Annotated in this window: 44 protein-coding genes and 2 tRNA genes (1 of these 46 cut by a window edge); 21 read left to right on the top strand and 25 right to left on the bottom strand. The window is 72.7% G+C overall.

The features are described 5' to 3' along the window. On the top strand, nucleotides 1-1,984 hold a 1,984-nt coding region (locus tag AC162C_RS09785; RefSeq protein ID WP_484097380.1), incomplete at its 5' end, for an oxidoreductase. A gap of 15 nt (nucleotides 1,985-1,999) precedes the next feature. Here AC162C_RS09785 and AC162C_RS09780 read toward each other — a convergent pair. The 4 genes from AC162C_RS09780 to AC162C_RS09765 form a co-directional block, all read right to left on the bottom strand. After that, nucleotides 2,000-2,866 (bottom strand): DsbA family protein, encoded by an 867-nt coding sequence (locus AC162C_RS09780; RefSeq protein ID WP_484097379.1) that lies wholly within the window; start codon nucleotides 2,864-2,866, stop codon nucleotides 2,000-2,002. Nucleotides 2,867-3,026: 160 nt separating this feature from the next. Then, complete coding sequence (locus AC162C_RS09775; protein ID WP_484097378.1) at nucleotides 3,027-4,139, bottom strand: S1C family serine protease; 1,113 nt, start codon at nucleotides 4,137-4,139, stop codon at nucleotides 3,027-3,029. Nucleotides 4,140-4,241: 102 nt separating this feature from the next. Beyond that, the gene (gene aceE / locus AC162C_RS09770) at nucleotides 4,242-6,935 is read right to left on the bottom strand and encodes a pyruvate dehydrogenase (acetyl-transferring), homodimeric type (protein ID WP_484097377.1); all 2,694 of its coding nucleotides are present in this window, start codon (nucleotides 6,933-6,935) and stop codon (nucleotides 4,242-4,244) included. Nucleotides 6,936-7,052: 117 nt separating this feature from the next. Then, nucleotides 7,053-7,126 (bottom strand) — tRNA-Met (locus tag AC162C_RS09765). 24 nt (nucleotides 7,127-7,150) lie between these two features. Here AC162C_RS09765 and AC162C_RS09760 point away from each other — a divergent pair. From AC162C_RS09760 to AC162C_RS09725, 8 genes are all read left to right on the top strand, one after another. Further along, nucleotides 7,151-7,468: a hypothetical protein gene (locus tag AC162C_RS09760; RefSeq protein ID WP_484097376.1), complete on the top strand. Its 318-nt coding sequence runs from the start codon at nucleotides 7,151-7,153 to the stop codon at nucleotides 7,466-7,468. Nucleotides 7,469-7,474: 6 nt separating this feature from the next. Beyond that, nucleotides 7,475-8,416, top strand: a complete 942-nt coding sequence (locus tag AC162C_RS09755; protein WP_484097375.1) for a Ppx/GppA phosphatase family protein — start codon at nucleotides 7,475-7,477, stop codon at nucleotides 8,414-8,416. A 174-nt stretch (nucleotides 8,417-8,590) separates the two neighbouring features. Continuing rightward, nucleotides 8,591-10,933, top strand: coding sequence for a 1-deoxy-D-xylulose-5-phosphate synthase N-terminal domain-containing protein (locus AC162C_RS09750; protein ID WP_484097383.1), 2,343 nt, complete (start codon nucleotides 8,591-8,593; stop codon nucleotides 10,931-10,933). A gap of 137 nt (nucleotides 10,934-11,070) precedes the next feature. Continuing rightward, nucleotides 11,071-11,736, top strand: a complete 666-nt coding sequence (locus AC162C_RS09745) for a helix-turn-helix transcriptional regulator (protein ID WP_484097374.1) — start codon at nucleotides 11,071-11,073, stop codon at nucleotides 11,734-11,736. 105 nt (nucleotides 11,737-11,841) lie between these two features. Then, nucleotides 11,842-15,399 (top strand): molybdopterin-dependent oxidoreductase, encoded by a 3,558-nt coding sequence (locus AC162C_RS09740; protein WP_484097373.1) that lies wholly within the window; start codon nucleotides 11,842-11,844, stop codon nucleotides 15,397-15,399. Between the two features lie 50 nt (nucleotides 15,400-15,449). Beyond that, a complete protein-coding gene (locus AC162C_RS09735) occupies nucleotides 15,450-16,562 on the top strand; it encodes a 4Fe-4S dicluster domain-containing protein (RefSeq protein ID WP_484097382.1) in 1,113 nt (370 codons plus the stop codon). A gap of 9 nt (nucleotides 16,563-16,571) precedes the next feature. Further along, nucleotides 16,572-17,462 (top strand): ethylbenzene dehydrogenase-related protein, encoded by an 891-nt coding sequence (locus tag AC162C_RS09730; RefSeq protein WP_484097372.1) that lies wholly within the window; start codon nucleotides 16,572-16,574, stop codon nucleotides 17,460-17,462. Beyond that, nucleotides 17,459-18,205 carry a TorD/DmsD family molecular chaperone gene (locus AC162C_RS09725; RefSeq protein ID WP_484097371.1) on the top strand — a complete coding sequence of 249 codons (747 nt, stop codon included), beginning with the start codon at nucleotides 17,459-17,461 and terminating at the stop codon, nucleotides 18,203-18,205. Before AC162C_RS09730 ends, AC162C_RS09725 begins: the two co-directional genes overlap by 4 nt. Nucleotides 18,206-18,286: 81 nt before the next feature. Here the strand turns inward: AC162C_RS09725 and AC162C_RS09720 are convergent, their stop codons facing one another. Together AC162C_RS09720 and AC162C_RS09715 are read right to left on the bottom strand one after the other, a co-directional pair. Then, nucleotides 18,287-18,688: a CBS domain-containing protein gene (locus AC162C_RS09720; protein WP_462974236.1), complete on the bottom strand. Its 402-nt coding sequence runs from the start codon at nucleotides 18,686-18,688 to the stop codon at nucleotides 18,287-18,289. 13 nt (nucleotides 18,689-18,701) lie between these two features. Next, nucleotides 18,702-19,988: a Glu/Leu/Phe/Val family dehydrogenase gene (locus AC162C_RS09715; RefSeq protein WP_484097370.1), complete on the bottom strand. Its 1,287-nt coding sequence runs from the start codon at nucleotides 19,986-19,988 to the stop codon at nucleotides 18,702-18,704. Between the two features lie 106 nt (nucleotides 19,989-20,094). Here AC162C_RS09715 and AC162C_RS09710 point away from each other — a divergent pair. Further along, nucleotides 20,095-20,180 (top strand) — tRNA-Leu (locus AC162C_RS09710). Nucleotides 20,181-20,366: 186 nt separating this feature from the next. Here AC162C_RS09710 and AC162C_RS09705 read toward each other — a convergent pair. After that, entirely contained in the window at nucleotides 20,367-20,996 is a 630-nt protein-coding gene (locus tag AC162C_RS09705) for a hypothetical protein (RefSeq protein ID WP_484097369.1), read from the bottom strand. Nucleotides 20,997-21,288: 292 nt separating this feature from the next. On the opposite strand from AC162C_RS09705, the gene trxA reads away from it, so the two are divergent. Together trxA and AC162C_RS09695 are read left to right on the top strand one after the other, a co-directional pair. Beyond that, a complete protein-coding gene (trxA, locus tag AC162C_RS09700; protein ID WP_484097368.1) occupies nucleotides 21,289-21,618 on the top strand; it encodes a thioredoxin in 330 nt (109 codons plus the stop codon). Between the two features lies 1 nt (nucleotide 21,619). Continuing rightward, complete coding sequence (locus tag AC162C_RS09695) at nucleotides 21,620-22,012, top strand: DUF302 domain-containing protein (RefSeq protein WP_484097367.1); 393 nt, start codon at nucleotides 21,620-21,622, stop codon at nucleotides 22,010-22,012. A gap of 28 nt (nucleotides 22,013-22,040) precedes the next feature. Here the strand turns inward: AC162C_RS09695 and AC162C_RS09690 are convergent, their stop codons facing one another. Next, nucleotides 22,041-22,703, bottom strand: a complete 663-nt coding sequence (locus tag AC162C_RS09690; RefSeq protein ID WP_484097366.1) for a DUF3105 domain-containing protein — start codon at nucleotides 22,701-22,703, stop codon at nucleotides 22,041-22,043. A gap of 62 nt (nucleotides 22,704-22,765) precedes the next feature. Between AC162C_RS09690 and AC162C_RS09685 the strand changes: the two genes are divergently transcribed. The 4 genes from AC162C_RS09685 to AC162C_RS09670 all read left to right on the top strand — a co-directional run bounded on the left by AC162C_RS09685 (nucleotide 22,766) and on the right by AC162C_RS09670 (nucleotide 27,428). Then, the gene (locus tag AC162C_RS09685) at nucleotides 22,766-24,016 is read left to right on the top strand and encodes a DNA recombination protein RmuC (protein WP_484097365.1); all 1,251 of its coding nucleotides are present in this window, start codon (nucleotides 22,766-22,768) and stop codon (nucleotides 24,014-24,016) included. Nucleotides 24,017-24,109: 93 nt separating this feature from the next. After that, a complete protein-coding gene (gene trxB / locus AC162C_RS09680; protein ID WP_484097364.1) occupies nucleotides 24,110-25,093 on the top strand; it encodes a thioredoxin-disulfide reductase in 984 nt (327 codons plus the stop codon). A gap of 42 nt (nucleotides 25,094-25,135) precedes the next feature. Then, a complete protein-coding gene (locus tag AC162C_RS09675) occupies nucleotides 25,136-26,029 on the top strand; it encodes a magnesium transporter CorA family protein (RefSeq protein WP_484097363.1) in 894 nt (297 codons plus the stop codon). Nucleotides 26,030-26,063: 34 nt separating this feature from the next. After that, on the top strand, nucleotides 26,064-27,428 hold the full coding sequence (locus AC162C_RS09670) for a hypothetical protein (RefSeq protein ID WP_484097362.1): 1,365 nt from the start codon (nucleotides 26,064-26,066) through the stop codon (nucleotides 27,426-27,428). A 47-nt stretch (nucleotides 27,429-27,475) separates the two neighbouring features. On the opposite strand, the gene nth is transcribed toward AC162C_RS09670, so the two are convergent. From nth to AC162C_RS09650, 4 genes are read right to left on the bottom strand one after another with little or no spacing between them, the layout of a single operon-like run. Beyond that, nucleotides 27,476-28,147: an endonuclease III gene (gene nth, locus AC162C_RS09665; RefSeq protein ID WP_484097361.1), complete on the bottom strand. Its 672-nt coding sequence runs from the start codon at nucleotides 28,145-28,147 to the stop codon at nucleotides 27,476-27,478. Further along, nucleotides 28,137-28,847: a metallophosphoesterase family protein gene (locus AC162C_RS09660; RefSeq protein WP_462974226.1), complete on the bottom strand. Its 711-nt coding sequence runs from the start codon at nucleotides 28,845-28,847 to the stop codon at nucleotides 28,137-28,139. The genes nth and AC162C_RS09660 overlap by 11 nt, the downstream gene beginning before the upstream one ends. 4 nt (nucleotides 28,848-28,851) lie before the next feature. Beyond that, nucleotides 28,852-32,244 (bottom strand): UvrD-helicase domain-containing protein, encoded by a 3,393-nt coding sequence (locus AC162C_RS09655; RefSeq protein ID WP_484097360.1) that lies wholly within the window; start codon nucleotides 32,242-32,244, stop codon nucleotides 28,852-28,854. Further along, nucleotides 32,241-35,036: a PD-(D/E)XK nuclease family protein gene (locus AC162C_RS09650; RefSeq protein WP_484097359.1), complete on the bottom strand. Its 2,796-nt coding sequence runs from the start codon at nucleotides 35,034-35,036 to the stop codon at nucleotides 32,241-32,243. Before AC162C_RS09650 ends, AC162C_RS09655 begins: the two co-directional genes overlap by 4 nt. 644 nt (nucleotides 35,037-35,680) lie before the next feature. On the opposite strand from AC162C_RS09650, the gene AC162C_RS09645 reads away from it, so the two are divergent. Then, nucleotides 35,681-36,760 (top strand): isocitrate/isopropylmalate family dehydrogenase, encoded by a 1,080-nt coding sequence (locus AC162C_RS09645; protein ID WP_462974222.1) that lies wholly within the window; start codon nucleotides 35,681-35,683, stop codon nucleotides 36,758-36,760. A gap of 27 nt (nucleotides 36,761-36,787) precedes the next feature. Here AC162C_RS09645 and AC162C_RS09640 read toward each other — a convergent pair whose 3' ends face one another. After that, nucleotides 36,788-37,378 (bottom strand): HD-GYP domain-containing protein, encoded by a 591-nt coding sequence (locus AC162C_RS09640; protein ID WP_484097358.1) that lies wholly within the window; start codon nucleotides 37,376-37,378, stop codon nucleotides 36,788-36,790. A 62-nt stretch (nucleotides 37,379-37,440) separates the two neighbouring features. Between AC162C_RS09640 and AC162C_RS09635 the strand changes: the two genes are divergently transcribed. The 3 genes from AC162C_RS09635 to AC162C_RS09625 are packed head-to-tail and all read left to right on the top strand — an operon-like array spanning nucleotide 37,441 to nucleotide 40,231. Then, nucleotides 37,441-38,538, top strand: coding sequence for a Re/Si-specific NAD(P)(+) transhydrogenase subunit alpha (locus AC162C_RS09635; protein ID WP_462974220.1), 1,098 nt, complete (start codon nucleotides 37,441-37,443; stop codon nucleotides 38,536-38,538). Beyond that, nucleotides 38,535-38,834, top strand: a complete 300-nt coding sequence (locus AC162C_RS09630; protein ID WP_484097357.1) for an NAD(P) transhydrogenase subunit alpha part 2 — start codon at nucleotides 38,535-38,537, stop codon at nucleotides 38,832-38,834. Before AC162C_RS09635 ends, AC162C_RS09630 begins: the two co-directional genes overlap by 4 nt. Then, a complete protein-coding gene (locus AC162C_RS09625) occupies nucleotides 38,831-40,231 on the top strand; it encodes an NAD(P)(+) transhydrogenase (Re/Si-specific) subunit beta (RefSeq protein WP_484097356.1) in 1,401 nt (466 codons plus the stop codon). Before AC162C_RS09630 ends, AC162C_RS09625 begins: the two co-directional genes overlap by 4 nt. Before the next feature lie 48 nt (nucleotides 40,232-40,279). Here the strand turns inward: AC162C_RS09625 and AC162C_RS09620 are convergent, their stop codons facing one another. Together AC162C_RS09620 and AC162C_RS09615 are read right to left on the bottom strand one after the other, a co-directional pair. Further along, entirely contained in the window at nucleotides 40,280-41,014 is a 735-nt protein-coding gene (locus AC162C_RS09620) for an ABC transporter permease (protein WP_484097355.1), read from the bottom strand. After that, on the bottom strand, nucleotides 41,011-41,727 hold the full coding sequence (locus AC162C_RS09615) for an ABC transporter ATP-binding protein (protein WP_484097354.1): 717 nt from the start codon (nucleotides 41,725-41,727) through the stop codon (nucleotides 41,011-41,013). Before AC162C_RS09615 ends, AC162C_RS09620 begins: the two co-directional genes overlap by 4 nt. A gap of 37 nt (nucleotides 41,728-41,764) precedes the next feature. Between AC162C_RS09615 and AC162C_RS09610 the strand changes: the two genes are divergently transcribed. Further along, on the top strand, nucleotides 41,765-42,703 hold the full coding sequence (locus AC162C_RS09610; RefSeq protein WP_484097353.1) for an ornithine cyclodeaminase family protein: 939 nt from the start codon (nucleotides 41,765-41,767) through the stop codon (nucleotides 42,701-42,703). Nucleotides 42,704-42,799: 96 nt separating this feature from the next. Here the strand turns inward: AC162C_RS09610 and AC162C_RS09605 are convergent, their stop codons facing one another. From AC162C_RS09605 to lepB, 10 genes are all read right to left on the bottom strand, one after another. After that, nucleotides 42,800-43,921, bottom strand: a complete 1,122-nt coding sequence (locus AC162C_RS09605; RefSeq protein WP_484097352.1) for an NAD(P)/FAD-dependent oxidoreductase — start codon at nucleotides 43,919-43,921, stop codon at nucleotides 42,800-42,802. A 9-nt stretch (nucleotides 43,922-43,930) separates the two neighbouring features. Beyond that, on the bottom strand, nucleotides 43,931-44,788 hold the full coding sequence (gene dprA, locus AC162C_RS09600; protein WP_484097351.1) for a DNA-processing protein DprA: 858 nt from the start codon (nucleotides 44,786-44,788) through the stop codon (nucleotides 43,931-43,933). After that, complete coding sequence (locus tag AC162C_RS09595; RefSeq protein WP_484097350.1) at nucleotides 44,785-46,245, bottom strand: YifB family Mg chelatase-like AAA ATPase; 1,461 nt, start codon at nucleotides 46,243-46,245, stop codon at nucleotides 44,785-44,787. Before AC162C_RS09595 ends, dprA begins: the two co-directional genes overlap by 4 nt. Nucleotides 46,246-46,341: 96 nt before the next feature. Beyond that, on the bottom strand, nucleotides 46,342-46,935 hold the full coding sequence (locus AC162C_RS09590; RefSeq protein ID WP_484097349.1) for a hypothetical protein: 594 nt from the start codon (nucleotides 46,933-46,935) through the stop codon (nucleotides 46,342-46,344). 166 nt (nucleotides 46,936-47,101) lie between these two features. After that, nucleotides 47,102-48,232: a DNA methyltransferase gene (locus tag AC162C_RS09585; protein ID WP_484097348.1), complete on the bottom strand. Its 1,131-nt coding sequence runs from the start codon at nucleotides 48,230-48,232 to the stop codon at nucleotides 47,102-47,104. A 133-nt stretch (nucleotides 48,233-48,365) separates the two neighbouring features. Then, the gene (locus AC162C_RS09580; protein WP_484097347.1) at nucleotides 48,366-48,695 is read right to left on the bottom strand and encodes a YraN family protein; all 330 of its coding nucleotides are present in this window, start codon (nucleotides 48,693-48,695) and stop codon (nucleotides 48,366-48,368) included. Then, nucleotides 48,692-49,357, bottom strand: coding sequence for a ribonuclease HII (locus AC162C_RS09575; RefSeq protein ID WP_484097346.1), 666 nt, complete (start codon nucleotides 49,355-49,357; stop codon nucleotides 48,692-48,694). Before AC162C_RS09575 ends, AC162C_RS09580 begins: the two co-directional genes overlap by 4 nt. Nucleotides 49,358-49,425: 68 nt before the next feature. After that, entirely contained in the window at nucleotides 49,426-49,746 is a 321-nt protein-coding gene (locus AC162C_RS09570) for a hypothetical protein (protein WP_484097345.1), read from the bottom strand. A 33-nt stretch (nucleotides 49,747-49,779) separates the two neighbouring features. After that, complete coding sequence (rplS, locus tag AC162C_RS09565) at nucleotides 49,780-50,130, bottom strand: 50S ribosomal protein L19 (protein WP_462973427.1); 351 nt, start codon at nucleotides 50,128-50,130, stop codon at nucleotides 49,780-49,782. A gap of 148 nt (nucleotides 50,131-50,278) precedes the next feature. Further along, nucleotides 50,279-50,844, bottom strand: the 3' portion of a protein-coding gene (lepB, locus tag AC162C_RS09560; RefSeq protein ID WP_484097344.1) for a signal peptidase I. 313 nt of this gene lie beyond the right edge of the window; only the last 566 of its 879 coding nucleotides appear in the window; the start codon falls outside the window, past its right edge; its stop codon occupies nucleotides 50,279-50,281.

Raw genomic sequence — 50,844 nt, 5'->3', positions numbered from 1 at the left:
CTGCAACGGGATGGGGCATCGCGACCCGACGGCGCACGCCTTCATGCGCGGCACGAAGGCCGAGGGCGGGTGGGCGGTCGTCTGCACCGAGGAGGTGGAGATCCACCACACGACGGAGCTCTCGCCGTACATCGAGGGGCGGATCTGGGACGACGCCGACGTCCCCGCCCACGCCCGGCTCGTCGAGAAGGTGCACGAGCACGGGGCGCTCGCCGGGATCGAGCTCACGCACAGCGGCATCTTCGCGGCCAACCTCTGGACGCGGCGCGCCCCGCTCGGCGCGGGGCACCTCCCCGTCTCCGGGACGTCACCGGTGCAGGCGCGGCGGATGAGCCTCGACGACATCGGCGATCTCCGGCGCTGGCACCGCCAGGCCGTGGCGCGGTCGCTGGCCGCAGGCTACGACCTCGTCTACGTCTACGCGGGGCACGGGCTGACGACGCTCCAGCACTTCCTCTCGCGCCGCTTCAACGACCGCACCGACGGCTACGGCGGCAGTCTCGAGAACCGGGCCCGCCTGTTGCGGGAGGTGCTCGAGGACACGCTCGACGAGGTCGACGGGCGCGCCGCCGTCGCCTGCCGCCTCTGCGTCGACGAGCTCGTCGGGGCGGCCGGGCTCGAGCGCGGCGAGATCGAGGAGGTGCTCGGCCTCGTCGGGGAGCTGCCCGACCTCTGGGACTTCATGGTCGGCGACTGGGACTTCGACTCGCTGACGGCTCGCTTCGGCGACGAGGGCTCCCAGGAGCCCTACGTGCGCGGGCTGAAGCAGCTCACCTCGAAGCCGGTCGTCGGCGTCGGGCGGTTCACGTCGCCGGACACGATGGTGCGGATGATCACGGACGGCGTCCTCGACCTGATCGGCGCCGCCCGCCCGTCGATCGCCGACCCGTTCCTGCCGCGGAAGATCGAAGAGGGCCGGCTCGAGGACATCCGCGAGTGCATCGGCTGCAACATGTGCGTCACCGGCGACTTCACGATCACGCCGATCCGCTGCACGCAGAACCCGAGCATGGGCGAGGAGTGGCGGCGGGGATGGCACCCCGAGCGCATGCGGCCGAAGACGAGCGACGCGAAGGTGCTCGTCGTCGGTGCCGGCCCGGCCGGGCTGGAGGCGGCGATGTCGCTCGGCCGGCGAGGCTACGACGTCGTGCTCGCGGAGGCGACGGACGCGCTCGGCGGGCGGGTCGCCCGCGAGGCGCGGCTCCCCGGGCTCGCGACCTGGATCCGCGTCGTCGACTACCGCCGCGGCCAGCTCGACCGCCTCCCGAACGTCGAGCTGGCGCTCGGGAGCCGGCTCGACGCGGCCGAGGTGCTCGCGTACGACTTCGACCACGTCGCCGTCGCCACAGGCGCACGGTGGCGCCGGGACGGCGTCGGGCGCTGGCACCAGCGTCCGGTCGCGCTGGGCGACGTCGAGCTCCTCACGCCCGACGACCTGATCGCCGGCGCACGCCCCTCGGGCCGACGGGTCGTCCTCTACGACGACGACCACTACTACCTGGGCGGCGTGCTCGCGGAGCTGCTCGTCGCCGAGGGCTGCCAGGTCACGCTGGTGACGCCGGAGGCGCGCGTCTCGGCGTGGACCGAGAACACGATGGAGCAGCACCGGGTCCAGCGGCGGCTGCTCGGGCTCGGCGTCGAGCTCCGTGTGACCGAGGCGGTGACCGGAACGGCCCCGGGATCCGTGCGCACGGCCTGTACGTACTCGGACGCCGAGCGCGAGCTCGCGTGCGACGCGCTCGTGCTCGTGACCGCGCGCCTCCCCGAGGACGGGCTCGCGGACGCGTTGGGCGTCGCGCTCGCCGACCGCGGCGACGGCCCCACCGTGGAGCTCGTGGGCGACGCCTACGCGCCCGGCACGATCGCCGCCGCCGTCTGGGACGGCCGCCGCTACGCCGAGGAGCTCGACGAGCCGCCGGCGTCCGGCGACACGCCGCCGTTCCGCCGCGAGATCGTCGCCCTCGCCCCGCTCGCAGACGGCTGAGCCCGGGCGGAGGGCCTACGCGCGCGTCCAGACGGCGTCGTCGCCGAGCGCGGTGCGCGTCGCCGACCCGAGGGCTACGAGCCGCAACATCGCCGCCTCGGCCTCGGTGCGGTCGGGTGCGTCGTTGCCGTGGGTGAGCAGCTGCGCCACCTCCTGCGTCGTGAGACCGCCGGGGAAGCGCTCGAGCAGCGCCGCCGGGTCGTCCGGCACGGCGCGTCGCTCGCCGTCGGGAACGAGGTTCGCGACGATCACGTCGTACGCCTCGACCGGCTGCCAGCCGCCGGCCACGAGCCTGACGTCGCCGTGCTCGAACACCACGGACGGTGCCGTGAAGCGGACGGGGCCGTCGGTCGTGGCGGTCTTGCCCTGGAGCTCGGGCGGCGAGCCGCTCGCGGTGCGCGCCTCGGTGCGGTCGCGCTGGTACGCCTCCTCGACCTCCGGGGTGTCGATGGCGCCGATCACCGCTCCGACGTCGAGCCCGGGCACGCCCTGGAGCGCCTCGGCGATCGCGTCGTCCTCGTCGAGGAGGAGCGTCGTCGTGAACCAGGCGAACTGGAGCGCCCGGAAGACGGCCCACTCCGCGCCCGACGACCACAGCCGGGCGGCGACGATCGCCCGGCACGCGCGGCCCGTGCCGACGACGCGCTCGCGGGGCGCCGGGCCGAACGGCATGCCGAAGCGCCGGTACCGCCGGGCGTAGCCCTCCGCGGTGCCGAGCGGCGTGTATCCCCGGTCGACGTACTGCTGGGCGTGCTCGGTGAGGCCGATCAGCACGAGCCGCCAGTCCAGCTGGGCACCGTAGCGCCACTGGAGCGCCCGGAAGGCCGGCTGCGCAGAGTACGCCCACGGGCAGCCCGGGTCGTTGTAGAGGGTCACTCTCACGGGCTCTGCCACGCGTCCTCCCTGGGTCGACACCGACGGCGGACGACCGTGGAGCGCGGGTCGCATACCGTGCGGTGCCCGCACGGCCGCCGACGACATTCTGTCGGACGGGCGGGCGGGCGGCGCGCCGAGGGCGCACGACCGCCGCGCCGACCGCGCCTCAGGAGGGCCGCGTGCCGAGCGTCACCTCGACGTCCCGGTCCTCCCCGTCCCGCGTCACCGTCAGCGTGACGGCGTCGCCGGGGTCGCGCGCGCCGACGGCGGCGACGAGCTCCCCGGAGGACCTGACCCGCCGGCCGTCGACGGCGACGACGACGTCGCCCTCCCGGAGCCCGGCCTCCTCGGCGGGGCTCCCGGACTGCACGGCGGCGATCTCCGCGCCCCCGCCCGACGGAGCGTCGGTGAGCTGCGCGCCGAGGTACGGATACGCGACCGACTCGCCGGCGAGCAGCGCCTCCGCGACCCTGCGCGCGGCGTCGATCGGGATCGCGAAGCCCACGCCCTCGTTCCCGCCCGAGCTCGACTCGATCTGCGCGTTGACCCCGATCACCGAGCCCGCGGCGTCGATCAGCGGCCCGCCCGAGTTCCCCGTGTTGATCGGCGCGTCCGTCTGGATCGAGCCTGCGATCGAGTAGCCGTTCGGCGCCCTCATCGTCCGACCGACGGCGCTGACGATCCCGGCCGTGATCGAGCCCTCGAGCCCGAACGGGCTCCCGATCGCGACGACGGCCTCGCCCGGACGGACGGAGGCGGAGCCCCCGAGCGGCAGCGGGGTGAGCTCGTCGGCCGGGACGTCGACGTCGAGCACGGCGATGTCGGTCGACGCGTCGACCCCGACGAGCTCCGCCTCCACCGTCGCGCCGTCGGCGAACATCACCTCGAGCGTGCTGGCGCCGTCCACGACGTGCTGGTTCGTGAGGATCGTGCCCTCCTCGTCGATCACGAAGCCCGATCCCTGGGCGGCGCCCCCGCCGGGGGGGCCGAAGGGGCCGAACGGATCGGAGCCGCTGACACCCGCCGCCGTGATCTCGACGACGCCCGGCGCCACCTGCTCGTACAGGTCGGCGATCCACGACGGGCTCGCAGGCGCCGGGGCGGGGGTCGTCGACGCGGCCGCGGGCGCAGGCGCGGCCTCGTCCGCGTCGTCGGCGAGGAGCTCGTAGACGCCGATCCCGGCGAGCGCGCCGAGCACCGCGACGGCGACGAACGAGACCGCGAGCAGTGCGATGCGGCCGCGCCGCCCGCCCTCACCGTCTCGTTGCTCGTCGAGCACTCGTCCTCCGCTTCTCCCCCACCCCCCACGCGCATCTCACCACATCCACGTGAGAGGATCATGAGAGCCGACCGCTCGGCGCGACGCCCGCCGCGCGGGTGGTCAGTGCCGCCAGGGCGGCGCGGCGTCGGCGTCGATCCCGAACCCCTCGATCGCGTCCTGGACGACCGACGGCTCGAGCGATCCCTCGTCGGCGAGCGCCTTCAGCGCGGCGACGGCCACGTGGTGTCGGTCGACCTCGAAGAACCGCCGCAGCTGCTTCCGATAGTCGCTGCGGCCGAAGCCGTCGGTGCCGAGGGTGACGTAGCGGCCCGGGACGAACGGGCGGATTTGGTCGGCGAAGCTGCGCATGTAGTCCGTCGCCGCCACGACCGGGCCCGCCGACCCGCCGAGCGCCTCCTCCACGAAGGAGGCGCGGGGCTGCTCGAGCGGATGCAGCCGGTTCCACCGCTCCGCCTCGAGCGCCTCGCGGCGGAGCTCGGTGAAGCTCGTCACGCTCCACACCTCGGCGCCGATCCCGTGGGCGGACTCGAGGAGCTCCGCCGCCGCGAGCACCTCCCGCAGGATCGCCCCCGACCCGAGCAGGCGCACGCTCGCCGCCGGGTCGGCGACACCCTCCCGGATGCGATACATGCCGCGGAGGATCCCTTCCTTGACGCCGTCCGGCAGCGGCGGGTGCGGGTAGTTCTCGTTCATCACGGTGACGTAGTAGAAGACGTCCTCCTGCTCCTCGCACATGCGACGGAGCCCGTCGCGCACGATCACCGCGAGCTCGTAGCCGTAGGTCGGGTCGTACGCGCGGCAGGTCGGGATCGTCGCCGCGAGCAGGTGCGACTGTCCGTCCTCGTGCTGCAGGCCCTCGCCGTTCAGGGTCGTCCGGCCGGACGTGCCGCCGATCAGGAACCCGCGCGCCCTGCTGTCGCCCGCGGCCCAGGCGAGGTCGCCGATCCGCTGGAAGCCGAACATCGAGTAGAAGATGTAGAAGGGCACCATCGTCACGCCGTGGTTCGCGTACGACGTCGCGGCGGCGATCCACGACGCCATCGCCCCGGCCTCGTTGATCCCCTCCTGCAGGATCTGCCCGCTCGCGTCCTCCCGGTAGAACATGAAGTCGCCGGCGTCCTCGGGCTCGTAGAGCTGCCCGACCTGGGAGAAGATGCCGAGCTGGCGGAACATCCCCTCCATCCCGAACGTGCGCGACTCGTCGGCGACGATCGGCACGATCCGCGGGCCGAGCGCCTCGTCGCGGACGAGGGTGTTGAGGATGCGGACGAAGGCCATCGTCGTCGAGTTCTCGCGCTCGCCGCTGCCCTCGAGGACGCTCTCGAACGGCCCCGGCACGGGCAGCCGGTCGGCCGTGTCAACGCGCTGCGGGAGGCTGCCGCCGAGCTCGCGGCGCCGCTCGAGCATGTAGGCGAGCTCCGGGCTGTCCTCCGCGGGCCGGTGGAAGAAGGCGCCCGTCGCCTGCTCGTCGGTGAGCGGCAGCCCGAGCCGGTCGCGGATCGCGAGCCGGGCCTCCTCGTTCATCGACTTCTGCTGGTGCGTGATGTTGCGGCCCTCCCCGGCGACGCCCATCCCGAACCCCTTGATCGTCTTCGCGAGGATCACCGTCGGCTGCCCCGTGTGCGCGATCGCCGCCCGGTAGGCGTTGTAGACCTTCTGCGGGTCGTGGCCGCCGCGGCGGAGCGCCCAGATCTCGTCGTCGGTCCAGCCCTCGACCATGGCGCGCGTCTGCGGGTACTTCCCGAAGAACTTCTCGCGCACGAAGGCCCCGTCGTTCGCCTTGAACGTCTGGTACTCGCCGTCGACCGCCTCCTCCATGCGCCGACGGAGCCAGCCGTCCGCGTCGGCGGCGAGCAGGGGATCCCAGTTCGCGCCCCAGATCACCTTGATCACGTTCCAACCGGCCCCGCGAAAGTCGCTCTCGAGCTCCTGGATCACCTTCGCGTTGCCCCGCACGGGCCCGTCGAGGCGCAGCAGTTTGCAGTTGACGACGAACACGAGGTTGTCGAGCCGCTCGCGGCCGGCGAGCGGGATCGCCCCCGTCGCCTCGGGCTCGTCCATCTCGCCGTCGCCCATGAACGCCCACACCTTGCGGTCGCTCGGCTTGAGCAGCCCGCGCGCCTGCATGTACTTCATGAAGCGCGCCTGCTGGATCGCCATGATCGGGCCGAGCCCCATCGAGACGGTGGGGAACTGCCAGAAGTCGGGCATCAGCCACGGGTGCGGGTAGGACGAGAGCCCGCCTCCGCCGACCTCCTGGCGGAAGTGCCGGAGCTGCTCCTCGGTGAGCCGCCCTTCGAGGAACGCGCGTGCGTAGATCCCGGGGGAGGAGTGGCCCTGCATGTACACGAGGTCGCCACGGTTCCCCTCGGTCGGTGCGCGCCAGAAGTGGTTGAAGCCGACCTCGTAGAGGGTCTCGGCCGACTGGTAGCTCGCGATGTGCCCGCCGAGCTCGGTCGACTCCGCGTTCGCCTGGAGGACGATCGCGATCGCGTTCCAGCGCACGAGCGCGGTCGCGAGCCGCTCGAGGTCGGGGTCACCGGGCACCGGAACCTCGTCCCCGGCCGGGATCGTGTTCACGTAGGGCGTGGAGAGAGCCGCGGAGACCGGGACGCCGTAGTCCTGCGCGTGCTCGATCACGCGGTCGAGCAGGTAGCCCATCCGGTGCCGGCCGTCGAACTCGACGACAGCGTCGACCGAGTCGAGCCACTCCTGGGTCTCGACGGGCTCGCTGTCGGGGGCGGTGTCGAACACGATCTGTGGGGATGGGAGCGCCCGCGATCCTGTCGCCACGGGCCGCGGATCAGGGTACTACCTCGACCGTCCGGCGCGTCCGGAGAGGCCGACCGGGGTGCGAGCCGCCGCTCGTCCCCCGAAACGACGAGACCCCCGGGGTCGGGGGCCTCCTGATAGCGGGGGCGGGATTTGAACCCGCGACCTCCGGGTTATGAGCCCGGCGAGCTACCTGACTGCTCCACCCCGCGTCGCAATGCGTATCGTAGCAGCGTATGGCGCTCTGGATCGCGCTCGGGGTGCTCGCCTTCGGCGTCGTCGCCGGCCTCACGGTCGCGATCGTGCGCGGGATCCGCCTGTGGCGAATGGCGAAGCGCGCCGGCGGCACGATCGGGTCCGAGCTCGACCGGATCTCGGGCGTCGCCGGGGAGATCGAGCAGCAGCTCGCACGGGCGAACGCGAGCGCCACGAACCTCGCGGCGGCAGCGGAGCGGCTCCGGGCCTCCCGCGCCCGCCTCGACGTCCAGCTCGCCGCCCTGCGCGAGGCGCGCGCGCAGCTCGCGCGCACGTTCTGGTTCGTCCCCGGCCGCTGACCGGGCGTGCGGGTCGCGGCGATCGACCTGGGAACGAACTCGACGAGGCTGCTCGTCGCCGACGTCTGCGACGGGCGGGTGACCGAGGTCGTACGACGGCTCGCGATCACACGCCTCGGCGACGGGGTCGACGAGCGGCCCGTGCTGCGCCCGTCCGCGATCGCACGCGTCCGCGGCGTGCTCGTCGACTACCGCCGTGAGGCCGAGGCGCTCGGCGCCGAGCGGACGCTCGCGACGGCGACCAGCGCCGTCCGCGACGCGGAGAACGGCGAGGCGTTCCTCGGCGAGATCGAGTGGAGCTACGGCTTCACGACGCGGCTCCTCTCCGGCGCCGAGGAGGCCGACCTGACGCTGCGCGGCGTGACCTCCGATCGCGAGCTGGAGCACGCGACGCTGCTCGTCGACATCGGCGGCGGCTCCACCGAGCTCGTCCTCGGCGGCCCGGAGGGTATGACCTCCTCGACCAGCCTCCAGCTCGGCTGCGTGCGGATGCAGGAACGGTTCCTGGCATCGGACCCGCCGTCGGCCCGCGAGCTCGACTCCCTCGCCGAGCACGTCGGCTCGAGCCTTCCCGACCTCGCACCGACGAGCGCGATCGGCGTCGCCGGCACCGTGACGACGCTCGCCGCCCTCGACCTCGGCCTCGACGAGTACGACGCCGCGCGCATCCACGGGCACGTCGTCCCCCGCGCGTCGATCGAGGCGTCGTTCCGCCGGCTCGCGGCGCTCCCGCTCGCACGACGAGAGCGCATCACGGGGCTCGAGCCCGCGCGCGCCCCCGTGATCGTCGCGGGCACGGCGATCCTGCGCGGCATCCTCGACGCCTACCGGCTGGACGGCATCGAGGCGAGCGAGCGCGACATCCTGTACGGCGCCGCGCTGGCCGCGGCGGAGCTGCCGGCGGACGCGGACGGCGACGCTCCGCCGCAGTCGTTCACCGCCTGCTGAGCGACACGCCGCGGCCGCCGAGCCGCACCCGGCTCGTATCATCAGCACGTGGCTCGCACGGTCCTCTCTCCCGTCGCCGCCGGCACGGGTCGGCGCGCTTCGTCGTGCCGCCGGCGCGCGAGCACCGCACCTGCCCTCCGACGACACCTCGACGGCGACTGATCGATGCAGACGATGGACTCCGGGTCGAGGCGGGACTCGATCGAGACGCTGTCGGCGATCGAGCGACGCGTGCTGTGGCTCGCGGTGCGGATCGTCGACTACGCGAACCGCGAGCGGCCCAGCGGCGACGACCTCAAGGTCGGCGGCCATCAGGCGTCCTCGGCGTCGATGGTGACGCTGATGACGGCGCTCTGGCTCGCCGACATGGACGCGCGCGACCGCGTGTCCGTGAAGCCGCACGCGTCGCCGGTGATGCACGCGCTCGAGTACCTGCTGGGCCGCCTCGACCGCTCCTACCTCACGCGGCTGCGCGACTTCGGAGGGCTCCAGAGCTACCCGTCGCGGACGAAGGACCCGTTCCCGGTCGACTTCTCCACCGGCTCGGTCGGGCTCGGCTCGGCGGCACCGCTCTTCGCGGCGCTCGCCGACCGCTACGTCGACACGCACTTCGGCGCCTCGACCGGCGGGCGCTTCATCTCGCTCCTGGGCGATGCGGAGCTCGACGAGGGCAACGTCTGGGAGGCGCTCGTCGAGCCGCTCGCGCGGAAGCTCGGGAACGTGCTGTGGATCGTCGACCTCAACCGGCAGAGCCTCGATCGCGTGATCCCCGGCATCCGTGCGGCGGAGCTCGAGGCCCAGTTCCGCACGAACGGCTGGGAGGTGATCGAGCTCAAGTACGGGCGCAGGCTGCGGGCGGCCTATGCCCGCCCGGGAGGCGACCTGCTCCGGCGGCGCATCGACGAGATGCCGAACGAGCAGTACCAGTCGCTGTTCGGCGCCAGCGAGGAGCTCGTGCGCGAGACGGTGCTCGAGCCGTTCTCCGGCCGGGAGCGGTCGGCGCTCGCCGGGCTGCTCGAGGACTACGCGGGCGGGGTCGCCGAGCTCGTGCGGGACCTCGGCGGCCACGACCTCGGAGACGTGCTCGCCGCGCTCGCGCGCGCCCGCGAGACGACCCAGCGGCCGACCGTGATCTTCGCGTACACGATCAAGGGCTTCGGCCTCGAGATCGCCGGCCGCCCGCAGAACCATTCGGCGCTGCTGACGGCCGAGCAGATCGACGACTTCCGGGCACGGACGGGACTCACGCCGGCGACGGAGTGGGACGGCTTCGCGCCCGACTCCCCCGAGGGCCGGCTCCTGGCCGCGGCGCGGGGGCGGCTCGACCGCGGCGAACGTCGGCTGCCGACGCCGATCGCCGTCCCGACGACGCTCTCGGAACGCGACCCCGGCACGACGTCGACACAGGCGGCGTTCGGCCGCGCCCTGCTCGAGCTGTCGCGCGTCGACGGCCTCGGCGAGCGCCTCGTGACCGTCTCCCCCGACGTCTCCGTCTCCACGAACCTCGGCGGCTTCATCAACAAGACCGGGGTCTGGGGCCCGGAGGAGGAGCCCGTCTACGACGCGATGGAGGACTCTCCGCTGAAGTGGCGCGTCGGGCCCGGCGGGCAGCACCTGGAGATGGGGATCGCCGAGATGAACCTCGTGCTCGCGCTCGGGCAGCTCGGGCTCACGTGGGACTTCCAGCGCGAGCGGCTGTTCCCGGTCGGAGCGCTCTACGACCCGTTCGTGATGCGGGCCCTCGAGGGGATCGTGTTCTCCGTGTACCAGGGCGCACGGTTCGTGCTCTGCGGGACGCCGTCCGGGATCTCCCTCTCACGGGAGGGCGGAGCGCACCAGTCGCTCTCGACGCCGGGCATCGGGATCGAGACGCCGGGGCTGACCTACTGCGAGCCGGCGTTCGCGCGGGAGCTCGAGTGGCTGCTCGCGGACGGCCTGCGCCGGCTGCAGGAGCCCGACGGCCAGTCGCTCTACCTGCGCCTGTCGACGAAGCCGATCGACCAGGCACCCTTTGCCGCCGCCGCCGCGCGCCGCGGCGAGGAGGCGCTCCGCGCCGACGTCGTCGCCGGAGGCTTCCGGCTCCGGGAGCCGAGCCCGTCGGAGGATCGGGTCCTGATCGCGACGTGTGGCGCGATGGCGCCGGAGGCTCTCGCCGCCGCGGAGCTGCTCGCCGACGACGAGGGCGTCGAGTCGACGGTGCTCTGCCTCTCCTCGCCCGACCGCCTCTACCACGACTGGCGGCGTGCGCGCACGGGCCCGGTGCGGGGCGGCGCGGCGACGACGCCCTGCCACCTCGAGTCGCTGCTGGGCCCGGACGAGCGCGGGCTTCCCGTCGTCACGGTGATCGACGGCTCGTCGCACGCGCTCGCCTGGCTCGGGTCCGCGCTCGGCACCCGCTGCGTGCCGCTCGGCGTGGACGCCTTCGGCCAGACCGGGTCGCAGCCGGAGGTGTACGCCGCCTACGACGTCTCGCCCGAGGCGATCGTGACGGCGGCGCTCGTCGCGCTCGAGCCGTAGCGGGTCGACGGCCGCCGGGCCGGCACCCCCCTCCGCGCGGGCGCCGGACGCGCCCCGCGCCCTGCCCAGAGACCGCAGGTCGATTCAGGGATTTCCACGGTCGCGCGACCGCCGGGATCCCGGGACACTTGCCGGAGATGACGAACGGCATTCCGGATGCGGCAGTCGGCGCGGTCGGTGCCGGCGAGGAGCCACGCCGCCTGCAGGTCCTGGCCGTGCTGCGCGACGCGCCCGAAGGGCTCGACATCTCGGAGCTCGCCGGACGACTGGAGCTCCACCCGAACACGATCCGCTGGCATCTCGGGAGGCTCGCGGACGACGGGCTCGTGTCGTCGAGCCCGGTTCACCGCGGACACCCGGGACGGCCGCGCATCGTCTACGAGGCGACGCACGGCACGCCCGAGCCGGTCGAGAGCTACCGCTTCCTCGCCGAGGTGCTGGCGAGCGCCCTCGCGGGCTCGACCGAAGGGGAGATCCTCGCCGAGCAGACGGGCCGTGCCTGGGGGCAGTACCTCGTCGACCGCCCGCCCCCGGCCTCCCACGTGTCACACGACGAGGCGGTCGACCGGATCGTCGGCCTGCTCGCGAGCCACGGATTCGCGCCGGAGCGGCGTGGAGACGTGATCGAGATGCACCGCTGCCCGTTCCACGACCTCGTCGACACCTACGGGGAGATCGTCTGCCCCCTCCACGGGGGCCTGCTCTCGGGCGCGCTCGAGACGCTCGGCGCGGGGGTCGCGCTCGACCACCTCGATCCCTACCCCGCGCCCGGGCTCTGCCGGGCACACCTTCGCCGCACCTGACCCAGTGGTGTTTCTCCAGCGTTTCCACGATCAGTATTTCCTACTGACTCCGCGTCGGGCGCACCACGATGCTCGGCACGCCCGGTCCCGCGAGGTTCTCGGGTAATGGCACAGGGCGTCTCCCGGAGGCAGTTGCTCGGCCGCGCGCTCGCACTCGGCTCGGGGGCGGCACTGGCCGACCTCCTCGGCCCGGCGCGCTTCCTCTCGCCCGCCGAGGCCGCCACACCCGGCGCCTACGTGCCGGGCAACCCGCTCCGCGTGTTGCCCGACCGCGACTGGGAGCAGATCTACCGCGACCAGTACGCGGACGACTCGACGTTCGTCTTCACGTGCGCGCCGAACGACACCCACAACTGCCTCCTCCGCGCGCACGTGAAGAACGGCGTCGTCGTCCGCATCAGCCCGACGTACGGCTACGGGCAGGCGACCGACCTGTACGGCAACCAGGCGTCGCACCGGTGGGATCCGCGCATCTGCCAGAAGGGCCTGATCCTCAGCCGGCGCTTCTACAGCGAGCGCCGCGTGAAGGCGCCGTCGATCCGCAAGGGGTTCAAGAGCTGGGTCGAGGCCGGCTTCCCGCGCGACGAGGACGGCACGCCGCAGATGGACACGAGGCTCCGGGGTCGCGACGACTGGATCCGCATCTCGTGGGCCGAGGCGACGGAGATCGCCGCCAAGACGATGGAGAACGTCGCGCGGACGTACAACGGAGAGGAGGGGACGCGGAAGCTGCTCGCCCAGAAGGACCCGGAGACCGAGACCGCCCTCTACCACCCGAGCATGGTCGAGGCGATGAAGGGCGCAGGCGTCCAGGCGATCAAGCTCCGCGGCGGGATGCCGCTGCTCGGCATCGGCCGCATCTTCGGCTTCTACCGCTTCGCCAACATGCTCGCCCTCCTCGATCGCAAGATCCGGCCGGACGTGCCGCAGGAGCAGATCCTCGGGAGCCGGACGTTCGACAACTACGCGTGGCACACCGACCTCCCCCCCGGGCACCCGATGGTCAGCGGCAGCCAGACCGTCGACTTCGATCTCTTCTCGGCCGAGGACACCGACCTGCTGCTGATCATCGGGATGAACTGGATCTGCACGAAGATGCCCGACGGGCACTGGATCGGGGACGCGCGCCTGAAGGGGACGCGCGTGGTGGTGATCAGCGCCGACTACATGCCGACGGCGAACAAGGCCGACGAGATGATCATCCTCCGCCCGGGCACGGACGCCGCCTTCTTCCTCGGCGTCGCGCGCGAGCTGATCTCGAAGAACCTCTACGACCGCACGGCGGTGGTCGAGCGCACCGACCTCCCGCTGCTCGTCCGCCTCGACACGAACGAACGGCTCGACGCCCGGGACGTCTTCCCCGGCTACCGGCTCGCCCAGCTGACGAACTACGTGACGCTCAAGCCCGACGCCGAGATCAAGGGCAACCCTCCCCCGCCCCCGTTCACCGCCGGCACCCAGGTCGTCGCGAACGAGCTCCGCGACGAGTGGGGCGACTTCGTCTGGTGGGACCGCGCGACGAACAGCCCCCGCCCGGTCAGCCGCGACGAGGTCGGGGCGCGCTTCGACGGCGACCCGGCGCTCGTCGGCGAGTTCGAGGTGGAGCTCGTCGACGGCACCACGGTCACCGTGCGGCCCGCCTTCGACCTCCTCAAGCAGTACCTCGACGAGACCTTCGACCTGCGGACGACGGCCGAGGTGTGCCGCGTGCCGCCGCAGGCGATCCAGTCGATCGCACGCCAGCTCGCCGCGAACGCGGGCCGGACCTTGCTCGCGGCCGGCATGGGGCCGAACCACTACTTCCAGAACGACCTCTTCGGCCGCGTCCAGTTCCTCGTCGCCGCCCTCACCGACAACATCGGCCACCTCGGCGGGAACGTCGGCAGCTACGCGGGCAACTACCGCGGGTCGGTGTTCCAGGCGATGGGCCAGTGGATCGCCGAGGACCCGTTCGCGATCGAGCCCGACTTCACGAAGCCCGCGGCGGTGAAGCGCTACTACAAGACCGAGTCGGCCCACTACTGGAACTACGGCGAGCGCCCGCTGCGCGCCGTCGCCAAGGACGACGAGGGCGACCTGACGAAGGGCGAGCTGCTGACCGGGGCCAGCCACATGCCGACGCCGACGAAGCTGATCTGGTTCGGGAACTCGAACTCCCTGCTCGGCAACGCGAAGTGGTCGTTCGACCTCGTGCACAACACGCTGCCCCACCAGGACGCGATCTTCTGCAACGAGTGGCACTGGACGAGCTCGTGCGAGTACGCCGACCTCGTGTTCCCGGCGGACTCCTGGGCCGAGTTCAAGCTGCCGGACGCCACGGCGAGCTGCACGAACCCGTTCCTGATGGCGTTCCCGGCGACCCCCCTCAAGCGGCTGTACGACACGCGCTCCGACTACGAGGCGCTCGCGCTGACCGCGAAGGCGCTCGGCGAGCTGATCGACGAGCCGCGGATGGAGCAGTACTGGCGGGGCGTCCTCGACGGCGACCCGGTGCCGTACCTGGAGCGGATCTTCGCGGGGTCGAACGCCACGCGCGGCCTCACCTTCGCGGAGGTGCACGAGAGCTCGAAGCAGGGCATCCCCCACCTGATGAACATGCGCACCTACCCGCGCTGCGGCGGATGGGAGCAGCGCCAGGAGGACAAGCCCTGGTACACGGCGACGGGACGGCTCGAGTTCTACCGCCCCGAGCCCGAGTTCCAGGCGGCGGGCGAGTCGCTCCCCGTGTGGCGCGAGCCGGTCGACGCGACCTTCTACGAGCCGAACGCGATCCTCTCGAACGCCGAGCATCCCTCGATCAAGCCCCGCACCCCCGAGGACTACGGCGTGCCCGTCGACCAGGTGGACGTCGAGACGCGCCAGTACCGGAACGTCGTCCGGTCGTGGGAGGAGCTGAAGCAGACGCTCCACCCGCTGAACGAGGCGGATCCGGCATTCCGCTTCGTGTTCCAGACGCCGAAGTACCGCTGGGGCGCGCACTCGACCGCGGTCGACGCCGACTGGATCTCGATGCTGTTCGGCCCCTTCGGCGACCCCTACCGCCGCGACCCGCGCATGCCCTGGACCGGCGAGGCGTACCTCGAGATCAACCCCAAGGACGCCGTCGAGCTCGGGCTCGAGGACGGCGACTACGCCTGGGTCGACGCCGACCCCGAGGACCGTCCGTACCGCGGCTGGAAGGACGACGACCCCGACTACGAGGTGGCGCGCGTGATGATGCGCGTGCGCATCTACCCCGGGATGAGCCGCGGCGTGATCCGCACCTGGTTCAACATGTACGCCGCGACCCCGGCCACGGTCGCGAACCAGAAGGCCGCGGTGGGGAACCCCGCGCTGAACCAGCAGACGCGCTACGTGGCCCTCTTCCGCCACGGCAGCCACCAGTCCGGGACGCGGGCGTGGCTGCGGCCGACCCAGCAGACGGAGACGCTCGTCCGCAAGGGGTACTTCGGCCAGGTGATCGGCAAGGGCTTCGAGGCGGACGTGCACTCGGTGTCCGGCGCACCGAAGGAGGCGTTCGTCAAGATCGAGAAGGCCGAGGACGGCGGCGTCGGGGCCGAGCGGCTGTGGCGGCCGGTGACGCTCGGGCTCCGGCCCGAGGCGCCCTCCGAGGCGCTCGTCGACTACCTCGCCGGTGACTACGTCGGGAGCACGGGGAGCTGAGCGTGGCCAAGCAGCGGGTCAAGGTGACGAACTGGCAGCTCGGGCGCGAGATGGACTACTGGTACCCGGAGTCCAGGCCGAGGCGCCAGTTCACGATGATCATGGACACGAACAAGTGCATCGCCTGCCAGAGCTGCACGATCGCCTGCAAGGGCACCTGGACGTGGGGCAAGGGCCAGGAGTACATGCTCTGGAACAACATCGAGACGAAGCCGTTCGGCTACTACCCGACGGGCTGGGACGTCAACGTGCTCGACCTCCTCGGCCGTCAGGAGTGGAACGGGGACACCTACGCGGGCGAGACGCTGTTCGAGGCCGCGCCCCCGGGCGAGTACGTGCTCGGCTGGGCGCCCGAGGAGGCGGACTGGAACCACCCGAACATCGGCGAGGACGAGCCCACGGGGTCGGCCGACGACACGCCGTACATCGAGGACACCCCCCACTCGATGATGTGGATGTACTACCTGCAGCGGATCTGCAACCACTGCACGTATCCCGCCTGCGTCGCCGCCTGCCCGCGGGACGCGATCTACAAGCGCCCCGAGGACGGCGTCGTCCTCGTCGACCAGGAGCGGTGCCGCGGCTACCAGGAGTGCCTCACCGCCTGCCCGTACAAGAAGACGATGTTCAACCTCGAGACGCGCGTCTCGGAGAAGTGCATCGGCTGCTACCCGAAGCTCGAGCAGGGGCTGCAGACGCAGTGCACGACGGCGTGCATCGGCCGGCTGCGCCTCACGAACTACCTCTCGCGGCCGGAGGACGCCGACCCCCGGAAACCCGCCGACTTCCTGGTGCACGTGAAGAAGATCGCGCTGCCCCTGTACCCGCAGCTCGGGCTCGAGCCGAACGTCTACTACATCCCGCCCGTCCACGTCCCGGTGCCGCATCTGACGCAGCTGTTCGGGCCCGGCGTCGAGCGTGCGATCGCGCTCTATCGCCGCGCGAAGGACGACCCCGAGCTGCTCGGCCTCCTGATGCTCTTCGGCTCGACCGAGCGGATCTTCGAGACCTTCGACGTGAAGGACGGCGTAGCGCGCGGCTACGACGAGAGCGGGGCCGAGATCGTCGCGGTGCCGCTGCGCGAGCCCGCGTTCGTGCGCCCCTTCGAGTTCGCGACCACGGCCGCCGGCGAGCCGGCGACCGGCTACCGCCACAACACGTGAGGTGACCCGATGGCCGAGGGCATGACACGCAGGGACGCACTCGTCGCCGCCGGCGCCGTCGGCGCGGTCGGTGCCGGAGCGGTGGGTGTCGCAGGAGTGCTCGGAGCGTTCACGAGCGAGGCTCCGCCCGACACCGCCCTGGTCGCCGCCTACGTGCCCGACGTGCTGCCGCAGGACGACCCCGGGTCGGCCATGTGGAGCGAGGCGGCCGAGACGGTCGTGCCGCTCGTGCCGCAACGCCTCGCACCGCCCTACCTGGAGTACGCGGGAGTCGCGGAGCTCCGCGCCTGGGCACTGCACAACGGGACCGACGTCGCGTTCCGCCTGACCTGGGCCGACGACTCCGTCGACGACCTCGACGGGGTGCGGCGCTACCACGACGCCGTCGCCGTGATGCTGCCGACCGCCCCCGGCGACCCGCCGCCGATCACCATGGGCGAGCCCGGCAAGCCCGTGCACATCCTCCAGTGGCGCGCGACGTGGCAACGGGACCTCGCGGGCAAGAGCGGCGTCGACCAGATCTACCCGCGGGTCGTGCACGACGTGATGCCCGACGACGTGCTCCCCCCCGAGACCGCCGAGCTGTACTGGGTGGGACGGGCGGCGGGCAACCCCCTCTCGCAGGTCGAGCGTACGACCCCGATCGAGCAGATGGTCGCCGAGGGGTTCGGCACCACGACGCACCTCCCGCAGGTGACGGCCCAGGGACGGGGCGTGCACGACGACTCGTCGTGGAGCGTGACGATCGGCTTCCCCACGGCGCGGGACGCGATCGGCGCGGAGCTCGAGCCGGCGCAGCAGTGGTTCGTCGCCTTCGCCGTCTGGCTCGGCGACCAGGAGAACCGCGGGGGACGGAAGCACTACGCGACCTGGATCCCGTTCTCGCTGGAGCTGCCGTGAGCACCGCCCCGGCCGCCGTCGGCGTCGACAGCGTCGCCCTCCTGCGCCTGCTCTCGCTGGGGCTGGCGACGCCGACACCGGCGACGATGGAGGAGATCGCCGCGCTCGCGGGCGCGCTGGCCGGCAGGCCCGGCGCGCCGACCGAGCTCGGGGCGCTGTGCGAGGCGGCGGCGTCCACGCCGCTGGACGAGCTCGTCGCCGCCCACGAGCGGCTGTTCGCCGGCGACGTCGTGATCCCGCCCTACGAGGGGAGCTACGAGCTCGATCCCTTCCGGCAGACGCGCCAGATGGCCGACGTCGCGGGCTTCTACCGCGCGTTCGGCGCGGAGGCCGACGGCCCGGCCGTCGAGCGCGTCGACCACGCCGGGACGGAGCTCGAGTTCCTCGCCTTCCTGGCGCTGCGCAGGATCGAGGCGACGGAGGCCGGGCGCGAGGAGGAGGCGACGCGCTGTGCCGAGATCGAGGCGGCGTTCCTCAGCGACCACGCAGGGCGCTGGCTGCCCGTGTTCTTCGCCGGGCTCGCCGATCGGGCGCCGGGCACCTTCCACCACCTCCTGGGCAGGGTCGGCGCCGAGGTCGTCGCCGCGGAGGTCGCGGCACGCGGCCTCGAGGTGGAGCGCGTCCCCGCGGATCGCCGTCCGTTGACGGCGGTCGAGGTGGACGAAATCGAGTGCGGCGCAGCCGGGCAGGCCGACCCGATCGCGCTCGTCGAGCCGCACGCGCGCAGGCGCCGGCGGCCGTAGCCCGACCGGCTCGGCGGCTGGTCGATCGCGGGGCACCCCGCTCGCGACTCCGCGACCGCCGCGGCCGGGAGCCGCGAGGCACTACTCGTCGTCGATGCGGTCCTCGTCCTCGGCGAGCCGGCGCTTGAGGACGGCGCGCGAGACGACGCCGATCAGCCTGCCGTCCTCGACGACGGGGACGCGCTCGGCGTCCTGCTCCTCGAGGAAGCGGAACGCCTCCTCGAGCGGGACGTCGGGGCCGATCGTGTAGTGCGGGGCCTCGGCGATGTCGGCGAGCCGCGTCTCGCCGGGCGACCGCCCGGTCGCGACGACCGCGGCGACGAGCGTCTTGCGCGTGACCACGCCGACGAGCTCGCCCCGCTCGCCGACGACGTACACGGCGCGCACCTCGCGCGGCACGAGCACCTCCCCCGCCTCCTGCGCGGACGCGGCCGCGGGAAGCGACCGCGGCTCCGTGATCATCGCATCGCGAACCCTGTCCATCGGCCCCGGCAGGTTACGGGTAGAGCCCGCGCGCGTCGAGGGCCGCGCCGACCTCGCGGATGCCCGCGACGAGCGCCGCCGTCCGCAGCGAGATCCCCTTCTCGCCCCCGATCTCCCAGACGCGGTCGAACGCGTCGTTCAGCTTCTCGGCCAGCTTGGCGCGGATCTCGTCGCGTCCCCAGAACAGGCGCCCGAGGTCCTGCACCCACTCGAAGTACGAGACGGTGACACCGCCAGCGTTCGTGAGGATGTCCGGGAGCACCGGGATCCCGCGTTCGCGGAGCACGGCGTCGGCCTCGAGCGAGGTGGGGCCGTTCGCACCCTCGGCGATCATGCGGCAGCGGAGCCGATGCGCGTTGTCGCCGTGGATCTGGTCCTCGCGGGCCGCCAGCACGAGGATGTCGCAGTCGAGCTCGAGGAGCTCCTCGTTCGAGATCCGCGTGCCGACCTCCCAGCCCTCGAGCGACCGGTGCTCCAGCGCGTACTGGCTCATCGTCGGGATGTCGAGCCCGGCCGGATCCCAGACCCCGCCGGAGTGGTCGGCGACGCCGATGACGAGGGCGCCACGGTCGACGAGCTCCTGCGCGGCGATCCCGCCGACGTTGCCGAAGCCCTGCACGACGCAGCGCTGCTCGGAGAGGCGCCAACCCAGCCGCTCGCACGCTCGCGCGATCACCATCACGACGCCGGCGCCCGTCGCCTCGTGCCGGAAGACCGAGCCGCCGATCGAGATCGGCTTACCGGTCACGATCTCGGGCACGGCGTGCCCGCGCTGCATCGAGTACGTGTCCATCATCCACGCCATCGTCTGCTCGTTCGTGGCCATGTCGGGTGCCGGAATGTCCTCCTGCGGGCCGATGAACGGCAGCAGCTCGGAGGTGAAGCGACGCGTCAGGCGCTCGAGCTCCGAACGCGACATCGCCCGCGGGTCGCAGCGCACCCCGCCCTTGGCGCCGCCGTAGGGGAGCCGCAGGAGCGCGCACTTCCACGTCATCCACACGGCGAGGGCCGCGCACTCCCCGAGCGAGACGTGCGGGTCGTAGCGCACCCCGCCCTTCGTCGGCCCGAGCACGCTCGAGTGCTGCACGCGGTAGCCCGGGAAGACGGCGCGCTGGCCGCTGTCGAGCCGCACGGGGCAGCCGACGATCACGGAGCGCTCCGGGTAGCGCAGCCGCTCGGCCACGCCGTCGGCGACGTCGGCGTAGGGCACCGCCTGGTCGAACTGGGCCACGGCGGTGCGGTAGAGGGGCGTGTCGAACTCGAGGTGTGCGTACGAGGGTACGTGCTCGGTGCTCGCCATCGAGGGCCGCAGTGTACCGAGGCGCTCGACTGGATCGACGCCGGGCTCGCCGGAGGCGCCTGCGCGACCGCGACGCACGCGCCGGCGCTCTAGACTCGCGGCACCGGCCGGGGTGGCGGAACGGGTAGACGCGGCCGCCTTAAAAGCGGCTGTCCCTCACGGGACATCTGGGTTCGAGCCCCAGCCCCGGCACTGACGAGACCCGCGTCGCCACCGCGCGTGCGGCCTCCCTACTCCTGGATCGGCAGCAGGAGGCCCTGTACCTGGAAGCGCACGCCAGGGCTCCGTCGCCCCTCGCCGACGCAGGTCCGGGAGCTGCGGGTGATCGAGATGCGGGGATGAGGAGCCGTTGCCCGCGTCCGCCGCTCTTGTGGGCTGTCAGGCGCGCCGAACGAGCATCAGGATCGACACGACGAGCAGCCACAGGAGCCACGCAAAGAGCCCGAAGAACACGATCGTCGCCGCCGAGAGCACGCCGACGATCGCACCGAGCCATCCGAGCCAGGTCGGGACGGCTCCGGCTCGGAGCGCCGCCACGGATGCCGCGAGCGCCATCACCGCGAAGCAGATACCCGCACCGCCGAGCGTGACCCAGCCGATGTCGTCGATCAGCAGGTAGGCGTTGGCTGCCGCCGTCGGATCTGCATCGCCGGGGAAGTCGACGAGCGGTGCCGCCCAGATCGTGACGGCGACGAACAGCAGCAGCGCAAATCCGGTGCCACCCGCCAGGACGAGCGCGGGAGCAGTCTGCGACTGCCAGCGACGGGCGCGTGCGTAGAGGCCCGAGACGAACCAGAGCAGCAGCGGCAGCGCGACGAGCCCCATCACACCCTGCAGCGTCACGTCGGTCTCGTGGTCGGCCGCGTATGCGATCACCTCTTCCGGGGTCTCGCCCGTGTCTCCGCTGGTTGCGAGGAAGACAGCGACGAACGCCACGACCGCCACCAGTCCCCCGAGCGGCGACCACCGCTCGCTCCAGCCTCGCTCCACGGAGTGCGTCTCCGACATCGGGGAGGACTCTCTCACGCGCAACCGCATCGAGCAAGCCTGCTCCAGGGAAACGCGCTCAGAGGCTCACGGAAGCGCCACGGTCGACCACGTCTCGATTTCCCTCTTCGCAACGAACGGCACTGAACGGGGGCGGCTCGTGACGCGGCCGCTGTGGCCTGTCTCCGTCCGCTGCTCCGTCGGAGGCGCCGATCTCGCGTGTCGTCTCCGCACTCTTCGACCGGGGTCGGGAATACTCTCACAACTAACTCGTTGTATAGTTGTGAATGTCATCCGACGAAGGAGTCATGCCGTGAAGCCGATCCATGTCACCGCCGACACGTTCCCGACCGAGGTGCGCGACTCGGACGTCCCCGTCCTCGTCGACTTCTGGGCCGCGTGGTGCCCACCGTGCCGCGTGATCTCCCCGATCCTCGACGAGCTCGCGGAGCGTCACGACGGCCGCATCAAGGTCGCGAAGGTCGACGTCGACGCGCATCCCGAGCTCGCCGCCGAGTACCGCGTCTCCGGGATCCCCACGCTCGTCCTCGTCGAGAACGGCGAGGCGACGCGGACGCTCGTCGGCGCACGCCCGCTCGCCGTGCTGGAACGGGAGCTCGGCCTCGTCGAGCAGGCGGCCTGACGTGCACGCCACCGGCTACGCGCTCACGCGCGACGTCGACGCGCCGTTCTCGGAGGTCGTGGAACGCATCCGCGCCGCACTCGCCGACGAGGGCTTCGGCGTCCTCACCTTGATCGACGTCCAGTCGACGCTGAAGGAGAAGCTGGACGCGGAGCTCGAGCCCTACGTCATCCTCGGCGCGTGCAACCCCCACCTCGCCCGGCGTGGGCTCGAGCTCGAGCCCGACCTCGGCGTGCTCCTTCCGTGCAACGTCGTCGTCCGGGCAGGGGACGGGACGACGCACGTCGCCGCGATGGAGCCGATGGCCGCGCTCGCGCTCGCCGACAACGCCGACCTCGAGCCGCTCGCACGCGAGGCTCGCGAGCGCGTCGCCCGGGCGGTCGCGCAGGCCTGAGCGGGCCCGGCGGGCCGATTCCCGCGCCCTAGGGTCGTCCGGGCAGCATCGCGTCGGCGGGGAAGCGCTCCGGGCCACGGAACTGGAACGCGTCGAAGAACGCCGAGAAGGCCGCCTCGTCGAACGTCCTGCACGTCGCGAGGTACGCCGTCCCCTCGCCCCCGGTGACCGTCCACGCGCCCAGCGCGATCTCGTTGTCGAGCTTCGGGTACGGCGCGAGCAACGTCCCCGCCCTGTAGTCGTCGTAGAAGCGCCGCACCTCCGCGACGGTCTCCTCGGGGACGTCCTTCCCGTACTGGACGAAGACGGCGCCGTGCTCGAGGTTGTGCACGAGCCGCGCCTGGTCGAGCGGCTCCGTATAGGCACCGTAGATCGCCGTCTCCGAGGAGTGCGGGCCACTCGTCGGCGGATCGGTGTTCCACTCGTCGGAGGTGTCACCGGGCCCGAGCGTGTGCTGGTTGAACGGCAGCGCCTCCACCTCCTGCATGCTGCAGCCGGCGGTGGTCATCGCCGTCCTCACCTCGTCGGCGGCGATCGCGTCCTCCCCCTGGGTGACGACGTAGAGCCCGACGAGCCCGACGAGCACGGCGACGCCCGCGATCGCCGCGGCGGCGAGGCGCCGGTCGAACGCGAGGCCGGTCGGCTCGTTCGTCGGCTTCCGCTTGGCTCTTGGACGCGGCTTCGGGGGCATCGGGAAAATGGTAGCTGGGAGTGCGGCGCCATCCGCCTGGAGCGCTACGGTCAGGGGTCCTCGTGACGGTCGCAGCGCTCGTCATCGGCCTCCTCCTCGGCGCCACCGGCGCGTGGCTCGCGCTGCGCGCGCGGCTCACCGACCGCGAGGCGATCCGCGCCGAGCGCGACACCGCCGCCGAGCGCGTGATCGGGCTGGAACGCGAGCTCGCCGCGACGTCGGCCCGACTCGACGCGTCGGAGGAGTCGCTCGAGACGCGCGTCCGGGACGCGATCAGGAGCGCCTCGTCCGAGGCCTACGCACAGACGAACGCGTCGTTCCTCGAGCTGGCGGGGACGAAGCTCGGCGAGACCGTGGCCCCGCTCGCCCAGTCGCTCGAGCGGATGCAGACGCAGGTCCAGGAGCTCGACCGTGCACGGGCGCAGGCCTACGGCGCGCTGACGCGGCAGATCGGCGACCTCGGAGAGCGCACGCAGGCGCTCACGACCGCCCTGCGCACCCCCCACGTGCGCGGCCGCTGGGGCGAGATGCAGCTGAAGCGCGTCGTCGAGCTCGCCGGGATGCTGCCGTACTGCGACTTCGCGGAGCAGGTGTCGGCGACGACGGACGAGGGGCGACTCCGACCGGACGTGATCGTCCACCTTCCGGGCGGCAAGCAGGTCGTGGTCGACGCGAAGGTGCCGCTGGCCTCGTACCTCGACGCGCTCGAGGCGTCCGACGAGGACGTGCGCGCGCAGAAGCTCGCCGACCACGCCCGGCAGGTTCGCGAGCACCTCCAGAAGCTCGGCGCGAAGCAGTACTGGGCGCAGTTCGCCGACAGCCCCGAGTACGTCGTCATGTTCCTCCCCGACGAGGGCTTCTTCCGCGCGGCGTGGGAGCACGACCGCGAGCTCGTCGAGCTCGGCGTGCGCGCTCGCGTGCACATCGCCTCGCCGACGACGCTGATCGTCCTCCTCCAGGCGATCGCACACGGCTGGCAGCAGGAGAAGATCGCCGAGGACGCCCGCACCGTGCACCAGCTCGGCCGTGAGCTCTACGAGCGCCTCACCGTCACCGGGTCGCACCTGGCGAAGCTCGGAGGCTCGCTCGACCGCGCCGTGGGCGCGTACAACGAGACGGTCGGCTCGCTGGAACGGCGGGTGCTCCCAACCGCACGCAAGCTCGGCGAGGCGAGCCTCTCCGACAAGCAGCTCCCGGCGCTGGACGCGCTCGCCGGCCGCTCGGCCCCGCTTCGGGCCGCGGAGCTCGCCGATCCCCCGGCCGACGACCAGAGCCGCCTCGGCGTGCTCCCGCGCGGCGCAGACGCCGCCTAGGAGCGAGGAACAACGCACGGGGGGCGGGTCGTTGACTACCGTGGAGGCGGATTCGAGACGGGACCGGACGAGCGCCGGGCGCAGCCTGGAACGATGGAGACGAAGGAGCAGGGAACCGTGGACGAGACTCGTGACGTGATCATCATCGGCGGCGGGCCCGCCGGGTACACCGCCGCGCTCTACGCCGCCCGCGCGAACATGCAGCCGCTCGTGATCGAAGGCTTCAACTGGGGTGGCCAGCTGATGATCACCAGCGACGTCGAGAACTACCCCGGCTACCCGGACGGCGAGCTCGGGCCGACGATGATGCAGGACTTCCGCCGACAGGCGGAGCGCTTCGGCGCGGAGTTCGTCACCGACGACGTCACACGTGTCGACTTCTCGGAGCGTCCGTTCCGGGTCTGGGTCGACCGGGACGAGTACCGCGCGGAGACGGTGATCGTCGCGACCGGCGCGAGCGCCCGGCAGCTCGGGCTGGAGTCCGAGCAGCGACTCCAGGGCCGCGGCGTCTCGTACTGCGCGACGTGCGACGCCGCGTTCTTCCGCGACAAGGTCGTGACGGTCGTGGGAGGCGGCGACAGCGCGCTCGAGGAGGCGCTCTTCATCACGCGTTTCGCGAGCGCCGTACACGTCGTGCACCGCCGGCAGGAGTTCCGGGCCTCCCCGATCATGGTCGACCGGGCGCGCCAGAACGAGAAGATCGAGTTCGTCCTCGACAGCGTCGTCGAGGAGGTCCTGGGCGACGAGAAGGTGACCGGGGTGCGCGTGCGCAACGTCGTCACGGGCGACACCACGAACCTCCCCACCGACGGCTTCTTCGTCGCGATCGGCCACGACCCGAACACGGCGCTCTTCCTCGACTGGCTCGACCACGAGGAGGACAGCGGCTACCTCGTCACCGAGCCGCGCTCGACGGCGACGAACGTCCCCGGCGTCTTCGCGGCCGGCGACGTCCAGGACCACACGTACCGCCAGGCGATCACGGCCGCCGGCTCGGGATGCATGGCCGCCCTCGACGCGGAGCGGTTCCTCAGCGAGCAACGGCACGTCGCCGCGAGCGCGCCGCAGCCGGTCTAGGCCGATCCCGGTCCGGCCGGGGCGCGCGGTACGCTCGGGCCCGTGGCCGTCCCCTGGATCGATCTCGTCGATCCGACCGCGGACGAGATCGACGACGCGCTCGACGTCCCGGTCGATCCCGGCATCCTCGACGTGCTCTTCGCGCCTCCCGGTCGCGCCGTCCGCGCCTCCGTCGAGCGCCACGGCGACGCCATCGTCGCGGTGCTCACGGTGCCGACCCCGGCACCCGACGGTCTCGAGGTCGCGTACCTCGAGCTGGACGTCGTCGCGACGCGCGGCGCTGTCCTGACGGTCCGGAAGACGGGCCCGGACGGGGAGCTCGTCGGCGTGCCCGAGGCACTGGCGAGGCACGAGGCCCGCACGTCCGGAGAGCTCGTCCACCTCGTCATCGACGACGTCTGCGACCGCTTCCTCGATCTCGTCGACGTCCTCTTCGGCGCGATCGACGAGCTCGAGGACGAGGTCGACTCGCTGCCGGGGTCGACCGTGCGCCGACGGCTCGCCGACCTGCGGCACGAGCTCCTCGAGGCACGCCGGGCGGCGAGTGCGACACGGGCGATCGTGCGCCGCATCATCGACGGCCGCGCCGAGGTCAGCGGCATGCCGCTCTTCAGCGGCGCGCTCGAGCACCGCTTCGTCGACGCGTACGAGACGCTCGTGCGGACGACCGAGGAGCTCGACATCGCCCGTGACCTCCTCTCGAGCGTCCGCGACTACTACCAGGCGAAGATCGCCGAGAACCAGAACGAGGTCGGCAAGAAGCTGACGGTGGTCGCGTCCATCGTGCTCGTGCCCGGCCTGATCGTCGGCTTCTACGGTCAGAACTTCGAGGCGCAGTTCGACGACCCGTACTGGAACATCGGGACGGCGGTCGCGCTGATCGCGGTCACGACGGTCGTCCAGCTCGTGTTCTACCGCTGGCGCCGCTGGATCTGAGGATCACGGCCACCCCGCCCGCTACGCTCACCGCGTGGCCGAGGATGTCGCCGCCGCGACCTCGCTCCCGTCGCAGCCCACGCGCGCTTCGCTGACCGGCCACCGCGTCGCGCTCGCCGCGGCCGTCGCCGTCGTACCCGCCGTGGCCGTCGCCGTCGCGCTCGCCGCCCGTCGACCGCTCTCGGTGGACGAGGCTGCGGTCGTGGCCGCGGTCGGGGGCGATCTCCGCGAGTCGCTCGGCACGGCCCTCGAGAGCGAGCCGGGCCAGACGGCGCTCCGCGCATTCCTCTCCCCGCTCGTCGCGGCGGACGCACCGGACTGGGCGCTCCGACTGCCGTCGCTCGCGGCCGCCCTCGCCGCCGGGGCGCTGGTGCTGCAGGCAGGGTCGGTGATCGCGAGCCGACTCGCGGGCGTCGTGGCGGGGACGCTGCTCACGCTGTCCGTGATCGCCTCCGAGGCGGCTTTCGAGACGAGCCCCCACGCGGTCGGCGTGCTGGCCGCCGCGCTCTCGACCTCTCTCTTCGTCTCGGCGATGACATGGCGGAGGGCGCCGCTCTGGGTCGCGTGGGCGCTCGTCGCGGCGCTCGCGCCGCTCGCGCACCCCGCGTGCGCGGGCGTCGTCGTCGCCCAGGTGCTCGCCCTCGCCGTCGCCGGTAGAACGCTGCCACGCGTCGCGATGGTCGTCGCACCCGTCGCCGCGGTTGTCGCCGGGCTCTTCGCCGCCGCCGCCGCCGTCGAGCGCTCCGCCGCCGACGGGCCCGGAGACGAGTCGGCCGAGGCCCTGGCGGTGGGGGCGGCGCGGGCGATCGGCTGGAGCGCCGTCGCCCTCGCGCTCGCCGTGCTCGGCGTGGTCGCCCTGGTGCGGAGCGGCTCGCGCTGGCAGGCGACGCTGCTGGTCGGCCTCGTCGCCGGGCCGCTGCTCGCGATCGCGCTCGGCGCCGCGCTGCTCCCCGTCCACGTCGCCGCGGCCGCGGTGATCGCGGCCCCCGGGGTCGCCCTGGCCGCCGGCGTCGGCGTCTCGACGATCGGCGACACACGTGTGGCAGCCGCCGCGTGCGCACTCGCGGCCGCCGCCTCCCTCGCGGCGATCGCGGTCTCGGCGACGCGGGCGTCCGACGCGGACTGGCGGGAAGCCTCGCGATGGGTGGAGCAGCAGCGCGGTGCGCGCGAGACGGTCGTCGTCGTGCCGCCGCGGGCGCGCGAGGCCTTCCGCCACTACGCGCCCGATGCGCCCTTCGCCGCGGTCGGGCGCGGCGACGGCGTGTGGGTCGCGGTCCGTTCGACCCCTGGTGGCGCGGTGATCGCGGGCCGGCGCGTGGTCGCGACGCCGCGCTACGCCCTCCTCGAGCAGCGGTCGTTCGGCGACGGCCTCGTCGTCGAGCACTGGGTGCGACCCTAGGGCGAGACGCTCCCTCGCGGCCCGCGCCGACGGAGCAGAGCCACGCCTCAGGCGCGCGCAGACGGACAGAGGTCGGCCAGCACGCACACGTCGCATCGGGGGCGGCGTGCGTCGCAGACGCGCCGTCCGTGCCAGATCATGAGATGCGGGAAGCGGTGCCAGTCGGCGGCGGGCACGATTCTCACGAGGTCGCGCTCGATCTTCACGGGATCGTCCTCCCGCGTCAGGCCGAGCCGCTGCGACAGACGGCGCACGTGGGTGTCGACGACGATGCCCTGCGGCGCGCCGAGCTCCGCGGCGACGACGTTCGCCGTCTTCCGGGCCACGCCCGGCAGGCGCAGCAGGTCACCGAGCTCGCGGGGCACCTGCCCGTCGAAGTCCTCGATCAGCATGCGCATCGAGCCGCGGATCGCCTTCGCCTTCTGGCGGTAGAAGCCCGTCTCGTAGATGTCGCGCTCGAGCTCCTCCTGCGGCACGGCGAGGTAGTCCTCGGGCCGCCGGTACTTCCGGAAGAGGCGCTCCGTGACCCGGTTCACGGTGACGTCGGTCGTCTGCGCCGAGAGCATCACGGACACGAGGAGCTCGACGTCGGTCCGGAAGCGGAGCGCGATCCGCGCGTCGGCGTGCTCCGCCGCCAGCCGGTCGAGGATCGGACCGACGCGGTCGCGGCGGCGGCCGAGCCCGCGCCGACGTGCCTCCACGACGTAGCTACGCGCCACGCCGCGCCTCGTGGAACGCCGTTGCCTCGTCCGGGTCGGGGGGGTCGAGGAGCCAGCCGATCAGCTCGTCGCGGATCGGCGACCCGGCGGCCCGGATGCGGCGGACTGCGGCGTCGACGTCGACCTCCGTCCGGCGCAGCTCGACGTCCGGCCCGAGCACGGCCCAGAACGCCCCCCTCCTGCCCTCGTACGGCATGCCGACGCTGCCGGGATTGACGAGACGCAGCCCGCCGATCGTCCGGTCGAACTGAACGTGCGTGTGCCCGACGACCGCGACCCGAGCGGTGACTCCGGCGAAGGCGGTCGCGACCTCGCCGTCCGGGGTGACGCGCGTGACGATCTCCTCGTCGGAGCGCGGTGTCGCGTGGCAGAAGAGCACGGAGCCGAGGGCGTCCACGGGGAGCTCGAGCGTCGACGGCCACTCGGCGACGGCCGCCAGGCGCTCCTCGCCGAGACGGTCGGCGCACCACGCACCGAGGTGCCCGTCGCCGCGCTCGAGCACGAGCCGGTCCGCATTGCCCTGCAGCACGTGCACGGACGGCATCGCGGCGAGCAGGTCGAACGTCTCTGCCGGAAACGGCCCCGAGACCACGTCGCCGCCCACGACGATCGCGTCGACTCGCTCCCGGGCGACGTCCGCGAGCACTGCCTCGAGCGCGGGCAGGTTGCCGTGGAGATCGTTGAGGACGGCGACGCGCACGTCTTCAGCCCGTCGTCGTGAGCTCCGGGGCCGGCGCCCCCGAGCGCGGGCCCCCGAGCCGCGGCCCCGCACAGACGACGTCGAGCGCGGGGCAGCCGGAGCAGGCGAAGGAGCTGGGCGTGGGACGCACGTCGCCGCCACGAATCCGCGCGATCAGCTCGGAGAGGGCACGCTCGAGCTCGGGCACATCGGCGGTGCTGAAGCCGGACGAGACGACCGCGTCGGGATCCTCGAGGAAGTGGTAGACGACCTCGACGCGCTCGGCACCCGCCCGCAGGCAGGCGAGCGCGTAGACGAGACGCTGGACGCCGTACTCCTCGTCGACGACGTCGCCGGGGTCGCGGCCGTCGAGGGCGTTCGTCTTGTAGTCGAGGACGAGCGCGTCGGCGTCCGACCGCCAGAGCACGTCGAGCCGCCCTCCGACGACGACGCCGTCGTGCTCGAACGCGAACGGCCGCTCGGCCCTGACACCGGGCAGAGTGGAGATCCGACGGCCGAGCTCCGACCCGACGTAGGCGGTGACGAAGGCACCGATCCGTTCGAGCTCGTCGGAGGTCACGAGCGGGTACCAGGAGCGGACGCGAGGCTCGAGGTCGTCCGGGAACGCCGGAGTCGAGAGGTCGACCTCCTCGAGGAGCCGGTGGACGGCGTCCCCGATCTCGGTCGCGTGCAGGCCGGGCGCCACCCCCTCGCCGAGGCCGGCGTCGGGCGCCCACGGCGCCGGCCGCATGCCCGCGACGCGCTCCGCCCAGTACCGGTACGAGCATCGCTCGAAGAGCGCGATCGCGCTGTAGGAGAGCCGCGAGACGCGGTACGGCGGAGGGTCGGGGATCGTCGTCAGTTCGTGGAGCCGCGGCGCCGCCGCCGGGAGCGTCTCCCCGACGCCCTCGAAGAGGGCGAGCTGCCCCGCCGCGTCCGCATCCGTCGATGTCGCGTCGGTGTCGCGCTCCGCCTCGGGCTCCTCCCGATGGCGGTCGACCCGCAGCACGAGCGGGGCGAGCCCGCGCGAGACCTCGATCGGCCCGTCCGCGCCGGACTCGATCTCCGTCGCGAGATCGAACCGGTCGAGCACCCAGGCCATGGGCGTCCGCTCCGGGGCCGGCGCCGCGAGATCGACCGACCCCGAGACGATCAGGCGCTCCATCGCCCTCGTCATTGCGACGTAGTACAGGCGCAGCCGCTCGGCCTCCTCCGCCACCTCTCGCGCCTCCTTGACGTCCTCGTAGGACGCCGTGCCGACCCGGGCCCCCGTCGCGGGGTGCGCGACCTTGAACCCGAACCGCCCGTCGGAGAGACAGAGGATCTCGTCCGTCCGCATGCGCTCCCGCCCCGCGTCGGCGACGATCACGACCTTGAACTCCTGGCCCTTGGCGGCGTGGATCGTGAGGAGACGGACGGCGTCGGCGCCCTCCTCCTCCGACACCGCGTCCAGCTCACGGGCGCCCGCCGCCTCCTGCTCGGCGACGAAGCGGGTGAAGCCCTCGAGGTCGCGGCCGCGGAGCTCCTCGTAGGACCGGGCGAGCCGGGCGAGCTTCCGCAGGTTCGCGTAGCGGCGGCGGCCGTCGCGGCGCGCGAGGACGGCGAGGTCGTAGTCGTGCTCGACGACGATCCGCTCGCAGAGCAACTCGAGCGACACCTCTCCCGACGCCTCGACGAGCCGACCGTACCGCTGCAGGAAGGCGCGCACGAGCCTCCGGTCCTCGGCCGAGAGCCGCTCCGGCAGCGTGCGCTCGATCGCCCGGAAGATCGGCCGGCGCTCGGCGTCGGCGCGGATCAGGACGAGTGCGTCGTTCGACACGCCCACGAACGGCGAGGCGAGCACCGTGAGCAGCGCCTCGTCGTCGTAGCGGTTCTGCAGCAACCGCAGGTACGAGAGCAGGTCGACGACCTGCTGCTGGCCGAAGTACCGCCGCCCGGTCATCCGGTACGTCGGCAGCCCGAGCTCCGCGAGCTCCTGCTCGAACCACTCCGCGTCGGTGCCGGCAGCGAAGAGCAGGACGATCTCACCCGGCGACGCACTACCGGCGTCGACGAGGTCACGGACGCGCCGGGCGACATGGCGCGCCTCGGCGCGCCTCCAGTGCACGCCCGATCCGGCGTACGACGCCTTGTCCGTGACGAGGAGCTCGAACGGTGTGCCGAGAGCAGCGTCGTCGTACCCTCCGGCCGGCTCGAGCGGCTGGAACCCATCGCCGAACGCGTCCCGGAACAGCTCGTTGACGCCGGCGAGCACCTCCGGCCGGGAGCGGTAGTTCAGCCGCAGCGGCAGCACCTCGGGCGCGGCTGCCCGCCGCTCGCGGAAGACCGCCACGTCGGCGTGCCGGAAGCCGTAGATCGACTGGAACTCGTCCCCGACGAAGAAGAGCTCCTTCTCGGCGCCGCCCGCGAGCAGATCGACGAGGTCGCACTGCAGGCGGTTCGTGTCCTGGAACTCGTCCACCATGACCGCCCGGAAGCGAAGTTGCTCGTGGGCGCGGATCTCCTCGTCGCCCCGGAGGAGATCCCGGGCGCGGAGCTGCAGGTCCTCGAAGTCGAGCGCCGACTCGCGGTCCTTCGCCGCGGCGTAGGCCCGGCCGAAGCACTCCAGCAGCTCCTGCAGGAGCACGCGGTCGCGCGCGGCGAGATCCTCGAGTGCCGCCGACCGGACGGCGTCCCTGGCGTCCGTGAAGCTCGCCGCGCGAGGCCCGCGGGCCCGGAACTCGTCGAGGTCGAGCAGCCGCTCGGGGAGCGTGGTCTCGTCGAGCAGCTGGAGAGCGCCGCTCGCCGCCGTCCGCTGCGGATCGGTCGCGCCGGGATCCTCGACGAGCGCGCGGGACGCCGTGCGGAGCTCGGCGACCCGCTCGTCGAGGGACTCGCGCGCGGCGGGCTCGAGGACGAGGTCGCGCCCTGCCGATCTCAGCGTCTCGTAGACGCTGACGAGCATCGAGCGGAGCCCCGCCGCACCGTACGTCGCGAGCAGCTGCCAACGGGGCTCCTCGTCCACCGAGCAGAAGTCCGCGAGCGCGGCCGCATAGGCCTCGCCCTGGATCACGCGCGCCTGCGCCTCGTCGAGCACGCGGAAGCGCGGGTCGATCCCGGCGGCGAGCGGATACGTGGTCAGGAGGCGGCGGCAGAAGCCGTGGATCGTGGAGATCCACGCGCCGTCGAGCGCGCGGGCGAGATCGGGTCGTCCGAGCTCGACGAGCCGCGCGCGGATCCGCCCGCGGAGCTCGCCGGCGGCCCGGTCCGTGTACGTGATCACGAGGAGCGAGTCGACGTCGAGCCCGCGGTCGACCACCGCCTCGACGAACCGGTCGACGAGGACCGTCGTCTTCCCCGTGCCGGCGCCCGCGTCGACGAACACCGTTCCCCGCGCGTCGATCGCGGCGCGTTGCTGGGGATTGGGGACGCGGCTCACGGGCGCGCCTTCCGGCAGATCCGCCAGAGATCGCACCAGGCCGGGCACTCGCCGCCGAGCGGGTCGTGGCGGATGTCCCCGTCCCGGATCCGCTCGACGAGCGCCACCGCCGACCCGCGCGCGTGCTCCAGCTCCTCCGCGAACGCCGCGTCGTCGAGGTAGTCGGCCTCGGCGAAGCCCGGAACGCGCTCCTCCCCTCCGCGCACGATCCCGCGCGCACGGCGCCCGCCTCCGATCGGCACGTAGACGCCCCCGATCGGCTCGAGCCCGAGCTGGTCGCGCAGCACGAGCAAGTACAGGGGGATCTGGAGCCGGCCGTCGGCGCGGATCTGCTTCGCGGACGGCGCGTTCCCCGTCTTGTAGTCGACCACGATGCCCCGCGCGCTCATCGACTCGCCGTCGACCCGGTCGATCTTGCCGCTGACGACGACTCCCGGCGCGAGCTCGTACGACGAGAAGGACACCTCGAGCTGTCGCGGCGAGAAGGCGGACGGGCTCTCCGCCTCCGTGCGGACGAGAAGCTCGAGGTCGCGCTGCAGGGACTCCGCGAGCTCGCGCCGCGCGAGGTCACCCGCGTCGATCCGCAGGCCGCTCTCCACGGCGCCGTCGACGCACTCCCGCATCAGCCGTACCGCATCCTCGACGTTCTCCGGCGTGACACGGTCGGCTCCGGGGATCGCACCGGGCAGCCGCGCGTAGAAGCGCTGGAGGGCGACGTGGGCGATCGAGCCGCGCATCCGTGCGTCGATCCGCTGGTCGATCTGCCCGGGGCGGAGATGCCGCTCGACGAACCACGCGGACGAGCACCCCGCCATGCGCTCGAGGTCGGTGACGCGGAACGTCTCCCGGCCCCCGAGCACGGCGAGGGCAGCGGCCTGGCCGAGCGACGTGCTGCGTGCGAACGCGAGCCGGGCCCGCCGGAGCCGACGCTCCCACCCGTTCGCCAGCGCGAGGGACTCCGCGGCAGCGTGGTCGTCCGCACCGATCCGCATCAGCGCGCGAAGGCGCTCCCGCTCGGTGGGGGCGCGCTCGAGCGGCCAGGTGAGTCGGCTCAGCGGTCGGCGCCTGGTGTGCATCCGGACGTCGTCGACGTCGAACAGCCCGCGCACGTCGTCCCAGAAGGGGCTCGGCTCGCGCGGCCCGCCGTCGTCGCTCGACGCCTCGCGCACGAGGAGCAGCCGCCGCCGCGCCCGCGTGCACGCCGTGTAGAAGAGATAGCGGTCGCGAGAGGCCGCGTCGGGACGCTCCAGGCGGGCGCCGCCCTCGTCGAGGCGGCGCCTGACGTCGTCGTCGAGGAACGGCGACGAGCGCGAGCGGCGCGGCAACGAGCCCTGCTGGAGGCCCAGCACGACGACCGTGTCGAACCGGCGGGTGCGGGCGCGCATGAGGTCGAGGACGGCGACACGTCCCGGCTCACCCGCCGCCGCTCCGCGCACCTCCGTGCGCTCGAGGCCCGCGAGGACGTCCTCACGCGAGAGCGGAGCGGCTCCGGCGGCCACCCCGCCGAGCTCGTCGAGCGTGCGCGAGACCGCGTCATAGGCGCGGAGATCGCGCCTCGCCGGGCCCCCGGTCGGCGCCGCCTGGAGGCCGTGCGCGTTTCGCAGCATCCACGGGGCGAGCGCACCGACCGCGTCGAGGGGCGACTCGGCGTCCTCGACGAGCTCCAGCGGCACCAGCCGTCGCTCACCACGCAGCCGGCCGAGCTCCTCCACGACACGGGGGCCCTCGATCACGGCGCGTCCCCGCAGGCGGCCCTCGAGCCAGTCGACGTCGCTCCGCCCGAGCCCCGAGTAGTCCGTGCGGAGGAAGCGGAAGAGCTCGCGGCGCGTCCCGCCCTGCCAGGAGAACCGCAGCAGCGAGAGCAGGGCCTGACCGAACGGCACCTGCGCGAGCCGGATGCGCCCCTCGACGGCGATGGGGACGCCGAAGGACTCGAAGACGGTCTCGATCGCCGGCCGCAGGCGCTCGAGCGACGGACAGACGACCGCGATCTCGTCGGGTGCGACCCCCGTGGCCGTCAGCGCGAGCACCTCCTCGGCGACGAGCTCGAGTGTCCCGCGCCGGCCAGCGCCCTCCAGGAACGAGATCGCGCCGTCGAGAGGCGCCGTCGACGCGGCGTCCTCGAAGAGGGCCCGTTCGAGATGGGCGAGCGCAGACGGCAGGTAGGCCGACGAGCGCGCCTCGAGCTCGACGACGCGAGGCCCCGCGAGCTCGGCGAGGTCCTCCGCCGTGCGTCGGAGCGACGCGAACGCGATCCGGCCGGCCTCGTACGGAAGCGACACGTGGATGTCGGTGCGACCGGCGAGGGCGCGCAACAGGCCCCACTCCGCGCCGGTCAGGTCCTCGAAGCCGTACGCGTACACGGGCCGGCCGTCCCAGGCATCGAGATCATCGCCGAGACGGGACACCGCGTGCCGGCGCATCGCCTCCCGGTCCCAGGCGCCGACGCCGTCGAGCTCGAGACGGTAGGCGCGGACGAGCTCGGCGAGGTCGCCGTCGAGCGCCTCCGGCTCGACGAGCCCGGACTCGAGCTCCTCCACCGCCGCCGCGAGCGCGTCGGCGAAGCCCGCGAAGCGGGCCGAGAGACCGACGTCGTCGAGCGCGACGCGTGCGACCGCACGCCGTACGAGGAGCGAGCGCTCGACGGGGCCGACGATGCGGCGGTCCTCTCCTCCGCTCCGCGCGACGTGCTCGAACAGCCCCTCGAACGTGGTGATCGTCCCTGCGAGGAGCGCGCCGGAGCGGGCGATGAGCTCGCGCTCGACCCGGTCGACGTCGGCCCGGTTGGGCACGACGAACCACGGGTCGCGATCGAGGTCGTTCAGGAAGCGCTCGAGGAGGAGCGCGACCTTGCCGGCGTGGGCCGGCCCGACGACGAGCGAGAGGCTCAGGCTGCCATCGTAGTCCCGGCCCGCGGTCGCCTCGCCGACGCCGTCCGCAAACTGCGCGAAAGCGGCGCCTGCTGCGCCGTCGGCGCCGCCGTGGAGGCAGCCTTCACGACGTCGCGGCGCCTCCCCTATCGGCGATCGGGGCCACGTCGTGGCCCCGATCCGTCATCGTGGCGCCGCCTCCGCGACAGGCGGCACCGCCGTCCTAGGCGAGCGACTTCGGCTTCCGTCCGCGACGAGCGACGGCGTTACCCGGCATCGATCCGGCACAACCGTCACAGAGATCCGCCTGCTTCGCTCCGCGGCGCGCGTCGTTGAATGTCACGCGCACTACCGCACCTTTCCCTTCCTCGACTTCTGCGCCACATCTGTCGCACACGAGCACGGTCTTTCTCGCCACGTTGTCGCTCCTGTTGTCGGAATAATACGAGGAACGTAGCGTAGTACGATCCTCGTCCTCCGACAAGAGAATTTTCGGGAGATTTCCAGTCACAATCACCTGAACGCTCGTCCGCGAGAGGCCGACGACGCGCTCTAGAATCCAGCCGATGGAGTCGCACACGATCGTCGTCCTCGAGGGCGACCAGACCGGCCAGGAGCTGCTGGACGAAGCCCTCCGCGTGCTCCAGCCCGACGTGATCGGCGTCGAGCTCGGGCTTCCGCGGTTCGACCTCTCGATCGGCCACCGGCGGGCGACCGGGAACGCGGTCGTCCACGAGGCGGCACGCGCCGTCCGCGAGCACGGCCTCGGGCTGAAGGCGGCGACGGTGACCCCGGAGGCCCCCGGCGACGTCGGCTCCCCGAATCGCATCCTCCGTGAAGAGATCGGCGGCAAGGTGATCGTCCGCACCGGCCGTCGGATTCCCGGCGTCGTGCCGCTGGGCGGCGTCCATTCGCCGATCTCGGTCGTGCGCATGGCCGTCGGCGACGCGTACGGCGCCCGCGAATGGCGCGAGGGCGAAGGGGACGACGAGGTCGCGTTTCGCACCGAGCGGATCGAGCGACGGATCTGCCGAGCAGTCGCGGAGTTCGCGTTCCGGCAGGCCGAGCGCACCGGGGCGAAGGTGTTCGGCGGGCCGAAGTACACGGTCAGCCCCGTCTACGAGGGCATGCTGAAGGAGGAGATGGACGCGGCCGCCGACCGCCATCCGGACGTCCCCTACGAGCCGCAGCTGATCGACGCGACATTCGCCCTCCTCATCTCGTCGTCCGGCGCCCCGATGGTGATCCCAGCCCTCAATCGCGACGGCGACATCCTCTCGGATCTCGTCCTCCCGTTGTTCGGCTCGATCGCCGGCTCCGAGTCGCTGCTCGTCGCGTTCGACGAGGACGGCCACGACACGCCCTCGGCGCTCATGGCGGAGGCCGCGCACGGGACGGCGCCGTCCCTCGAGGGCAAGGACGTCGCGAACCCGATGGCGATGATCCTCGCCGCCGCCGCCCTCCTCTCGCACGTCGACGACGGACCGTGCCAGGCCGCCGGCCGGGCGATTCGCGAGTCGTGCCTGGAGGCCGTCGCGGAGGGCGTGCGAACGGCCGACCTCGGCGGCCACTACGGGACGACCGCGTTCACCGACGAGGTGATCCGCCGCACCCGGACGAAGCTCGAGGTCTGGGCGTCGCTGTAGCGCTGGCGCGCCGCCGACCGACGACGGTCAGGCGCTGGCGGACGCGGTGACGCCGAGGCCCGGCGCGACGCCCTCGAGTTCGCCGCACGTGAGCGCATCCAGGAAGGCCTCGGCGACCTCCGGGTCGAACTGTGTCCCCGAGCAGCGCTCGACCTCGGCGGCCGCCGCGTCCGCGCTCAGCGCCTCGCGGTACGGTCGGGGTGACGTCATGGCGTCGAACGCGTCGGCGACCGCGAGCACGCGGCCTTCGATGGGGATCGCCCGGCCGGAGCGTCGTGTGGGATACCCCTCCCCGTCCCAGCGCTCGTGGTGGAAGAGCACGTAGGGAAGCGCGCCTGCGAAGGAGCGCACGCTCGAGATCAGCCATGCGCCCTCGATGGGGTGCGTCTCGATCTCCGCGCGCTCGGCGGGATCGAGCGCACCGGGCTTCGAGAGGACCTCCGACCGGATGCCGAGCTTCCCGACGTCGTGCAGCGCGGCGCCGAGCTGCAGCCCGGCGAGCTCGCGGTCCTCCCAGCCGAGGCGCAGTGCGACCGCTCCCGCGAAGCCGGACACGCGCCGGGCATGCGCCTCGAGCGTCTCGTCGCACACCCCCAACGCGGCCGTGAAAGCGTCCAACTGGAGCACGGTGGAAGGTTCCCCCCGCGCACGTCGATCCCTTCCCGTAGATTCGTGTCTACATGCGCGTCGTCGTCCCCGTCGAGTCCGCGCCCGGCGAGAGCCGCGTCGCTCTCACCCCCGAGATCGTGCAGAAGCTGAGCACGCGGGGATTCGAGATCACCGTCGAGCGCGGCGCCGGTGTGGGCGCGGGTTTCGGCGACGCCGACTACGAGGCGGCCGGCGGGACGATCGGCGACGGCGCCGGGCTCTTCGAGGGTGCCGCCGCCGCCGTCCGCGTCGCCCCTCCCAGCGCCGACGAGGTCGCGCGGCTCGCCGCCGGGACCGTCGTCATCGGCTTCCTCGCCCCGCTGAGCGACCCCGACGGCATCGAGCGCCTCCGCACACAAGGCGTGATCGCGTTCGCGATGGAATCGATCCCTCGCATCACGCGCGCCCAGTCGATGGACGCGCTCTCCTCGCAGGCGACCGTCGCGGGCTACAAGGCGGTGCTGCTCGCCGCCGACCGCTCGCCGAAGATGTTCCCGCTGCTGATGACCGCCGCCGGGACGGTCGCGCCCGCGCGCGTCCTCGTGCTCGGGGCGGGCGTCGCGGGGCTGCAGGCGATCGCGACCGCCCGCCGTCTCGGTGCCGTCGTCTCGGCCTTCGACGTGCGTCCGGTCGTGCGCGAGCAGGTCGAGTCGCTCGGCGCGTCGTTCCTCGACCTCGGCGTCGTCGGCGAGGAGACCGAGGGCGGCTACGCGAAGGAGCTGACCCCCGAGCAGCAGGCCGAACAGCAGCGTGCGCTCGAGGAGCGCATCCCCGATTTCGACGTCGTGGTCACGACCGCACTCGTGCCGGGCCGCCCGGCACCGCGCCTGATCCCTGCGAACGCGGTCGAGCGCATGGCGGACGGATCGGTGATCGTCGACCTCGCCGCCGAGACCGGCGGCAACTGCGAGCTGACACGCCCGGGCGAGGAGACGGTCGCGCACGGCGTGACCATCATCGGGCTCACGAACCTCCCCTCCCTGATGGCCGCGGACGCGAGCCGACTGTACGCCCGCAACGTCGAGGCGCTGCTCGACCACCTCGCACCGGAGGGCGAGCTCGTGCTCGACTGGGACGACGAGATCACCGCCGGCGCCTGCGTCGCGCGGCCGGAAGGAGTGACCGCATGAGCAACACCGCGACGCTGATCGCCTCGCTGACGATCTTCGCGCTGGCTGCGTTCCTCGGCTTCGAGCTGATCTCGCGCGTCCCGACGCTCCTCCACACGCCGCTGATGTCGGGCACGAACGCGATCTCGGGAATCATCATCGTCGGCGCTATCGTCGCAGGCGGCGCGTCCGACTCTGGGCTGCAGAAGGCGCTCGCCTTCGTCGCGATCGTGTTCGCGACCGTCAACGTCGTCGGCGGCTTCCTCGTCACCGACCGCATGCTCGAGATGTTCAAGCGCCGGAAGCCAGAGGAATGACGCTCGGCTTCTCCCTCTCCGAGAACGTCGTCGACCTCGCGTACGTCGCGGCTGCGATCGCGTTCGTGATCGGCATCAAGGCGCTGTCCTCGCCGCGGACGGCGCGGCGCGGGAACATGGTCGCCGCCGTCGGCATGGTGATCGCGATCGCGTTCACGCTCACCCTGAAAGAGGTCGACCGCTACTGGTTCGTCGCCGTCGGCCTCGCGGTCGGCGCGACGATCGGCGTCGCGGGCGCCCGCTTCGTGCGGATGACGGCGATGCCGCAGATGGTGGCGCTGCTGAACGGGCTCGGTGGTGGGGCAGCGGCACTCGTCGCGACGGCCGAGTTCGACGCCGTCGCAGGGAAGGACCCCGACTGGAACGTCCTGCTCGCGGCGTCGCTGAGCGTGCTGATCGGGTCGCTCACGTTCTCGGGCAGCATCATCGCGTTCGCCAAGCTGCAGGAACTGCTCACCGGGCGCCCGATCGTGTTCCCGGCGCAGAAGCCGCTCAACGCCGCCCTCGCGGCCGCCGCGATCGGGCTCGGCGCATGGGCGTGGATCGACGAGTCGATGACGGCGCTCGTGCTGCTGATCGTCGTGTCGCTCCTCCTCGGCGCCCTCTTCGTGCTGCCGATCGGCGGCGCCGACATGCCAGTCGTGATCGCGCTCCTGAACGCGTTCTCCGGGCTGTCGGGCGTCGCGACCGGGTTCGTGATCCAGAACAACGCGCTGATCATCGGCGGCGCGCTCGTCGGCGCCTCCGGAACGCTGCTCTCGGTGCTGATGGGCAAGGCGATGAACCGATCGCTCGCCAACGTCTTGTTCGGCGCATTCGGGCAGGTCCAGGCCGGCGCCGGCCAGGCACGCGCCGACGACGGCCGCACCGTCCGCTCGACGACCGCCGCCGACGTCGCCGTCCAGCTCGCCTACGCGCGCAAGGTGATCGTCGTGCCCGGCTACGGCCTCGCCGTCTCCCAGGCGCAGCACGACGTCCGGCAGCTCGCGCAGCTGCTCGAGGAGAAGAACGTCGACGTCGTCTACGCGATCCACCCGGTCGCGGGTCGCATGCCGGGCCACATGAACGTGCTGCTCGCCGAGGCGAACGTCCCGTACGACCAGCTCAAGGAGATGGACCGGGTCAACCCGGAGTTCCCGCAGGCCGACGTCGCGCTCGTGATCGGCGCGAACGACGTCGTCAACCCGGCCGCAAGGAGCGACCCCGGCAGCCCGATCTACGGCATGCCGATCCTCGACGTCGACAAGGCGGCGAGCATCGTCGTGATGAAGCGGTCGATGGCGACCGGCTTCGCCGGCATCGACAACGAGCTGTTCCTCGACGAGAAGACGACGATGCTGTTCGGGAACGCCAAGGACTCGCTCCTCGACCTGATCGGCGCCGTCAAGGAGGCGTAGCAGCGAGACACGGCGCGTCCCGCCGGATTTCGCGATGCTCCACTCACGCTAGGTCGTGCGGCGGCGGAGCGTGGCAGCGCCGGCACCGAGCGCGGCGACCGTGACGCAGGCGACCACGGCGACGTCGACCCAGAAGCGCGCGTCGAGCGGGGCGGCGGCGGTCGCCCGCTCCAGCGCGTCGTACGCGTACGTGAGCGGCAACAGCCACGAGATCGCCTCCAGCCAGGCGGCCATCTCGTCGCGGGGCACGAGGAGCCCGCAGAGCAGGAGCTGCGGGAAGACGAACGCCGGCATGAACTGGACGGCCTGGAACTCGGTGCGCGCGAAGGCCGAGACGAAGAGGCCGAGCGACATCCCGAGGACCGCGTTGCCGACGGCGAGCGCGACGACCGCGACCGGCCGCTCGACCTCGAGGCCGAGCGGCCCGAGCGCGACGACCGAGACGACCACCGCCTGGGCCGCTGCGAGCGCCGCGAACGCGATCGCGTAGCCGACGAGGAGGTCGAGCTTCGCGAGCGGCATCGACATCAGGCGCTCGAGCGTGCCGGACACCCGCTCCCGCAGCATCGTGATCGAGCTGACGAGGAACATCGAGATGAAGGGGAAGATCCCGAGCAGTGGGCCGCCGACGCGCTGGAAGACGTCGTCCCGGGCGGCGAACACCTCGTGGAGGAGCACGACGAGCACCGTCGGGACGCCGATCAGGAGCGCGACCGTGCGCGGGTCGCGCCGGAGCTGCCGCAGCACCCGCGCGGCGACGGCGAGCGTCGTGTGCGCGCTCACACTCCGTCCTCGCCGTCGATCAGCCGGAGGAACGCGCCGTCGAGGTCGTCCGCGCCGGTCTCCTCACGGAGCCGCGCCGGCGTCGACAGCGCGAGCACGCGTCCGGACCGGAGCAGGACGAGGTCGTCGCACCGCTCGGCCTCGTCCATCACGTGGCTCGAGACGAGCACCGTCCTCCCGCCGGCGGCGATCTCGTGGAAGAGCCGCCACAGGTCGCGCCGCAACACCGGGTCGAGCCCGACGGTCGGCTCGTCGAGCACGAGCACGTCCGGCGCCCCGAGCAGTGCGGTGGCCAGGGAGGCCCGTGCGCGCTCGCCGCCGGAGAGAGTGCCGACGACCCGGCCGGCGTGATCGCCGAGCCCGACGGCCTCGATCGCGCCGAGGACACGGTCGCCGTCGGCGCGCAGGATGCTGGCGAAGAAGCGGAGGTTCTCGCGGACTGTGAGGTCTGCGTACACCGAGGGAGACTGGGTGACGTAGGCGACCCGACGGCGGAGCTCGGGCACGCCGGCAGGGAGGCCGAGCACGTCCACGCGGCCGGAGGCGACCCGCTGGACGCCCACGATCGAGCGCATCAGCGTCGTCTTGCCGCTCCCGCTCGGGCCGAGCAGCCCCGTCACCCGCCCCCCGGCCACGTCCAGCGAGACACTGCCAAGCGCCTCCGTCGACCCGCGCACGACCGTGAGGTCCCGGACGACGATCGTCGGCTCCACGTCGTGATTCCACCACGACCCGAGTACGCTTGCGCGGGTGGCCGTTCTCTTCTTCAGCGGGCGCGCGGTCGAGGAGGCCGTCTCACCGCACGAGGCGTACGACGCCGTGCGCGCGGCGTTCGTCGCCCACCATCGTGGCGAGTGGACGATGCCGCCGAAGGTCTACGTCACGAACTACCCGGCCGGGGACTTCCGCGCGATGCCGGCGCTCGGCGGCGGGCACGCACTCCTCAAGTGGGTGACCTCGTTCCCCGGCAATCCGGCTCGGGGCCTCCCGACCGTGACCGGGCTCGTGCTCCTGTCGGATGCGGAGACGGGGCAGCTCGAGGCCGTGCTCGACGCGGCCGCCGTGACCGCTCTGCGCACCGCCGCGGCCGCGGTCGTCGCGGCCGACGTGCTCGCACGACCCGGGGCCTCGTCCGTCGCCGTCGTGGGCTGCGGCGTCAACGGAGCGGAGACCGCCCGGATGCTCGTGGCGCGCGGGCAGCGGCCGCTCCTCTGGGACGTCGACCCCGCGCGCCGCGAGGCGGTCGCCGGGCGTCTCGGCGCCGAGGTCGCGTCGTCCGCCGCAGAGGCGCTCGGCTGCGACGTCGTCGTCACCGTGACACCCGGCACGACCGTGCTCTTCCCCGAGGGGTCGCTCGCGGACGGCCAGCACGTGTCGTTGATGGGAGCGGACGGCCCCGGCAAGGCGGAGGTGGCGATCGGCGAGCTCCGCCGGACACGGCTGTTCTGCGACGACTGGGAGCAGGCCAGCCACGGCGGCGAGCTCGCGGCAGGCGTCGAGGCGGGCCTCGTGGGACGGGACGACGTCACCGACGTCGGCGCGGTGCTCGCCGGCGACGCGGACGGGCGGGGGAGCGCGCGCGAGATCACGCTCTTCGACTCGACCGGCCTCGCGATCCAGGACCTCGCGATCGCGAACGCGGCACTCGCGAAGGCGGGCGAGCTCGACCTGCCGACGATCGCGCTGTAGCGCACGCGGGCGGGGCGCGCCCGCTCGGCCCGACCGGTGGTCGCCGAGCGCGGGGCGCCCATACACCGTGCGTGTCGCCGGCTCGTCGGCGAGCGGCTAGAGCAGCCGCGACGGCTCGAAGTGGTCGAGCAGCGGGTCGCGGTCGCCGAGCACCGCCCGGGCGACGAGCTGTCCGCAGAGGAAGCCGAGCACGTTGCCGTGCCCGGAGTAGCCGGCCGACACCCACAGCCGCTCCCGACCGGGAACCTGCCCGACGACCGGGAGGAAGTCGAGGACGAGCCCGAAGATGCCGGCCCACCGGTAGTCCACGCGCAGCGGCCGGCCGGCGAGCGATGCGACGAACCCCTCGAGCGCGTCGAGGAGGGCCGGTGTCGTCTCCTCGACGTCCGTGAACTCGGTCTCGAGCGACGTGTCGCGGAACCCACCGGCCACGATCCGCCCGTCCGGTGTCTGGTGCCAGTAGTCGAAGCCGTGCCGTCCGTAGTGCGGAACCTCGAACCACCGCTCCTCGATCGGCTCCGTCGCGATCACCTGCCCGCGTGTCGGCACGATCAGCCCTTCGAGCTCTCCCAGGAGGTGACTCGGGTACCCGTCGGTGCAGACGATCACGACGGCGTCGCCGACGTCGTCGAGCGACACCACGCGCTCGTGCTCGCGGATCTCGACGCCCGCCTCGGCGGCGAGGCCGGCGAGGCGGCGGACCCAGCGCACGGGCTGCAGGGCGGCGTCCGTCGGATGCCGCAGCGCACCCGCGTACCGCCCGTGGAGCGGGCCGTCCAGCTCGTCGATCCACTCCGCGGCGAAGCCGTCCTCGTGCAGGGCCGCGAACTCGGCCTCGAGCTCGGTGCGCTCCTCGTCGTCCACGGCGATCCGCAGGCTGCCGACCCGGCGCAGCGCATCTCCGGCGAGCGCCTCCATCTCGTCGATCGCCACCTCCGTCGCGCGCCACAGCATCCGTGCCGCATCGCCGCCCATCGAGGAGCGCATGACGTCGTAGGGAGCCGAGCCACCGCGGAGCGCGAACCCCCCGTTGCGCCCACTGGCGCCGGCGGCGACCTCACGGGCGTCCTGGAGCCTGACGCGAAGCCCGGCCGCGGCCAACGTCACGGCGCACGAGCAGCCGGTGACCCCGCCGCCGACGACGAGCACGTCGGGTGGGCGGTCGAGCCGCGACACGCGCCGCGGTGGAGCGGGTTCGGCGAGCCACAGCGAGGGCACCGCGCGATCCTAGACGGTTGCGCGACGGACGATCCCGTCATCCGTCACCACGAAGGACGCGAGCTCGAGCTCGACGAGCGCCGCCGCGACGAGCCCGGCGTCGAGGCCGCAGCGTCTGGCGATCTCGTCGATCGTCGCCGGGCCGGCGCCGACCGCATCGAGCACCGTCGCCGCCGGGCCGCGCGGCGGCTCGGCGAGGCCGTCTGCCCGCTCCAGGCCGATCGCCTCGAGCACGTCTTCCGGTGACGTCACGGGGACTGCCCCGAGGCGGAGGAGGGCGTTCGTGCCCGCCGAGAGGGCGGACGTGATCTCGCCCGGCACGACGAGCACCTCCCGCCCCTCCTCGAGCGCGAAGTCGGCCGTGATCAGCGCTCCCGAGCGCGTCCGTGCCTCCACGACGACCGTCGCCGCACACAGGCCGGCGATGATCCGGTTCCGGGCCGGGAAGCGCCACGGCGCGGGCTCCACACCGGCCTCGTACTCCGACACGATCACTCCACCGGCGGCGGTGATGCGACGGGCGAGATCCCCGTGTGCCGCCGGATAGTCGCGGTCGATCCCGCAGCCGAGCACGGCGACGGTCGGGCCGCCCGCCTCGAGCGCCCCCCGGTGGGCCTCTCCGTCGATGCCACGCGCGAGCCCGCTCACCACGACCGCGCCGGCACCGGCGAGCTCGCGTGCGAGGGTTCGTGCGACTGCCCGCCCGTAGCCCGAGCAGGCACGTGCACCGACGACGGCGACCGCCGTCCGCGAGAGGAGCGCTGGGTCGACGTCGCCGCGGAACCAGAGCGACGCCGGCGGGTCGTGGATCGCGGCGAGCAGCGGCGGGTATCCCCTGTCGCCGCGGCGCACACGACCGAACGTCATGCCGCCCGGAGCTCGGAGGGAGCCCGGTACGAGAGCGCCTCGGCCACGTGCTCGGGCTGCACGGCAGACGTACCGGCGAGGGCCGAGATCGTCCGGGCGACGCGTGCGACGCGTGCCCGCCCCCGACCCGAGAGGGGCACCCGGTCGACGGCCCGGTCGAGCAACTCCGTCGCCGCCGGGGTCCTCCGCGGCGGCTCCCGTCCCAGCCTGTCCACGGCCGCCGCGACGCGCTCGCGGACGACCGACGACGCCTCACCCGGAGGAGCCGCGAGCTGCTCCGCACGCGGGCGCGGCATCGCCACCACGAGGTCGAAGCGGTCGAGGAGGGCCCGCGAGAGCCGCTCACGGTGCGCAGCGAGACGCGCCGCACTGCACGAGCACTCGAGGGCGTGATCTCCGCGCCCGCCGCAGGGGCAGAGGTTCATGGTGCCGACGAGCCGGAACCGGGCCGGGAAGACGGCACGACCGCCCACGCGGGCCACCGCGACGACACCGTCCTCGAGCGGTTGGCGGAGCGCCTCGAGCACCGACCGCGGGAACTCCGGCAGCTCGTCGAGGAGGAGAACGCCACGGTGCGCGAGGCTGACCTCACCGGGCCGCGGGTTGATTCCGCCGCCGATCACCGCGGCAGCCGAGGCCCCGTGGTGAGGGGCCCGGAAGGGCGGTGTGTCGAGCAGCACACGGTCGGTGGGAAGCAGGCCCGCGACCGAGTGGATCCGGGTCACCTCGAGGGCCTCGACGCGGCTGAGAGGCCGGAGGAGCGACGGCAGCCGGCGCGCCAGCATCGTCTTGCCCGTGCCCGGAGGACCCGCGAGGAGGAGGTTGTGCCCACCCGAGGCCGCGAGCTCGAGCGCTCGGCGCGCTCGCTCCTGCCCGCGGACGTCGGCGAGGTCGGGCACGGCCGCCGGCCCGCTCGCTGCGTCGGCGGGGGCCGCGGCATGCACCTCGACCTCGCCACGGAGGTACGCGACGGCTTCCGCGAGATGACGCACGGGCATCGCCTCGACACCTGCGAGCGCCGCCTCCGGTGCCGAGCACGCCGCACAGAGCACGCGGCGGAGCCCGTGCGCAGCGGCACCCTCCGCCACGGCGATCGTGCCCGGGACGGGACGCACACGCCCGTCGAGGGCGAGCTCACCGACGCACGCGTGCTCGAGGAGGCGCTCCGCGGGGAGCTGTCGCGACGCGGCGAGGACGGCGAGGGCGATCGGCAGGTCGAACCCCGATCCCTCCTTGCGGAGACCGGCCGGGGCGAGGTTGACCGTGATGCGTGCGTCGGGCCAGTCGAGGAGCGAGGACGCGACACCGCTGCGCACACGATGCTTCGCCTCCTGGCACGCGCGGTCGACGAGCCCGACGACCGTGAAGCCGGGGATGCCGCGCGGCAGGTGCGCCTCGACCTCGACGCGCCGGGGCTCGAGCCCGACGAGGGCGAACGTGACGGCACGTGCGAGCACACGGCCGACGCTACGCGGTGAGCTCGGCCCGTTGTGTGCCCTCCTCGGGCCGGAAGTGTGACGGGGGCGCGTGTGCGCCCCCGTCACGTCGTCTGCTCAGCCCTTGTAGCAGAGCACGTAGAGGGTGAACGTGCTCGACTGCCCGCTGTCGTTGCCGCCGCGCGCCGTGAAGCCGACCACGTTGCCTCCACTCAGGACGGGGCGCATCTGCACGACGAAGAGCTCGAGGTCGTTCCCGTCGTCGGACCAGCTCGTCCCGGCGGAGATCGCCTTCTCGTCGGAATCGCAGTTCCTCGAGACCGCGCGTGTGACGTACTCGCCGTTCTCGCCGGTGCCACCCTGGATCGTCACCTGAGCGGTGCGAACCGTGACCGAGCCGAACGTCCCCGGGTCGCCCTTGTCGCCCTTGTCGCCCTTGTCGCCCTTCGCGCCGGGCGGACCGGCGGGCAGCTGACCCGGTGCGAAGTCCTCGGCGAACAACGAGCCGTTGCGCACCTTCGCGCTCGTGACGGCACCGTTGCGGAGATCGGTGGTGGCGACCTGCCCGTTCCGGATCTTCGCCGAGGTGACGGCGTTGTTCCGGATCTTCGCCGTCGTGACCGCGTTGTTCTTCAGGTTGACAGTGCCGACGCTGTTCCGCGGAACGGCTGCGACGGTCGCGATCCCCGTGCCGCTCAGCGCAACGAGCAACGCAATGCACGCAACGACCATGGCCGGCGAGGGCCGGCGGCGAAGGAGTGTGCGCATGTCTTCCTCCCTGTTCGGTTCACGTCGACCGTAGCGGCCGCGTCGGCGTCTCCCGGGAGGACTTGACCGAATCCTTTCATCTCGCCCCCCGCACGAGGGGCCCGCCGGGTCAGGTCGTGACGAGGATCGACTCGAAGTACTCGCCGGCGCGTCGGCCGGTGCGGCGGTTGACGTGCCGCTCGAGCCGCTCCTCGAGGTGGAGCCCCGCCTGCCGGAGCACCTCGGGGTAGAGCTCGCGTCGGTCGTTGACGACGATGCAGAGTGGCGACCCCGGACGAAGCGCGGCGCGCGCCCTCCGGAGCACCCCCGCCACGCCCTCGACGTAGGCGGCGATCGCGGCACGTCCCGTCCCGTGGAGGGGCGAGCCGAGCTCGCGGTCGCGATGCTCGTCGAGCCCGAGCAGTGCGTAGGCGTACCGATGCTGGCCGTGGTAGTCGATCAGGCCCGGGTACGGAGGGGACGTGATCACCGCGTCACAGACGCCGGGCAGGCCGACGTCCTCGGCGTCGCCGTGCACGACCTCGGCGATCCGCTGCTCGGACCGGGCCGCGGCGAACGACTCGATGCGCGCGAGGGTGTCGAGCGTGTACCGGAGGAGGAAGCGCCGGGCCGATGCCACGGGCGTGCAGGTGCGCTTGTGCTTGTGGCACCAGTAGGGATCGCGCTGCGGCGAGCGGGGGAAGTCGAGGTCGAAGTGCGTCGTCCGGCGCGCGGAGCGAGCGGCGCGGGCGAGCACGACCCGCAGCACGTCCGCCGATCCCACCTGCTCGACGAGCGATCGGAAGTGCAGCAGCTCCTCCGCCGCCTCCGGGGCGTACCACTCGCGCACGAACGCGGGCGCGCCCGCTGGGGTGCGACCCCGCGGCCTGAAGGCGGCGGCCTCGTCGTGCGCCCACAGGAGGTCGCGTCGCAGGACGTCGAGGTTGTAGGGCCGCGTCTTCACCCGCATCAGGAGACAGTTGAACGCGGCGATGTCCACACCCACGGCGTCGTGGCCGGACTCGAGCGCCTGCACGAGCGTCGTGCCGGAGCCGGCGAACGGGTCGAGCACCCTCCCTCCGGGCGTGACGTACCGATCGAGGAGCGCCTCGACCAGCTGCGGGACGAACTTGCCGAGGTACGGGTGCAGGCGGTGGACGTGCTTCGTCCGCTCACGCTCGGGGAGCTGCGCCTCCGACCACGAGAGCGACGGGTCGACTCCGTCGAGCTCGCCGTACAGTGCCTCCTGGGTGACGGCCATGCGCCCGAGTTCGACGCCGTCGGTACGAGGTCCTCTCGCGCGGACGCGCATCGCCCAGCCGTCGCCCGCGGGACGACACCCACCGGGAGTCAGGCCGTCGGCACGGGGCCGAACCGTGCCCGTGCGCGCCCGCCTACACGATCCCGTCGTCCGGAAGCCGCCGGACGCGTCCGCCCTCGACCGCCGCCACCTCGAACCGGACGGCGAGGTCGGCGAGCGCCGGATGTGCTGCGAGCCAGGCGGCGGCCGCCCGGCGGACGCGCCTGCGCTTCTCCGCGTCCACCATCTCCGCCGGAGTGCCGAAGCGGCCGCCCCGCTTCTCCTTCACCTCGCAGAACACGAGGCGCCGGCCCCGGCGGAGCACGAGATCGAGCTCGTAGCCGCCTGCCCGCGCGTTCGCGTCGAGCACCGTGTAGCCGCGCAGACGATAGTGGCGGGCGGCGCGACGCTCGCCGGCGTTCACCCGGCGCGGACCGCGACGAGTGCGTCCTGCCGTCCGTAGGCCCTGGCGTTGAACGAGCGCCGGTGCTGTGCGCACGGCCCGTGCTCGTGGACGGCGGCCGTGTGCACCGGGGTGATGTAGCCGACGTGCGAGGAGAACCCGTCCCGCGGGGACAGGGCGTCGAGCCTCCGCATGATCCGATCACGGGTCACCTTCGCGACGATCGAGGCGGCGGCGATCGCGGCCGACTTCGTGTCGCCGTCGACGATCGCCCGGTGCGGCGGCGCCTCGTCACCGAGGCGGAACCCGTCGACGAGGCAGGCCTCCGCCGGCGGGGCGAGGTCGGTCAGGACCGAGCGCAGGGCGGCCAGGTTCGAGCGGTGGAGCCCCTTGCGGTCGATGTCCGCGGCGGAGACGACGCGCACGGAGACCCGCGTCGCCGACGCGAGCACGGCGGAGAAGAGCCGCTCCCGGTCATCGGGTGACACCTGCTTCGAGTCGTTGAGCCGTGCGAGCGGACGGACCCGCGGGCCACGCAGTGTCTCGTAGTCGAACAGCACGCCGGCTGCCACGAGCGGCCCGGCGAGCGGGCCACGACCCGCTTCGTCCGCCCCCGCGACGAAGCGAACACCGAGTCGCCGGTCATGACGGAGGAGGCGCTGACCAGGGCTCGTCGGGGGCATCGGCCCGAGGATATCGCCGCATTCCGGACGGGACCGCATCCGCTCCGTGCCGCGTTCGAGGCGTGACGTCAGGCGGGCAGCACGCACCCGGCCCGGCGCGTGTCGAGCGTCACCTCTGCGTTCCCGTCGCGGACGGTCACGCGGAACCAGTCGCAGTCGCCGTCGTCGCGGGCGACCGCGCAGATGTAGACGGACGTCGACTGCTCCACGAACCACGGCCGCGGATTCCCGGTGCAGCGGATGTCGTCGGCGTCGTATCCCTCCAACCCGACGACGTGACGTGCGACGACGGCCCGGGCGGCCCGCTGCTCGGGACGCTCGCCCGCGCACGCGGTCGCGACCAGCACGAGCGGAACGAGGGCGACGAGCGCGAGAGCGGGTCGCGACACGCTCTCACGGTAGCCCGGGAAGGGACGACCGGGCTAGGACTGGCGCAGCTCGCGAACGCGCGCCTTCTTGCCGACGCGCCCCCGCAGGTAGTAGAGCTTCGCGCGATTCACGTCGCCGATCGCGGCGACCTCGAGCTTCTCGATCTTGGGCGAGTGGAGCGGGAACGTCCGCTCGACGCCCACGCCGAACGAGTTCTTGCGCACGGTGAAGGTCTCCCGCGCCCTCGACCCCTGCCGCTTGATGCAGATGCCCTCGAACACCTGCACCCGCTGCCGGGTGCCCTCGATCACCTTGAAGTGCACGCGCAGCGTGTCTCCCGCCTTGAAGCGGGGCAGGTCGCTGCGCAGCTGACGCTGCTCGATGCTCTCGATGATCGTGCCCATGATGAGGAGGCCCCTGGTGGATCGGCGGGCCGCGGATGATAGCGCATCGCGCGGGAGCAGGCGCGGCACCGGCCCGCGGCTGCGGGGCGGGCGGCACGGGGTCGTCGCACGGCCGCCCTCCACGAGGTGCCCGCCGCGGGCGGCGCGGTCAGTGGAGAGAGAGGCGGTTCGGAGGCCAGTAGGTCGCGAAGACCTTCCCAATGATGTTCTCCTCGGGCACCGCCCCCCACTCGCGCGAGTCGCACGATGCCTCGCGGTTGTCCCCCATCACGAAGTACCTGCCCTGGGGCACCCTCACCGGGCCGAACGTCGAGCCGAGCTGCCGTCGGCCCGCCTCGACGTACGGCTCGTTCAGCTGCCGCCCGTTGATGAAGACGTAGGCGTCGCCCCGGACGAGTCGGATCTCCAGCCTCTCGCCCGGAAGCCCGACGATGCGCTTGACGAACGTCCCGCCCGCACCGCAGCGCTCCTGTGCCTGCGGGGGCGTGTCGAAGACGATGATGTCGCCCCGCCGGGGATCGCGCAGGTGGTAGATGAACCGGTTCGCGAGCACGCGGTCCGAGAACCGCGCCTCGCAGCCGCTCGCCGGCTGGGCACAGTGGAGTGTCGGCTCCATCGACGACGACGGGATGCGGTACGGGTTGACGACGTAGGCCTTGATGAGCAGGACGATCGCGACCGCGCCGACGATCGTGACGACCCAGTCGAGCGTGA

The sequence above is a fragment of the Gaiella sp. genome (assembly GCF_057140465.1).
The sequence above is the reverse complement of the archived record's forward strand: the minus strand, read 5'-3'. Positions and strand labels throughout refer to the sequence as shown.

Bases quoted from the DNA above. Each gene is read 5' to 3' on its own strand.
- AC162C_RS09760 (WP_484097376.1), top strand. From the start codon at position 7,151: ATGGCGCTCTGGATCGCGCTCGGGGTGCTCGCCTTCGGCGTCGTCGCC.
- AC162C_RS09750 (WP_484097383.1), top strand. From the start codon at position 8,591: ATGGACTCCGGGTCGAGGCGGGACTCGATCGAGACGCTGTCGGCGATC.
- AC162C_RS09745 (WP_484097374.1), top strand. From the start codon at position 11,071: ATGACGAACGGCATTCCGGATGCGGCAGTCGGCGCGGTCGGTGCCGGC.
- AC162C_RS09740 (WP_484097373.1), top strand. From the start codon at position 11,842: ATGGCACAGGGCGTCTCCCGGAGGCAGTTGCTCGGCCGCGCGCTCGCA.
- AC162C_RS09735 (WP_484097382.1), top strand. From the start codon at position 15,450: ATGGACTACTGGTACCCGGAGTCCAGGCCGAGGCGCCAGTTCACGATG.
- AC162C_RS09730 (WP_484097372.1), top strand. From the start codon at position 16,572: ATGGCCGAGGGCATGACACGCAGGGACGCACTCGTCGCCGCCGGCGCC.
- AC162C_RS09720 (WP_462974236.1), bottom strand. From the start codon at position 18,688: ATGGACAGGGTTCGCGATGCGATGATCACGGAGCCGCGGTCGCTTCCC.
- AC162C_RS09715 (WP_484097370.1), bottom strand. From the start codon at position 19,988: ATGGCGAGCACCGAGCACGTACCCTCGTACGCACACCTCGAGTTCGAC.
- AC162C_RS09705 (WP_484097369.1), bottom strand. From the start codon at position 20,996: ATGTCGGAGACGCACTCCGTGGAGCGAGGCTGGAGCGAGCGGTGGTCG.
- AC162C_RS09690 (WP_484097366.1), bottom strand. From the start codon at position 22,703: ATGCCCCCGAAGCCGCGTCCAAGAGCCAAGCGGAAGCCGACGAACGAG.
- trxB (WP_484097364.1), top strand. From the start codon at position 24,110: ATGGAGACGAAGGAGCAGGGAACCGTGGACGAGACTCGTGACGTGATC.
- AC162C_RS09645 (WP_462974222.1), top strand. From the start codon at position 35,681: ATGGAGTCGCACACGATCGTCGTCCTCGAGGGCGACCAGACCGGCCAG.
- AC162C_RS09635 (WP_462974220.1), top strand. From the start codon at position 37,441: ATGCGCGTCGTCGTCCCCGTCGAGTCCGCGCCCGGCGAGAGCCGCGTC.
- AC162C_RS09630 (WP_484097357.1), top strand. From the start codon at position 38,535: ATGAGCAACACCGCGACGCTGATCGCCTCGCTGACGATCTTCGCGCTG.
- AC162C_RS09625 (WP_484097356.1), top strand. From the start codon at position 38,831: ATGACGCTCGGCTTCTCCCTCTCCGAGAACGTCGTCGACCTCGCGTAC.
- dprA (WP_484097351.1), bottom strand. From the start codon at position 44,788: ATGACGTTCGGTCGTGTGCGCCGCGGCGACAGGGGATACCCGCCGCTG.
- AC162C_RS09585 (WP_484097348.1), bottom strand. From the start codon at position 48,232: ATGGCCGTCACCCAGGAGGCACTGTACGGCGAGCTCGACGGAGTCGAC.
- AC162C_RS09575 (WP_484097346.1), bottom strand. From the start codon at position 49,357: ATGCCCCCGACGAGCCCTGGTCAGCGCCTCCTCCGTCATGACCGGCGA.
- rplS (WP_462973427.1), bottom strand. From the start codon at position 50,130: ATGGGCACGATCATCGAGAGCATCGAGCAGCGTCAGCTGCGCAGCGAC.